General features: G+C 72.0%; 51 protein-coding genes and 1 pseudogene (2 of these 52 running past the window's edge). 27 read left to right on the top strand and 25 right to left on the bottom strand.

From position 1 onward, the window contains the following. Together HZF19_RS07565 and HZF19_RS07560 are read left to right on the top strand one after the other, a co-directional pair. Positions 1-1,953, top strand: partial view of an MFS transporter gene (locus HZF19_RS07565; protein WP_208028158.1) — the 3' portion only. 1,101 nt of this gene lie to the left of the window's left edge; 1,953 of the gene's 3,054 nt are visible here — the last part of the coding sequence; its start codon lies off the left edge, out of view; its stop codon occupies positions 1,951-1,953. 31 nt (positions 1,954-1,984) lie between these two features. Continuing rightward, complete coding sequence (locus tag HZF19_RS07560) at positions 1,985-3,688, top strand: type 1 periplasmic-binding domain-containing protein (protein WP_208028157.1); 1,704 nt, start codon at positions 1,985-1,987, stop codon at positions 3,686-3,688. 197 nt (positions 3,689-3,885) lie between these two features. On the opposite strand, the gene HZF19_RS07555 is transcribed toward HZF19_RS07560, so the two are convergent. Together HZF19_RS07555 and HZF19_RS07550 are read right to left on the bottom strand one after the other, a co-directional pair. Beyond that, positions 3,886-4,740, bottom strand: a complete 855-nt coding sequence (locus HZF19_RS07555; protein ID WP_208028156.1) for a proteasome assembly chaperone family protein — start codon at positions 4,738-4,740, stop codon at positions 3,886-3,888. Then, positions 4,737-5,777: a phosphotransferase family protein gene (locus tag HZF19_RS07550; protein ID WP_307781163.1), complete on the bottom strand. Its 1,041-nt coding sequence runs from the start codon at positions 5,775-5,777 to the stop codon at positions 4,737-4,739. Before HZF19_RS07550 ends, HZF19_RS07555 begins: the two co-directional genes overlap by 4 nt. Before the next feature lie 91 nt (positions 5,778-5,868). On the opposite strand from HZF19_RS07550, the gene HZF19_RS07545 reads away from it, so the two are divergent. From HZF19_RS07545 to HZF19_RS07520, 6 genes are all read left to right on the top strand, one after another. Beyond that, positions 5,869-6,579, top strand: coding sequence for a tetratricopeptide repeat protein (locus HZF19_RS07545; RefSeq protein ID WP_208028155.1), 711 nt, complete (start codon positions 5,869-5,871; stop codon positions 6,577-6,579). A gap of 112 nt (positions 6,580-6,691) precedes the next feature. After that, the gene (locus HZF19_RS07540; RefSeq protein ID WP_208028154.1) at positions 6,692-7,468 is read left to right on the top strand and encodes a helix-hairpin-helix domain-containing protein; all 777 of its coding nucleotides are present in this window, start codon (positions 6,692-6,694) and stop codon (positions 7,466-7,468) included. A 10-nt stretch (positions 7,469-7,478) separates the two neighbouring features. Beyond that, the gene (locus tag HZF19_RS07535) at positions 7,479-9,278 is read left to right on the top strand and encodes a ComEC/Rec2 family competence protein (RefSeq protein WP_208028153.1); all 1,800 of its coding nucleotides are present in this window, start codon (positions 7,479-7,481) and stop codon (positions 9,276-9,278) included. Positions 9,279-9,309: 31 nt separating this feature from the next. Then, positions 9,310-10,140: a dihydropteroate synthase gene (folP, locus tag HZF19_RS07530; protein ID WP_208028152.1), complete on the top strand. Its 831-nt coding sequence runs from the start codon at positions 9,310-9,312 to the stop codon at positions 10,138-10,140. Between the two features lie 8 nt (positions 10,141-10,148). Beyond that, positions 10,149-11,219 (top strand): DNA polymerase III subunit delta, encoded by a 1,071-nt coding sequence (holA, locus tag HZF19_RS07525; protein ID WP_208028151.1) that lies wholly within the window; start codon positions 10,149-10,151, stop codon positions 11,217-11,219. A 54-nt stretch (positions 11,220-11,273) separates the two neighbouring features. Continuing rightward, positions 11,274-12,059 (top strand): class I SAM-dependent methyltransferase, encoded by a 786-nt coding sequence (locus HZF19_RS07520; protein ID WP_208028150.1) that lies wholly within the window; start codon positions 11,274-11,276, stop codon positions 12,057-12,059. A 53-nt stretch (positions 12,060-12,112) separates the two neighbouring features. Here HZF19_RS07520 and rpsT read toward each other — a convergent pair whose 3' ends face one another. Next, positions 12,113-12,379, bottom strand: coding sequence for a 30S ribosomal protein S20 (gene rpsT / locus HZF19_RS17095; RefSeq protein ID WP_208028149.1), 267 nt, complete (start codon positions 12,377-12,379; stop codon positions 12,113-12,115). Between the two features lie 231 nt (positions 12,380-12,610). Here rpsT and lepA point away from each other — a divergent pair, with 231 nt between their 5' ends. From lepA to hemW, 6 genes are all read left to right on the top strand, one after another. Beyond that, positions 12,611-14,395 carry a translation elongation factor 4 gene (gene lepA, locus HZF19_RS07510; RefSeq protein WP_208028148.1) on the top strand — a complete coding sequence of 595 codons (1,785 nt, stop codon included), beginning with the start codon at positions 12,611-12,613 and terminating at the stop codon, positions 14,393-14,395. An 88-nt stretch (positions 14,396-14,483) separates the two neighbouring features. Next, positions 14,484-15,482 (top strand): heat-inducible transcriptional repressor HrcA, encoded by a 999-nt coding sequence (hrcA, locus tag HZF19_RS07505; protein ID WP_208028147.1) that lies wholly within the window; start codon positions 14,484-14,486, stop codon positions 15,480-15,482. 3 nt (positions 15,483-15,485) lie between these two features. Then, entirely contained in the window at positions 15,486-16,586 is a 1,101-nt protein-coding gene (dnaJ, locus tag HZF19_RS07500) for a molecular chaperone DnaJ (protein WP_208028146.1), read from the top strand. Between the two features lie 12 nt (positions 16,587-16,598). After that, complete coding sequence (locus HZF19_RS07495) at positions 16,599-17,303, top strand: RsmE family RNA methyltransferase (RefSeq protein ID WP_208028145.1); 705 nt, start codon at positions 16,599-16,601, stop codon at positions 17,301-17,303. Positions 17,304-17,515: 212 nt separating this feature from the next. Further along, positions 17,516-18,031: a transcriptional regulator gene (locus HZF19_RS07490; protein WP_208028144.1), complete on the top strand. Its 516-nt coding sequence runs from the start codon at positions 17,516-17,518 to the stop codon at positions 18,029-18,031. Then, complete coding sequence (gene hemW, locus HZF19_RS07485; protein ID WP_208028143.1) at positions 18,028-19,125, top strand: radical SAM family heme chaperone HemW; 1,098 nt, start codon at positions 18,028-18,030, stop codon at positions 19,123-19,125. Before HZF19_RS07490 ends, hemW begins: the two co-directional genes overlap by 4 nt. Here hemW and HZF19_RS07480 read toward each other — a convergent pair. From HZF19_RS07480 to HZF19_RS07455, 5 genes and pseudogenes are all read right to left on the bottom strand, one after another. Next, entirely contained in the window at positions 19,112-19,990 is an 879-nt protein-coding gene (locus HZF19_RS07480; protein WP_208028142.1) for a LysM peptidoglycan-binding domain-containing protein, read from the bottom strand. The two genes, hemW and HZF19_RS07480, sit on opposite strands and share 14 nt — an antisense overlap. Next, on the bottom strand, positions 19,987-21,303 hold the full coding sequence (locus HZF19_RS07475) for a serine/threonine-protein kinase (RefSeq protein WP_208028141.1): 1,317 nt from the start codon (positions 21,301-21,303) through the stop codon (positions 19,987-19,989). The genes HZF19_RS07480 and HZF19_RS07475 overlap by 4 nt, the downstream gene beginning before the upstream one ends. Positions 21,304-21,683: 380 nt before the next feature. Then, positions 21,684-22,502 (bottom strand): annotated as a pseudogene (locus HZF19_RS17575) (FAD-binding oxidoreductase); the annotation flags it as partial. A gap of 168 nt (positions 22,503-22,670) precedes the next feature. After that, a complete protein-coding gene (locus tag HZF19_RS07460; protein ID WP_208028138.1) occupies positions 22,671-24,122 on the bottom strand; it encodes a hypothetical protein in 1,452 nt (483 codons plus the stop codon). Positions 24,123-24,133: 11 nt separating this feature from the next. Continuing rightward, positions 24,134-25,999: a polysaccharide biosynthesis tyrosine autokinase gene (locus HZF19_RS07455; protein WP_208028137.1), complete on the bottom strand. Its 1,866-nt coding sequence runs from the start codon at positions 25,997-25,999 to the stop codon at positions 24,134-24,136. 450 nt (positions 26,000-26,449) lie between these two features. Here HZF19_RS07455 and HZF19_RS07450 point away from each other — a divergent pair, with 450 nt between their 5' ends. Together HZF19_RS07450 and HZF19_RS07445 are read left to right on the top strand one after the other, a co-directional pair. Further along, positions 26,450-28,699, top strand: coding sequence for a DUF4012 domain-containing protein (locus tag HZF19_RS07450; protein WP_208028136.1), 2,250 nt, complete (start codon positions 26,450-26,452; stop codon positions 28,697-28,699). After that, the gene (locus HZF19_RS07445) at positions 28,696-29,571 is read left to right on the top strand and encodes a sulfotransferase family protein (protein WP_208028135.1); all 876 of its coding nucleotides are present in this window, start codon (positions 28,696-28,698) and stop codon (positions 29,569-29,571) included. Before HZF19_RS07450 ends, HZF19_RS07445 begins: the two co-directional genes overlap by 4 nt. Here HZF19_RS07445 and HZF19_RS07440 read toward each other — a convergent pair whose 3' ends face one another. Further along, on the bottom strand, positions 29,572-30,720 hold the full coding sequence (locus tag HZF19_RS07440; protein ID WP_208028134.1) for a glycosyltransferase family 4 protein: 1,149 nt from the start codon (positions 30,718-30,720) through the stop codon (positions 29,572-29,574). Between the two features lie 44 nt (positions 30,721-30,764). Between HZF19_RS07440 and HZF19_RS07435 the strand changes: the two genes are divergently transcribed. Beyond that, on the top strand, positions 30,765-31,637 hold the full coding sequence (locus HZF19_RS07435; protein ID WP_208028133.1) for a sulfotransferase: 873 nt from the start codon (positions 30,765-30,767) through the stop codon (positions 31,635-31,637). Positions 31,638-31,647: 10 nt separating this feature from the next. Here HZF19_RS07435 and HZF19_RS07430 read toward each other — a convergent pair whose 3' ends face one another. Genes HZF19_RS07430 through HZF19_RS07395 form a run of 8 tightly spaced genes read right to left on the bottom strand, consistent with a single transcriptional unit; the run spans position 31,648 to position 40,702 of the window. Continuing rightward, positions 31,648-32,766 carry a hypothetical protein gene (locus HZF19_RS07430; protein WP_208028132.1) on the bottom strand — a complete coding sequence of 373 codons (1,119 nt, stop codon included), beginning with the start codon at positions 32,764-32,766 and terminating at the stop codon, positions 31,648-31,650. Between the two features lie 7 nt (positions 32,767-32,773). Next, positions 32,774-33,511 (bottom strand): 3-deoxy-manno-octulosonate cytidylyltransferase, encoded by a 738-nt coding sequence (locus tag HZF19_RS07425; protein WP_208028131.1) that lies wholly within the window; start codon positions 33,509-33,511, stop codon positions 32,774-32,776. 3 nt (positions 33,512-33,514) lie between these two features. Beyond that, positions 33,515-35,146 carry an aldolase catalytic domain-containing protein gene (locus HZF19_RS07420; protein WP_208028130.1) on the bottom strand — a complete coding sequence of 544 codons (1,632 nt, stop codon included), beginning with the start codon at positions 35,144-35,146 and terminating at the stop codon, positions 33,515-33,517. Positions 35,147-35,182: 36 nt separating this feature from the next. Beyond that, complete coding sequence (locus HZF19_RS07415; RefSeq protein WP_208028129.1) at positions 35,183-35,851, bottom strand: sulfotransferase family 2 domain-containing protein; 669 nt, start codon at positions 35,849-35,851, stop codon at positions 35,183-35,185. Continuing rightward, entirely contained in the window at positions 35,848-37,086 is a 1,239-nt protein-coding gene (locus tag HZF19_RS07410) for a glycosyltransferase (protein ID WP_208028128.1), read from the bottom strand. The genes HZF19_RS07415 and HZF19_RS07410 overlap by 4 nt, the downstream gene beginning before the upstream one ends. Continuing rightward, positions 37,083-37,772: a sulfotransferase family 2 domain-containing protein gene (locus HZF19_RS07405; protein ID WP_208028127.1), complete on the bottom strand. Its 690-nt coding sequence runs from the start codon at positions 37,770-37,772 to the stop codon at positions 37,083-37,085. The genes HZF19_RS07410 and HZF19_RS07405 overlap by 4 nt, the downstream gene beginning before the upstream one ends. Before the next feature lie 12 nt (positions 37,773-37,784). Then, positions 37,785-39,542 carry an ABC transporter ATP-binding protein gene (locus HZF19_RS07400; RefSeq protein WP_208028126.1) on the bottom strand — a complete coding sequence of 586 codons (1,758 nt, stop codon included), beginning with the start codon at positions 39,540-39,542 and terminating at the stop codon, positions 37,785-37,787. Positions 39,543-39,580: 38 nt separating this feature from the next. Next, entirely contained in the window at positions 39,581-40,702 is a 1,122-nt protein-coding gene (locus HZF19_RS07395; protein ID WP_208028125.1) for a glycosyltransferase family 4 protein, read from the bottom strand. Between the two features lie 43 nt (positions 40,703-40,745). On the opposite strand from HZF19_RS07395, the gene HZF19_RS07390 reads away from it, so the two are divergent. Beyond that, a complete protein-coding gene (locus HZF19_RS07390) occupies positions 40,746-41,558 on the top strand; it encodes a polysaccharide deacetylase family protein (RefSeq protein WP_208028124.1) in 813 nt (270 codons plus the stop codon). Next, positions 41,555-42,733 carry a glycosyltransferase family 4 protein gene (locus HZF19_RS07385; RefSeq protein WP_208028123.1) on the top strand — a complete coding sequence of 393 codons (1,179 nt, stop codon included), beginning with the start codon at positions 41,555-41,557 and terminating at the stop codon, positions 42,731-42,733. Before HZF19_RS07390 ends, HZF19_RS07385 begins: the two co-directional genes overlap by 4 nt. Here HZF19_RS07385 and HZF19_RS07380 read toward each other — a convergent pair. Together HZF19_RS07380 and HZF19_RS07375 are read right to left on the bottom strand one after the other, a co-directional pair. Then, positions 42,700-43,821: a glycosyltransferase gene (locus HZF19_RS07380; RefSeq protein ID WP_208028122.1), complete on the bottom strand. Its 1,122-nt coding sequence runs from the start codon at positions 43,819-43,821 to the stop codon at positions 42,700-42,702. The two genes, HZF19_RS07385 and HZF19_RS07380, sit on opposite strands and share 34 nt — an antisense overlap. Continuing rightward, entirely contained in the window at positions 43,818-44,963 is a 1,146-nt protein-coding gene (locus HZF19_RS07375) for a DegT/DnrJ/EryC1/StrS family aminotransferase (RefSeq protein ID WP_208028121.1), read from the bottom strand. Before HZF19_RS07375 ends, HZF19_RS07380 begins: the two co-directional genes overlap by 4 nt. A 108-nt stretch (positions 44,964-45,071) precedes the next feature. Between HZF19_RS07375 and HZF19_RS07370 the strand changes: the two genes are divergently transcribed. From HZF19_RS07370 to HZF19_RS07350, 5 genes are read left to right on the top strand one after another with little or no spacing between them, the layout of a single operon-like run. Then, positions 45,072-46,346, top strand: a complete 1,275-nt coding sequence (locus HZF19_RS07370) for a class I SAM-dependent methyltransferase (protein WP_208028120.1) — start codon at positions 45,072-45,074, stop codon at positions 46,344-46,346. A gap of 2 nt (positions 46,347-46,348) precedes the next feature. Continuing rightward, complete coding sequence (locus tag HZF19_RS07365) at positions 46,349-47,029, top strand: hypothetical protein (RefSeq protein ID WP_208028119.1); 681 nt, start codon at positions 46,349-46,351, stop codon at positions 47,027-47,029. After that, complete coding sequence (locus tag HZF19_RS07360; protein ID WP_208028118.1) at positions 47,026-47,970, top strand: NAD-dependent epimerase/dehydratase family protein; 945 nt, start codon at positions 47,026-47,028, stop codon at positions 47,968-47,970. Before HZF19_RS07365 ends, HZF19_RS07360 begins: the two co-directional genes overlap by 4 nt. Continuing rightward, positions 47,963-48,586, top strand: a complete 624-nt coding sequence (locus tag HZF19_RS07355) for a sugar transferase (protein ID WP_208028117.1) — start codon at positions 47,963-47,965, stop codon at positions 48,584-48,586. The genes HZF19_RS07360 and HZF19_RS07355 overlap by 8 nt, the downstream gene beginning before the upstream one ends. 22 nt (positions 48,587-48,608) lie before the next feature. Continuing rightward, positions 48,609-49,247, top strand: coding sequence for an acetyltransferase (locus tag HZF19_RS07350; protein ID WP_208028116.1), 639 nt, complete (start codon positions 48,609-48,611; stop codon positions 49,245-49,247). 7 nt (positions 49,248-49,254) lie between these two features. Here HZF19_RS07350 and HZF19_RS07345 read toward each other — a convergent pair whose 3' ends face one another. Then, positions 49,255-49,968: a sulfotransferase family protein gene (locus tag HZF19_RS07345; RefSeq protein ID WP_208028115.1), complete on the bottom strand. Its 714-nt coding sequence runs from the start codon at positions 49,966-49,968 to the stop codon at positions 49,255-49,257. A 138-nt stretch (positions 49,969-50,106) separates the two neighbouring features. On the opposite strand from HZF19_RS07345, the gene HZF19_RS07340 reads away from it, so the two are divergent. After that, entirely contained in the window at positions 50,107-50,748 is a 642-nt protein-coding gene (locus HZF19_RS07340) for a hypothetical protein (protein WP_208028114.1), read from the top strand. Here HZF19_RS07340 and HZF19_RS07335 read toward each other — a convergent pair. After that, positions 50,736-51,614, bottom strand: coding sequence for a hypothetical protein (locus tag HZF19_RS07335; RefSeq protein WP_208028113.1), 879 nt, complete (start codon positions 51,612-51,614; stop codon positions 50,736-50,738). The genes HZF19_RS07340 and HZF19_RS07335 overlap by 13 nt on opposite strands. A gap of 11 nt (positions 51,615-51,625) precedes the next feature. Then, positions 51,626-53,479 carry a polysaccharide biosynthesis protein gene (locus HZF19_RS07330; protein ID WP_208028112.1) on the bottom strand — a complete coding sequence of 618 codons (1,854 nt, stop codon included), beginning with the start codon at positions 53,477-53,479 and terminating at the stop codon, positions 51,626-51,628. Positions 53,480-53,874: 395 nt separating this feature from the next. Between HZF19_RS07330 and HZF19_RS07325 the strand changes: the two genes are divergently transcribed. Further along, positions 53,875-54,378 (top strand): hypothetical protein, encoded by a 504-nt coding sequence (locus tag HZF19_RS07325; protein ID WP_208028111.1) that lies wholly within the window; start codon positions 53,875-53,877, stop codon positions 54,376-54,378. A gap of 23 nt (positions 54,379-54,401) precedes the next feature. Here HZF19_RS07325 and HZF19_RS07320 read toward each other — a convergent pair whose 3' ends face one another. The 3 genes from HZF19_RS07320 to HZF19_RS07310 are packed head-to-tail and all read right to left on the bottom strand — an operon-like array spanning position 54,402 to position 57,048. After that, a complete protein-coding gene (locus HZF19_RS07320; protein WP_208028110.1) occupies positions 54,402-55,607 on the bottom strand; it encodes an HPr-rel-A system PqqD family peptide chaperone in 1,206 nt (401 codons plus the stop codon). 5 nt (positions 55,608-55,612) lie between these two features. Beyond that, positions 55,613-56,734, bottom strand: a complete 1,122-nt coding sequence (locus HZF19_RS07315) for a nucleotidyltransferase family protein (RefSeq protein ID WP_208028109.1) — start codon at positions 56,732-56,734, stop codon at positions 55,613-55,615. Continuing rightward, positions 56,731-57,048: a hypothetical protein gene (locus tag HZF19_RS07310; RefSeq protein WP_208028108.1), complete on the bottom strand. Its 318-nt coding sequence runs from the start codon at positions 57,046-57,048 to the stop codon at positions 56,731-56,733. The genes HZF19_RS07315 and HZF19_RS07310 overlap by 4 nt, the downstream gene beginning before the upstream one ends. Before the next feature lie 66 nt (positions 57,049-57,114). Here HZF19_RS07310 and HZF19_RS16820 point away from each other — a divergent pair, with 66 nt between their 5' ends. After that, positions 57,115-57,443, top strand: the 5' end (the start) of a protein-coding gene (locus HZF19_RS16820; RefSeq protein WP_307781162.1) for a GNAT family N-acetyltransferase. Its footprint extends 706 nt past the window's final position; only the first 329 of its 1,035 coding nucleotides appear in the window; the start codon lies at positions 57,115-57,117; its stop codon lies beyond the right edge, outside the window.

The raw sequence follows: 57,443 nt of genomic DNA, 5'->3' as shown, positions 1-57,443 counted from the left end.
CCGGGGGTGTTCGCCGCCCTCTCGCTGGCCATCCCGCCCCGGGCCCGCTCGCTCGGGTACTCGATGGGCGCCCTGTTCGTGATCCCCGGCCTCGTCGTGCTTCCGATCATCGGGTGGTTCACCGACACCTTCAGCATCGAGGTGGGCATGATGGTGATGGCCCCCGTGTTCCTGGCCGGCGGGCTCATCCTCTCCACCGCGGGGCGGGTCATCGACCGTGACATCAAGCAGGTGTGGACCACGGCCGCGGCCCGCTCCGAGGTCCTCTACGAGCGCCGCCAAGGCAGGGTCAAGCTGCTGCTCGTGCGTCAGCTCCAGGTCGCCTACGGCGACGTGCAGGTGCTCTTCGACGTCGACTTCGAGATCGACGAGGGCGAGGTGGTGGCCCTACTGGGCACCAACGGGGCGGGCAAGTCCACCCTGCTCAAGGCCATCTGCGGGGTGACCGAGGCCGACAAGGGCGCGGTGATCTTCGACGGCCGCGACATCACCCACGTCCCCCCCGATGAGATCGCGGCGCTCGGGGTCACGATGGTGCCGGGGGGTCAGGGGGTGTTCCCGTCGTTGACCGTGGCGGAGAACCTGCGGGTCGCGTCGTGGATCGACCGCCACCACCCGGCGGCCGTCGCCGAGCGCACCGCGGAGGTGCTCGGTCGGTTCCCCGTCCTGCGCGAGCGACTGGGGGAGCCCGCCGCGAACCTCTCCGGCGGGCAGCAGCAGCAGCTCGCCCTGGCCATGGCGTTCCTGTCGCGACCCAGACTGCTCATGATCGACGAGCTGTCCCTGGGCCTGGCGCCGGCGGTCGTGGAGCAGCTGCTCGAGGTGGTGCGAGCCATCCAGGCGCAGGGCACCACGATCATCCTGGTCGAGCAGTCGGTGAACGTGGCCCTCGCCGTGGCCGAGCGGGCCTACTTCATGGAGAAGGGCGAGATCCGGTTCTCCGGCGAGACGGCCGAGCTGCTCGACCGGCCGGACGTCCTGCGCTCGGTGTTCCTCGAGGGTGCGGCGGCGGGGATGGCCGCGGTGTCGGCCGCACCACCTGCCGCGACTGCTCCTGCCGGCCCGGCCATCCCCACCGTGCCGACCATCCCCGGCGACGCCGCCACCACGCTCGCCGCGATCAGCGGGGACGGCGACCAGCAGGCGGTCTCGCTCCCGGCGCTCGAGACACGGGGGCTGTGCGTGCACTTCGGGGGCATCCGTGCCGTCGACGAGGTGTCCGTGGAGGTGCGACCGGGCGAGATCCTCGGGATCATCGGGCCCAACGGGGCCGGCAAGACCACGCTGTTCGACCTGGTGTCGGGCTACCTGCGCCCTTCGAGCGGCCTGGTGCTGCTGGCCGGACGGGACGTCACCCGGATGGGGCCCGACGCCCGGGCCCGCAGGGGGATCGGCCGGTCCTTCCAGGACGCGCGGCTGTTCCCCTCGATGACGGTGGAGGAGACGATCGCGGTCGCTCTCGATCGGTGGGTCGACGTGCGCGACCCGCTCAACGCCGCCCTGCGGATGCCGGCGTTCCAGGACAGCGAGCATGCCGTGGGGCTCCGGGTCGACGAGCTCGTCGAGCTGCTCGGCCTGGGAGCGTTCCGATCGAAGTTCGTGCGGGAGCTGTCGACCGGTTCCCGGCGGGTGGTCGACCTCGCCTGCCTGGTGGCCCACGGGCCGTCGGTGATCCTGCTCGACGAGCCCTCCAGCGGCATCGCCCAGAAGGAGGCGGAAGCACTTGCGCCCCTCCTGGTGCGGATCCGTGACACGCTGGGGGCCAGCCTGATGGTCATCGAGCACGACATGCCGCTGGTGACGACGGTCGCCGACCGGCTGATCGCACTCGACCAGGGTCGGGTCATCGCGGAGGGGCTATCGCCGGAGGTGCTGGCCCACCCGGACGTCGTGGCGTCGTACCTGGGGGACTCGAACGACGTGATCGCCCGCTCAGGGGCGAGGAGTCGCTGAACCGCCGGAGCCGGCGAGAAGGGGGGAGCTCGTGCAACCGACCACCGCACCGAACCGCACCAGTGCCATGAAGCGCTACGGACCGTTGCTTGCCATCGTGGTGGTGGTGGCGGTCATCGTGGCCGTGGCGGTGATCTCGAGGGGCGGTGATGACACCGAGCCCACCGCCTCCGGGACCGCGACGACCGGAGGTGTCGAGCCCGGTGCCGGCGCGCTGAGCTGGAGCGACGCGCAGGCCCGGGGCATCACCGATCAGATCGACTGGGGTGATCGCTGCGACACGTCACGGGGTCGGCAGGCCTACCCGAGCTTCTTCGCCCAGGAGTGCTACGCCCCCTTCACGGGTGACAACGGTGGTGCCACCTCCCCGGGGGTCACCGCGGACTCGATCAAGGTGGTCCTGTACCTCACCCCGGAGACGGACCCGGTGATCGACTTCATCACCAGCGCCATCGCGGTGGACGACACCAACGCCCAGACCGAGCAGACGGTGCGGGGCTTCATCGAGCTCTACGAGCGGTTCTACGAGACCTACGGGCGCAAGGTGGATCTCGAGGTGTACACCGGAACGGGGTCGTCGGAGGACGAGGTGGCGGCGCGTGCCGACGCGGTGGCCATCGCCGAGAAGCAGTCGTTCGTCGTGCTGGGAGGACCGCTGCTCACCTCCGCCTTCGCCGACGAGCTGGCGGCGCGCAAGGTGATGTGCATCCAGTGCACCCCCGGCCAGTCCGACGACTGGTACATCGAGCGGGCCCCCTACGTGTGGGGAGTGGGCAACAACCCCGAGCAGGGGAGAGCACACCTGGTCGAGTACATCGGCAAGGCGCTGGCCGGGCGGGACGCCGAGTACGCGGGCGACCCCGCCCTGCGCAGCCAGCCGCGGCGGTTCGGGCTGGTGTACCTGACCACCGGGACGGATTCCGAGCAGCTCGCCGACACCATGGGCTCGGAGCTCCGCGCCTACGGGGTGACGCTGGCCGAGACCCTCTCCTACGCCAGCCCCATCGACCTGCAGACCTCCGCCCCCCAGCTCATCGCCAGGCTGAAGCAATCCGGGGTGACGACGGTGATCTTCAGTGGCGACCCCATCGCACCGCAGCCCCTCACCCGGGCCGCCACGGCGCAGGAGTACTTCCCCGAGTGGGTCGCCGCCGGCGCGCTGACCGACACCGCAGCGTTCGCCCGCACCTACGACCAGCGGCAGTGGGCGCACGCCTTCGGGGTGAGCAGCCTCGCGGCGCGCACCGCGCCGGAGCTGTCCAGCTCGTACGGCCTGTACCGGTGGTACTTCGGCGAGCCGCCGCCCACCAAGACCGGCTCGCCGGTCACCATCCCGATGGTGAACCTGTTCTACGCGGCTGTCCAGGGTGTGGGGCCGAACCTCACTCCGGAGACCTTCCGTCAGGCGCTGTTCGCCGCGGAGCCCACGCCCCGGGCCATCAGCCAGCCATCGCTGTCCTACGGGGACAAGGGCATCTGGCCCAAGACCGACTACCTCGGCATCGACGACGCCACCCTGATCTGGTGGGATCCCGACGCGGAGGGCCAGGACGAGATCTTCCGTGAAGGCCGGGGCCTGTACCGCTACGTGGACGGCGGCAAGCGCTACCTGCCCGGGGAGTGGCCCGAGAACGGCACGCCGGTGTTCCAGGTGGCAGGCTCGGTGACGATCTACGACCAGCCACCGCCCGGCGAGCAAGTCCCCGACTACCCGTCACCCCGACGCTCGGGCTGAGCCGGCCTCGCCGCCATCGTCGACCCCTTCCCACCCGTTCCGGCAGGTCAAACGCGTGCTATCGCACGCGTTTGACCTGCCGGTCGGGTGGAGGGCGCGTTCTGGCAGGGAGATCGCGTGCTATCGCACGCGTTTGACCTGCCGGTCGGGGGAGGCGGAGGGCAGGTGCGCTGGTCGGCGGGTGTACGGGTCGGGCGTCAGTCCTGCTCGCGCAGGAACCGCTCGAGCTCGGCCGCGAGCTCGTCGCCGGTGGGGAGCCCTCCCTGGTCGGCGGCCTCCATCGCGTCGACGTGGTGCTCGAGCTGGCGCACCATCTCCAGGTGCTCCTCGCTGTTGGCCACCAGCGAGTCGATGCGGTCCCGGCTCGCCGCGGCCTCGGCCGGCAGGCCGCCCGGATCGAAGTGGAGATCGGCGATCCGGGCCAGGCCCTCGATGAGCGCCAGCCCCGCAGCGGGGTAGGGCATCGCCGCGGCGTAGTGGGGGACCTGCGCCCACAACCCGACGGCGGGCAGGCCCACGTCCGCGCAGCGCCGCTCGATCGCCGCGTGCACGCCGGCCGGGACGTCGATCTGCCCGGGCACGAAGCCGACCAGCTCCGCCAGCTCGGCCGAGGTGGCGGTGGAGACCAGCTTGGTGGGCCGCGTGTGAGGCACCGGCGCAGGGTACGCCCCGAGCCCGACCAGCAGCCGGCTCCCGAACTCGAGTGCCAGATCGACCACCGCCCGCGAGAAGGCCCGCCAGCTGTGGTCGGGCTCGGCGCCGATCAGGAACAACGCCTCGTTGCCATGGCGATCGGTGGTGGCCCGCAGCTCGATCGACGGCCAGCTCAGCCCGGTGTTCAGCCCGTCGACCAGGTGCATGGTGGGGCGCCGAGCGCGGTGATCGAGCAGCGCGTCGCTGTCGAAGACCGCCACGGTCTCCATCTCGGTGGCCTCCACGATCGCCGCCAGCGCCTGGGCCGCTCCGAGCCCCGCATCGATCCACCCGTCGAGCGCCAGCACGAGCACCGGCGAGTCGAGGTCGGGTCGCTCGACCAGCTCGAACAGGCTCATTCGGCTCTCCCCGCGGCCTGCCGGGCGGCCTCCGCCAGCGCCACGACCTGCTCGCCGAAGACGTCGAACGCGTCAGCGTCGCCGCGGTCACCCATCGCCCCACCCTTGTAGCGGGCATAGACCCCTTCGATGATGCAGGCCAGCTTCCAGTACCCGAACGCCACGTAGAAGTCGATCTGCGACAGGTCCCGACCTGAGCGCTGCGCGTACCGCTCGAGCAGCTCGGCCTTGGTGGGGAAGCCCTCGGCCGAGGTGGCGGCCGGCAGCCCGGAGTGGGTCGGCTCACCCGGATCGGCCCAGTACACCTGCAGGAGCCCGAGGTCCGCGAGCGGGTCGCCCAGGGTGCAGATCTCCCAATCCAGCACGGCGACGACCGTGCCGTCCGGGCCGAGGAGGCAGTTGTCGAGCCGGTAGTCGCCGTGGACGATCGTGGCCGGCCCCTGCTCCGGGATGGCGCTCAGGAGATGCTCGTAGACCTCGTCCACCACCGGGACCTCGCGGAGCTTCGACTGTTGGAACTGCCCGTACCAGCGCTTCAGCTGCCGCTCGATGTAGCCCTCCTTGCGGCCCAGGTCACCGAGGCCGACCGCGTCGACGTCGACGGCGTGGATGAGGGCCAGGGTGTCGATGAGCGAGAGGCCCGCGGCCCGCCGCTGCTCGGGGCTCAACCGCTCCGCCCCGGAGAGGTCTCGGACCACGGTGCCGTCGACGTAGCACATGACGTAGAAGGGTGCGCCGTTGACGGCGGGGTCGTCGCAGAACCCCACGACCGGGGGGACGGGAACCTCGGTCGGGCCCAGCGCCGAGAGGATCCGGTGCTCCCGCCCCATGTCGTGCGCGGTGGCGAGGACCTGCCCCAGGGGCGGTCGCCGCAGCACCCACCTGACCCCGCCGGCGTCCGCGACCCGGAAGGTGAGGTTCGAGTGGCCGCCCGTGATCAGCTCGAACGACAGCGGCGGAACGGCATCGGTGTGGCGCTCGAACCACGCCGTGACCCGATCCGCATCGATGCCTTCGACCGTGGTGGTGTCGCTCACCCGTTTCCCTCCGGCGATCGGCCCGCACCCGCGTGGCCCGTGAGGGGCCACGCTACCGGTTGCGCATGGTCAGCTCCTATCGTGGGTCCTCATGGCCATCGACGTGACGGACGCGAGCTTCGAGAACGACGTGGTCCGGCGATCCGAGCAGGTGCCCGTGGTCGTCGACCTGTGGGCCCCCTGGTGCGGGCCCTGCCGTACCCTCGGTCCGATCCTCGAGCGGGTGATCGACGAGACCGGCGGGGCGGTGATGCTGGCGAAGGTCAACGTCGACGAGAACCCGCAGGTCTCGGCCGCGTTCCGGGTGCAGGGCATCCCCGCCGTGTACGCCCTCAAGGGCGGCAAGGTCGTCGACGGGTTCATCGGCGCGCAGGGTGAAGCGGCCATCCGTGAGTTCGTGAGCCGCCTGCTGCCGACGCCCGAGGAGTCCGAGATCGACCGGTTGGTCGCCGCCGGCGACGAGTCGTCCCTGCGGGCCGCGCTGGAGCGCGATCCCGACCACGCCGGAGCGATCCTGGCACTGGCCGAGTTGCTCATCGGCGACGGCCGCTCGGAGGAAGCCCTGGAGCTGCTCGCCCGCCTGCCCGAGAGTGCCGAGACCCGCCACCTCGCGGCCCTCGCCCGTACCGGTGCCACGGGCGGCGCGATCGACGACATCGACGCCAAGCTCGAGGAGCTACTCGACCGGGTGAAGGAGGACGACGCTGCCCGGCAGGAGTACGTCGACCTGCTCGAGGTCCTCGGCCCCGACGATCCGCGAACCGCCCGCTACCGCAAGGCGCTCACCGCGCGCCTGTACTGAGCTGAGCCCTTCCGTTCCCGGGCGTCACCCGCGTAGGGTGGCGCAGCCGTCTCTTCCCCCTCGTGTGGCCCGCTGACGCGCGCTCGCCGCGCGCTCTGCAGGAGGACGAGACGTGGACCCGAACGACCGGTCCAGCCCCGCCGACGCCCTCGCCGCGCTGCGCGAGGCCTCGCAGCCGCCGCCATCGCTCGCATCCGACCTCCGCCGGCTGCTCGCAGCCTGGTGGTCGAGGGCGGGAACCGCGCGGGCGGGGATGGCGCGAGTCGCCACGGTGGCGCTCGTGGTCGCGATCGGGTTGGCGGCTGGCGCCTGGTGGTGGCGGTCGTCCACCCACGGATCCGGCGAGGCGGGGTTTCCCCTGCCGAGCACGGTGGTGCCCTTCCAGCTCGACGGGGCGGCAGGGCCCACATCGAGCGTGCCAGCGGAGATCGTGGTGCACGCGGCCGGAGCGGTGGCCCGCCCGGGCGTGTACCGCGTCGCGCATGGCGCCCGGGTCGGGGATGTGCTCGAGGCCGCGGGAGGCGTCACTCCCGACGCCGACGTCGACCGGTTGAACCTCGCAGCGCCCCTCGCCGACGGTGTGCGGGTCTACGTGCCCCGCCATGGCGAGGAGAACCCGGCCGCGCCGCTGGCGGCGGACTCCGGCGGCGGCCCCGCGGCCGGCGCCGCCGGGCCCGCTGGGGCGGCCGGCACCGGCGGCAAGCTCGATCTCAACACCGCCACCGCCGAACAGCTCGAGACGTTGCCGGGTATCGGCCCGGCCACCGCGGCGGCGATCATCGAGCACCGGGAGCGCAAGGGGCGGTTCCGCAGCGTCGACGGGCTGCTCGACGTGCGAGGCATCGGCCCGGCCAAGCTGGAGCAGATCCGCGACGCCGTGCGGGTGTGAGGCCGGGCCGGTGGTGCTCTCGGATCGGGTGGTGGTGCTGGGCGCGGTGGGGGCGGCGGCCGGTGCCTGGTGGTCGCCACAGCTGCCGGCGCTGGTCGCCGTTGGGGTGGTGGTCGCGGCGGTCGTGGTGCGGCGACCGTGGACCGCGGTGGTGGCGGTGGCGGTGCTCGCGGCGTGGCTGGGTGGGCGGGCTGAGCTGGCCGCCAACGCCGCGGTGGCCGAAGGCCCGTTCACCGGTGAGGTCACGCTGGTCGGTGACCCGGGGGACGCATCCGGTGCGGTGCGAGTCGAGGTGCGCGCCGGCTCCCGGCGCTTCGACGCCTGGGCTCGGGGCCGGGCCGGCGCAGCCATCCGTCCCCGGCTCGCCGGTGAGCGCCTCTCGGTGCGGGGACGCATGGAGGCCGACGTGCCGAGTTGGCTGCGTCACCGGCACGTGGTGGGGCGGATGGAGATCACCGAGGTGATCGGCTGGCGCGGCGGCGACCCCGCCTCCCGGCTGGCCAACCGCTTCCGCCGGGTGCTCGAGCGCGGTGTCGAGCACCTGGCCCCGGACACCCGTGCCCTGTTCACCGGCTTCGTGTTCGGTGACGACCGCGGCCAATCCCCGGCGGTGGCGGACGACTTCCGGGCCGTCGGGCTGACCCACCTGCTCGCGGTCTCGGGGCAGAACGTGGCCTTCGTGCTGGCGGTGGCCTCCCCGCTGCTGGCACGGCTGTCGTTGCGGGGGCGGTTGGCGGCGACGCTGGTGCTGCTCGGGTTCTTCACCCTGGTCACCCGGTTCGAGCCGTCCGTCCTGCGGGCCACGACCATGGCCGCGATCGCTGCGCTGTCCACGACCGTGGGACGACCGGTCTCGGCGATCCGCACGCTCGCAGCGGCGGTGGTGCTACTCGTCCTCGTGGACCCGTTCCTCGTCCATTCGGTGGGATTCGGGCTCTCGGTGGGCGCGGCGGCGGGGATCATCCTGCTGGCCCGGCCGATCGCGGGCGTGTTGCCCGGCCCACGGCCGCTGCGCGCCGCGCTCGCGGTCACGCTGGCGGCACAGCTCGGCGTGGCCCCGATCCTCGTGCCGGTGTTCGGCGGGCTTCCCGTGGCCTCGATCCCGGCCAACCTGCTGGCCGAGCCGGTGGCCGGCGTGGTGATGATGTGGGGGCTCACCGCGGGGATCGTGGCCGGTCTGGTCGGCGGGTCGGTGGCCACGGTGGCGCACCTGCCCACGCAGGTGGGTCTGAGTTGGGTGGCCGCGGTGGCCCGCCAGGCGCGGGAGTTGCCCTTGGGCGAGCTCGATCTCCCGCTCGTGGCGGTCGCCGCCACCGCCGGCGCGCTGGCGATGCTCGCCGGCCGCGAGGGTCACACCAAGGCCGCCCGGGTGGCGGCGGCGGTGGTGGTGTTCGCCGTGCTGGTGGTGCCGGCGCTCGGCGCGCACCGACCGCCGGCACTGCGAACCGAGCTCGCGGGCGTCGGGGAGCTGTGGCAGGTCCCGGTCCCCGGGGGGCGGTTGCGGGTGCTCGAGGTGGAGAGCACCGCGTCCGCCGGTCGCGCGCTCGAGGCGTTGCGGCGCAACGGGGTCCGCCACTTGGACCTGCTCATCAGCCCGTCAGGAGGAAGCCGGGCGGCGGCTCTCGTGCACCAGATCGGCCGGCGGGTGGGCGTCGCCCGCATCTGGGCTCCGGCGGAGCACCGGCTGGCCGGCGCCACCACCCCCGATCCCGGCGTCCTCGAGACCCCCGGTGGGTTGCGCCTCGAGGTGCGGGCGGTCCGGCCACGCCTGGAGGTCGTCGTGTCCGTCGACCCGCCGGCGGCCGGCTGACGGGCCCGCCCGGCGGTGTAGCGTCCGCCGCATGGAGCTGGCGCTCGGCCCTCACCGCTACGACGTCACCCATCGGGCGCTGGTCATGGGGATCCTCAACCGCACGCCGGACTCGTTCTTCGACCAGGGCGCCTATTTCGCGTTCGACGAGTTCTTGCGCAAGGCCCACCAACTCGTCGCCGCCGGCGCGGACCTGCTCGACGTGGGTGGGGTCAAGGCCGGCCCCGGTGAGGAGGTCTCCGAAGCGGAGGAGCTCGATCGGGTGGTGCCGGCCGTCGAGGCCCTCCGGGCCCGGTTCGACGTGCCGCTGTCGGTAGACACCTGGCGGGCATCCGTGGCGCGGTCCTGCTTCGAGGCCGGCGCGGTGGTGGGCAACGACATCAGCGGGTTTGCCGACCCCGACTACCTGCCGGTGTGCGCGGCAGCGGGCGCCTCGGTGGTGGCGACCCACATCCGGCTCGCGCCCCGGGTGCCGGATCCCGAACCGCACTACGACGATGTCGTGGGCACCGTGCGCGAGGTGCTCCGTGACCGAGCGGGTCGAGCCGAGCGGGCGGGCATCGCTCGGGAGCGGATCATGGTCGACGCGGGGCTCGACCTCGGCAAGACCGAGGAGCAGTCGCTGGTGCTGCTGCGGGCCTCCGATCGGTTGGCGGAGCTCGGCTACCCGGTGTTGCTCTCGGCGTCGAACAAGCGGTTCCTCTGGAAGCTGCTCGACGTCGACCGCACCCAGGCCTGGGCCGGCACCGTCGCCGCGCACGCGCTCGGGATCTCACTCGGGTGCCGGGTGCTGCGAGCTCATGACGTGCGAGCGGCCCGGCGGGTGGCCGACGTGATGGCCGCGGTCCTCGCCGCAGCGTGACCGGCGCCATGGACGTGGACCTCGCCGCGCCGGTGTTCCTGGTGAAGGGCAGCGACGAGGTGCTGCTCGCCCAGGCAGTCGGTGACCTGGTGCGGGCGCTGGTCGGCGGCGGTGATCGGGAGCTGATGGTCGACGAGTGGGACGCGGCGCGTTACGACACCGGTGACGGCGGCCCCGACCTGGCGGGCGTGGTCGACGCCGCACGGACCCCGCCGTTCCTGACCGACCGGCGAGTGGTGGTGGCCCGCCACGCAGGCCTGTTCGGCACCAAGGACTCGGTTGCTTCCTTCGTCGACTACCTGGCGTCCCCACTCGAGACCACCTCGCTGGTGATCGTGTGGGAGCGTGACCCGAAGCCGGGTGCCAAGCTCCCCGCGGTGCCCAAGGCGCTCGCGGACGCGGTGTGCGCCGTCGGCGGTGCGGTCATCGACACCAGTGTCGCCGACCGGGAGAAGGACCGCACGGCGTGGATCGACCGCCAGATCGCCGAGTCCGCGGTGACGCTCGACGTCGGGGCCAAGCGGCTGCTCGTGGACCGGGTCGGGGGCGACCTGGGCCGAGTGCGCTCGGTCCTCGAAGCGCTGGTCTCGACGTTCGGCGCCGGCGCCCGGCTCGCCGCCGAGGACCTCGAGCCGTACCTGGGCGGAGCGGGTGAGCTGCCCACCTGGGAGCTCACCGACGCCATCGACCGCGGCGACATCCCCACCGCACTCGACCGCCTGGCGCGCATGCTGGCCGCCGGGCGCCACCCGCTGCAGATCATGGCCACCCTCCACGGTCACGTGGAGCGGATGCTGCGCCTGGAGGGTTCGGGGGTGGGTGACGAGAAGCAGGCTGCGGAGCTGCTCGGCCTCCGCGGCGGCAGCACCTTCCGGGCCCGCAAGGCCCTGGAACAGGCCCGCCGGCTGGGACCGGAGCGGCTGCACGAGATGGTCGAGCTGCTCGCCCAGGCGGATCTCGACCTACGGGGAGCGAAGGCCTGGCCCGACGAGCTGGTGATGGAGGTGCTGGTGGCGCGCCTGGCGGGGCGCAGCCGCCGGGCCGGCTCCCGGACCGGCTCGGGTCGCGGCTCGCGGTGATCGCGCCGCCCTCGGGCTATCGTGCCGCGGTTCCCCCACCCGCTCCGAGGAACCGTGACCGCTCCCGCCACCATCCTGCGCAACGCCCTGCGGCCCGGGTACTGCACGACCATGGTCGACAAGGTGCTGACCCGGATCGCCGACCGCAAGCACGCCGGCACGAGGACCGCCGCCGCGGCCTGGGCGGCCGAGCGAGCGGAGCCCTCCGCGGCCTTCGCCGCCCGGATCGACCCGGCGCTCTGGGCGGAGGCCAAGCGCTTCGCCGCTGACCTGGAGCAGCTCGCCACCGAGCGGCTCGGCCCGCTGCGCGAGCAGGGGGTGGTGCTCGGGGGTGGTGGCGACTACGGGCTGGTGTACTTCCTGACTCGCCGCCTGCGCCCGACGACCGTGGTGGAGACCGGGGTGGCCGCGGGGTTCTCGTCCCAGGCGTTCTTGCGGGCGCTGTCCGCCAACGGGGACGGCGGGCAGCTGTGGTCGAGCGACTTCCCGTACTTCCGGCTGGCGAACCCCGAGCAGTACGTCGGCCTGTTGGTCGACGGCGAACTGCGATCGGCATGGCACCTGTACCTGCGCGGTGATCGGGCGAACCTGCGGCGCATCCTGGCCGAGGTTGACCACATCGACCTGTTCCACTACGACAGCGACAAGTCCTACCGGGGGCGGGCCTTCGCGCTGGCTCGGGTGCAGCCCCGACTCGACGCCCGCAGCCACGTGGTGTTCGACGACATCGACGACAACACCCACTTCCGGGACCTGGTGGAACGCACCGGTGCCCCCTACCGCGTGTTCGGCTTCGGCAACAAGTATCTGGGTCTGATCGGCGAGCTCGCGGAAGCGTGACGGGTGCGCCCGCGCGGGCGCTACCTACGGGCCGCGGTGCGCGGTGTGTCGGGTCAGCCCGCTGAGGCGGCTCGGATCTTCTTCATCAACCGGGACTTGCGGCGCGCGGCCTGGTTCTTGTGGATCACGCCCTTGGAAGCCGCCTTGTCGAGCTTCTTGATGGCCAACCGGGCCAGCTCCTCGACGTCATCGCGGCCCTCGCTGGCCGCGGCCAGCGCGGTCTTGGTGCGGGTCTTGAGCTCGGAGCGCACGGCCTTGTTGCGCATGCGCCGCTTCTCGTTCTGCCGGTTGCGCTTGATCTGGCTCTTGATGTTCGCCACGGTGTCCCTGCGTCGGTCGATGCCACTCGGAGCCGGCCCTGTCCGGCCCCTGCACGGTCGCCGGCTCGGACCTGCCGGCCGGCGCGAACCGGCAAGGGTAGCCGCTCCGCCCCGGCCCGTCACAACCCGGCAGGGCGGGCCACTCCAGACGCTACGCTGCAACGTCGCGCCCGCGGCCGGCCGGTCGGGGCGATCCCGCGACGGCCCTCCCGAGACGGAGCCCCTGGACACGTGGCCACGCTCGAGCGTTTCCGCAACCTGTGCATCATCGCCCACATCGACCACGGCAAGAGCACGCTCGCGGACCGGATGCTCGAGCTCTGCGGCGCGGTGGATCCCCGGGAGATGCGGGCCCAGTACCTCGACACCATGGACCTGGAGCGGGAGCGGGGCATCACCATCAAGCTCCAGAGCGTGCGCCTCGACTGGCGTGACCACGTGCTCAACCTCATCGATACCCCGGGTCACGTCGACTTCGGCTACGAGGTGTCTCGGTCGCTGGCCGCGTGCGAGGGGGCGATCCTGCTGGTCGACGCGTCGCAGGGGATCGAGGCCCAGACCCTCGCCAACTGCTACCTGGCCCTCGAGCACGATCTCGAGATCGTGGCCGCCCTCAACAAGATCGATCTCCCCGCCGCCGAGCCCGATCGGTACGCGGCGGAGATCGAGACCGTGCTCGGCATCCCCGCGGGGGAGATCCTCCGTCTGTCGGCCAAGACCGGCGAAGGGGTGCCGGAGCTGCTCGACGCGGTGGTGGAGCGGATCCCTCCACCCGAGGGCGACCCGGACGCGCCGTTGCAGGCGCTGATCTTCGACAGCCACTTCGACCAGTACCGGGGGGTGGTGAGCTCGATCCGGGTGGTCAACGGCACCCTCAAGACCGGCAGCAAGCTCGAGTTCCTCCAGGCCCGAGCCACCCACGACGCGGACGAGGTGGGGGTGCGCCGGCCCGAACCGACCCCGGTGGGGAGCCTGAGCGCCGGCGAGGTGGGGTACCTCATCGCCGGCATCAAGGACGTGGGGGAGGCCCGCTCGGGTGAGACGGTCACCGAAGCCGCCCGGCCGGGTGAGCCGCTCGAGGGCTACCGCGAGCCCAAGCCCATGGTGTTCTGCGGGCTGTACCCGATCGACGGTGACGAGTTCCCCGCGCTGCGGGAAGCGCTGGAGAAGCTCCGCCTCAACGACTCGAGCTTCACCTTCGAGCCGGAGAGCTCGGGTGCGCTCGGGTTCGGGTTCCGTTGCGGGTTCCTCGGCCTGCTGCACATGGAGATCATCCGGGAGCGGCTCGAGCGGGAGTTCAACCTCAGCCTCATCGCCACAGCGCCCTCGGTGGAGTACCGGGTGCGGCGTACCAGTGGCGAGGAGCTCGTCGTGGACAACCCGAGCGAGATGCCCCCCCAGGCGGAGATCGAGCAGATCGAGGAGCCCTACCTCACGATCACCATCCTGACCCCTACCGACTACACGGGCACGCTCATGGAGTTGTGCCAGAGCCGGCGGGGTGAGATGCGCAAGCTGGAGTACCTCTCGCCGGAGCGGATGGAGCTCGTCTACCGCATGCCGCTGGCCGAGGTGGTGGTCGACTTCTTCGATCACCTCAAGAGCCGCACCCAGGGCTATGCCAGCCTCGACTACGAGCCCGCGGGGTACGCCCCCGCCGAGCTGGTCAAGGTCGACATCCTGCTCAACGGCGTGCCGGTCGATGCGTTCAGCACCATCGTGCATCGGAGCAAGGCCTACGACTACGGCCGGCGCATGACCGAGAAGCTGCGGGAGCTGATCCCCCGCCAGCTGTTCGACGTGCCCATCCAGGCGGCCATCGGGGGCCGGATCATCGCCCGGGAGACCGTGAAGGCCAAGCGCAAGGACGTGCTGGCCAAGTGCTACGGGGGCGACATCACCCGGAAGCGCAAGCTCCTCGAACGCCAGAAGGAGGGTAAGAAGCGCATGAAGAACATCGGCCGGGTGGAAGTGCCGCAAGAGGCCTTCATCTCCGCCCTCCGCCTCGAGGAGTGACCACCCGCAGGCTCTGGCCGGCTGCTCGCGACGGTTAGCACTCGGTATCATCGAGTGCTGACGAACGAGTGGAGCCAGGCAGCGACCGATGCTCGATGAACGCAAGGCCAACATCCTGCGGGCCGTGGTCGAGGAGTACATCGAAACGGCCCAACCCGTCGGGTCCGGGCACGTCACCCGCGCGCCGGGGGTGAACGTCTCGGCCGCCACCGTGCGCAACGACATGGCCCTCCTCGAGCAAGAGGGCTACCTCTACCAACCGCATACCAGCGCCGGGCGGGTGCCCACGGAGAAGGGGTACCGGTTCTTCGTCGACACGCTGAGTGCGCCGGGCCGGCTCGCCGGCGCCGAGGCCCAGCAGGTCCGCAACTTCTTCGCCCACGCCCACGGTGAGCTGGAGCGCATGCTGCAGGACACCAGCCGGCTGCTCTCCAACCTCACCGCCTACACCGCCGTGGTCGTGGGCCCGCCCCATGAGGCGGCCACGGTCCGCTCCATCCAACTCGTGAGCCTCACCCCGACGGTCGCGCTGGTGGTGGTCGTGCTCTCCAACGGCGTGATCGAGAAGCGCACTGTGGAGTTCGACGACGAAGCCGACGAGGAGGCGCTGGCCGCGGCCGGCCAACGGTTGTGCGAGGTGCTGGTGGGGCATCCGCTCAGCCATGCTGCCGGGGTCGAGCTGGAGGCCCCGGATGCGGCCGACCCGATGCTCGTGGCGGCGCTGCGGAGCCTCGGCGAGGAGGCCCCGGAGGAGCCGGAGGTGTACCTCGCCGGCACCTCGAACATGGCAGCGGCGTTCGACGCGGTGGGGACCGTCCGAGAGATCCTACGGATCCTCGAGCAACAGTTCGTCGTGGTCTCCCTCCTGAAAGACGTGCTCGATCGGGGCCTCAGTGTGGCCATCGGCAGCGAGACCGGCGTGCAGCCCCTGAGCGACTGCGCGGTGGTGGTCGCCCCCTACGAGGTCGACGGTGAGACCGCCGGATCGATCGGGGTGCTCGGCCCGACCCGCATGAACTACCCGCAGGCCATGGCCGCCGTGGCGGTGGTGAGCGATCGCCTCGGCCGGCGCTTGAGCGAGGGTTGATCCGTGGCACGCGACCTCTACGAGCTGCTCGGCGTTCCTCGCGACGCGTCACAGGACGAGATCAAGCGGGCCTACCGCCGGCTGGCCAGGGAGCTACACCCTGACGCCAACGGCGGTGATCCCGAAGCGGAAGCCCGTTTCAAGGAGGTCGCGGCGGCGTACGAGACGCTGAGCGATCCGGAGCGCCGCCGGCGCTACGACCTGTTCGGGGCCACGGGCTCGCAGGGCGGTGGCGGCTTCGGTGGCGGGTTGGGCGACATCTTCGACATGTTCTTCGGTGGCTCACCGTTCGGTGGAGCTGCCAACGCGGCCGGACCGCCCCGGGGCGCGGATCTGGAGGTGGTGGTCGAGGTCTCCTTCGAGGAGGCGGTGTTCGGCGCCGAGGTGCCGGTCTCGATGCGCACCGCGGTTCCGTGCGAGGCCTGTGAAGCGACCGGCGCCGATCGCGGGAGCGCACCCGAACGTTGCCCGGACTGCGGCGGGACCGGGCAGGTGCGCCGGGTGCGGCAGTCGATCCTCGGCCAGATGGTCACCGCCACTGCCTGCGCCCGCTGCGGTGGCTTGGGCACGATCGTCCAGCATCCCTGCGTGGTGTGCGGCGGCGAGGGGCGGACGCTGGAGGAGAGGACCTACCACGTCGAGCTGCCTGCCGGGGTCGACACCGGTGCCACGCTGCGCCTCACCGGCCGGGGCGCGGCCGGCCCTAGGGGTGGCGGCGTCGGTGACCTGTACGTCCACGTGCGCGTCCGGCCGCATCACCGGTTCAGCCGACACGGCGACGATCTCCACGCCGACCTGCACGTCTCGTTCACCCAGGCCGCGCTCGGCGCGGAGATCACCTTCGACACCCTCGACGGCGAGGAGCTGCTCACGATCGCGCCGGGTACCCAGTCCGGCGAGGTGATTCGGCTGCGTGGGCGCGGGGTCCCGCACGTGCAGGGTCGCGGCCGGGGCGAGCTGATCGTCCGGGTCATCGTCGACACCCCCACCCAGCTCAGCGCGGAGGAGGAGGAGCTGCTGCGACGCCTGGCCGATCTGCGTGGCGAGGACGTGAGCCCCCCGGCGAGCGGGCTGCTCTCGCGGGTGCGTTCCGCGTTCAAGTAGGCGGCAGACCACGTGCCCGGACCAGGCGACGCGGAGTCAGCCCCTCCGCTCGGCCTGCCCCTGGTGTTCGTGGCCGACCTCGAGCACCCGAGACTCGAGCCGAGCGACCACCATCACCTCGCTCGGGTGCTGCGCTTGCGTGACGGCACCCCGTGCACGATCGCCGACGGGCTGGGCCGGTGGCGGTCAGCCGCGTTCGGGCTGGTGCCCGACCCGGCAGGGCCGGTGATGGCCCTGCCGCAGGCGGAGCCACCGCTGACCGTCGGGTTCGCGCTGTTGAAGGGCGACCGCACAGAGCTGGTGGTGCAGAAGCTGACCGAGCTGGGCATCGACCGCATCGTCCCGCTGGTCACCGAGCGCACGGTCTCCCGCCCCGACCCGGCTCGGGCCGCCAAGCTGGTGGAGCGCCTGCGACGGATCGCTCGGGAGGCGTGCATGCAGAGCCGCCGGGCCCGGCTGCCCGAGGTCACGGTGGTCACTGCGTTCGAGGACGTGGTGACCGAGCCGGGGGTCGCCCTCGCCGATCCATCAGGGGGTCCCCCGACGCTCTCGCACCCCGTCCTGCTGGTGGGCCCCGAAGGCGGCTGGGCCCCACCCGAGCGGGCCCGAGCCGCCCACGTCGTCGGCCTGGGCCCTCACGTGCTTCGGGCCGAGACCGCCGCGATGGCCGGCGGTGCCCTGCTGGCCGCGCTCCGCCACGGCGTCGTCCACGCGTGAGCCGGGCCGGTTCGACCCGTAGTGCTCGTCTGGGTCCGTTGTCCCTTGGGTACACGCAGAGTAGGCTTGTTGGCGCGATGCACCACGGAAGGTGGTGCCCCAGATGGGTCGGATCCGGGACGGCGCGGTCCCAGGGGCGGAGCTCGGGGTGCTTCCGCCGTGGCTCGAGCGTGTTCGCGAGCCCCGGTGCGCGACGAGAGAGGGAGTACGGCATGACGAGCGATCCCGGCGAGGTCCCGACCTCCTACAGCCGCAAGGTGGGTGAGCGCCTGCGGGCCATCAGGCGCCAGAAGCGCTTGTCGCTCCAGGAGGTCGAGGCCGCCTCGGAACAGGAGTTCAAGGCATCAGTGCTCGGTGCCTACGAACGGGGCGAGCGCGCGATCTCGGTGCCGAGGTTGCAGCGGCTGGCCCGCTTCTACAACGTCCCGGTCGATCAGCTCCTGCCTCCTGACGAGGGGCCTGGCTTCGCGGGTGCGGAGCGCGCACCGATCGGCGCGGCGGAGGCGGCCGTGACCATCGACCTGCGACGCCTGGAGAACCTCAGCGGACCCGAGGCGGAGATGCTCAACCGGTACCTGACGATGATCCAGGTCCAGCGGCAGGACTTCAACGGCCGGATGCTCACCATCCGCCGCGAGGACCTACGCGCCATCGCATGCATCCTCGGGGTCGGGGTCGATCACGCCACGGGCCGGCTCGACGACCTGGGGCTCAGTCTCAGCGCTTGACCGGCAGCACCGGCCCGCAGCCGCCCTCACCGGCGCTCGGCGTCTACGTCCACATCCCGTTCTGCGCGTCCCGCTGTGACTACTGCGCGTTCGCCACGTGGGCCGATCGCGCCCACCTCGCAGAGGCCTACCTCGAGGCCCTGGTCCGCGACATCGAGGGCGCGGCGGCCCGCGGCCTGCCGGCTGCGAGCACGGTGTTCGTGGGCGGGGGCACCCCCTCCCACGTGCCCCCGGAGCAGATCGCTCGGGTGCTCCGGGCGATCCCTCGCACGAACGATGCCGAGGTCACGGTGGAGTGCAATCCCGAGGACGTGACCCCCTCTGTGGTGGAGGTGCTGGGGATGGCCGGGGTGAACCGTCTGTCGCTCGGCGTGCAGTCCATGGTGCCCCACGTCCTGCAGGCGCTCGGCCGCTCGCACGATCCGGCCTCGGTGGCCACCGCGGTGGCGGCGGCCCGAACTGCGGGCATCACGAACCTCAACCTCGACCTGATCTACGGGGCCGCCGGAGAATCGCTCGGGGACTGGCGAGCCACGCTCGACGCGGCGATCGACCTCGGGCCCGCGCACGTGTCCGCCTATGCGCTGACGGTCGAGGCCGGCACCGCGCTGGCCGCCGAGCCCCGTCGCCACCCCGACGATGACGACCAGGCCGACAAGTACGCCCTGGCCACCGAGCGGCTCGCAGCAGCCGGATTCGACTGGTACGAGATCTCCAACTGGGCGCGGCCCGGGCATCGTTGCCGGCACAACCTGCTCTACTGGTCGCAGGGCGACTACCTGGGCTTCGGGTGCGCGGCGCACTCGCACCGGCAGGGTCGCCGCTGGTGGAACGTCCGCACCCCGGAGCGATACATCCAGGCGATCCGCAGTGGCACGAGCCCAGAGGCGGGCGCCGAGCAGCTGGACGCCGATGGGCGGCGGTTGGAGGCCCTCCAGCTCGCGATCCGCACCGCGGATGGCGTGCCGGTGGAAGCACTCGATGACGACGACGCCTTGGCACTCGACGGGCTGGTGGTGCGCAGGGCCGATCGCCTGGTACTCACCGAGCAGGGCCGGCTCCTCGCCAACGAGGTCGCAGTCAGGCTCCGGTGAGCGGTGGCCCCACCGGGGGCAGCTCGAACACCTGCCCGGGGAAGATGAGGTCCGGGTTGCCCGGGACGGGCAGGCGCTCCTCGTTGGTGGCGATGAGGACATCCAGGTAGGTAGCGGTCTCCTCGTCGGTCGGCGGGCGGGCCCAGGCCGTGGCGAGGGTGTGATGGGCGATGCCCCACAGATGCTCGCCCGGTGCCACCGTCCACGACGACGCCTCGCGAGCGCGGCCCACCGGCTCGCTCGCCGGCGGGGTGCTGGCAGCCGGTGGGGGATCCGGTGGCACCGGGGCCGTCGGTGGGTGATGCGCCGCTGGCCGCGCCTGGTCGGCATCGGGGTCGAGGGTTCGCATGACGGGCGGTGGTGACGGCTTCGAGGTCGTCGAGGTGGCCGTCCCGCTCTCCTCGGGCACGGACCGCATCGTCACCGGGTGAGATGGTGGCGCCGGCGGTGCTGGCTGCGCCGCCAGCGGCGACGGGGCGGCCATGGCGGTGGTGGGGATGGTGGCGGTCGTCGCCGCGAGGGACAGGCCGACCCCGACACCGCCGTACAGGAGGCGGCGGATCCGGGGGACCGTGACGAGCTCCGCCACGGCGAGCAGGGTGGGGACGCGGGTCAGCCGTACGACCAAGCCGAGCCCGACGGTGAGGAGGAGGTAGGCGCAGCCGGCGAGGGCGCCCAGCCTCGCCACGCCCAGCGCCGCGGCGACCGGGCCTTGCTCGTGGAGCCAGGCGGAGACCGATGCCGGGTGCACGCCGGGCGGCCCGGGCAGGACCGATCCAGCGGCGACGAGCACCGCGAGCTGGGCACTCAGCAGCGCCGTCCAGGCCAGGAGAGAGGTGGGGCCGGGGGGTCGGGACCGTGTCATGGTTCGCCCGGGAACATGGTGGCGGCCGTGGTGGCGGTCGTGGACGGTCCCGTCGGGGGGAGCGGGATGACCTGGCCATCACCCAGCACACCGACCAGGCGTTCGCAGGCACCGTCGTCGGCGCCGCCCAGGTGCGCGCCGGGCTGGAGGCGAGCGAGCAGCCGCGCTTCGAGGTCAGCACCCGTTGTGGCCCAGCCGTCGAAGACGAAGACCTCACCGGTGCTCGGTCGCAGGAGCGCTGCCTGGGGCTGGCCGTCGCAACGCCAGTCGCCGACCAGCACCTCGTCCCCCGGTGTGCCCAGCTCATACCGGTGCCCGTCGAGCTCGACCACCGGTGACTCGCGCCTCGCCACCGTGGTGGGAGGTGCGGGGGGTGCCGGTGGCGGGTCCAGGCCCGCACCGGAGGGGGACGGGTCGGCTCCGATGAGCGCCACCTCCGGCGGGGACGACGTGGGTCCCGAGAAGACGCCGATGGCCAGGACGGCGATGCAACCGATCGACGCGGCGCCTGCAGCGACGCGCCGCAGGCGACTCCAGTCGCCCCGGGAGGAGGGGGCGGGGGCGCTGGCGCGGAGCCGATCGATGGGGTCCCTCTCGAGGTGCTCAGGGCTGGGCTCGGTGGTGCTATCGCCGGCGGCCGTCGCTACGGCAGCAGTGTCGTGGCGGTTCGGAGCGAGTCGCTGGAGGGCGCGGGCGAGGGCCCGCGCCGTCGGGCGGCAGGTGGGGTCGTCGGCCGACGCATGCTCGGCGAGCGTGAGCAGCGCTCGGGCCACACGGTCGTCGTCGCGCTGGTGCCGCCGGAACCGGTGCAGTGGCATCAGCGTGATGGGGGAGTCGAGCTCCACTAGGCCTGAGAGCAGCTGACCGAGGCTCCGGACGTCGTCGGAGCGGCACGCCGCGCCCGCTCTTGTCGGCGAAGAGGCCTCGATCTCGGCACGGCCGAACCCGCAGAGCACCGGGCGGTCCCGCTGGTCGAACAGCACGTGGCTCGGATCCGCGAGCTGGCCGTGGATCACGCCGAGGTCGTGCAGGTCGGCCACGGTCTCGGCGACCGCGGCGAGGATCGCCGCGATCTGCGCCGGCGCCCGGCCGGGCCGGTCCGCAAGCGATCTGCTCCCGACCCAGGTCGTCACCAGCTCGAGGGTGCCCGCCACCTCCCGAAGCCCTCGGGAGCGGACCACCCCCGGATGGCGCACGAGGGCCAAGACGGCGGCCTCGTGTACCAGCCACGTGCGGGCCTCGGGGTCGAGAGCCTGCTTGACCGCCACCAACTGCCCGTCGTGGTCCCTGTCCACCCGCACTCGCGCACTCATGGCTCCTCCTCCTGACCGGAGCTGTTCAGCATAGAAAGTGCATGAGATGACATCAAGAGACACAACATCTCCATCCTTCTGGCATGTCAAACGCGTGCTGTGGCACGCGTTTGACATGCCGGTTGGGGCGCTGGCGCGTTCTGGCAGGCCGAACGCGTGCTGTGGCACGCGTTTGACATGCCGGTTGGGGCGCTGGCGCGTTCTGGCAGGCCGAACGCGTGCTGTGGCACGCGTTTGACATGCCGGTTGGGGCGCTGGCGCGTTCTGGCAGGCCGAACGCGTGCTGTGGCACGCGTTTGACATGCCGGTTGGGGCGCTGGCGCGTTCTGCCTGCCGGTTGGAGATGGCGTGGTGGTGGGTGATCGCGCCCCCGGCATCGAGGAGTTGCGCCACGCTCCCACCGCGCCCTCCCGCCCGGCGACCTCTCGGGTGTCGCCGTCGGCGCCGATGTCCGGTGCGGAGATCGTGACCTCCTCGGGCACGTGCCCACCGTGATCCGCGCACAGCTCGACGGCCCGGCCGATCCACGCGTCGACCGGGTGGTCGGCCGACTCGAAACTCAGGACGAGCAGTGCGCTGCCATCTCCGATGCCCACTGCGCTCGCGGCCTCACCCGGGTCCAGCAGGCGGCAGTTCGTGGAGAAGAGCCCCGACTGGGCCAACGCCTGGGTCGTCTCCACGCCGTCGAGGAACTCGCGGAAGCGCACACCCGCCGACCCGAGCAGAAGCCGGTCCGGCGACGGGCCCGCACCCGAACCGGGCAGGCGGCCGCTCTCGATCACCCCGGTGGGTGTCACCGCCCGGATGGACTCGACCAGATCGTCGATGTGGGCGTACAAGGTCGCGTAGTGACCACCGGACCGGGTGGCCAGCCACCCGCCCAAGGTGGAGAGCTCGAACGACTGGGGGGAAGTACCGCTACGTCAGGCCGTGCGGGCGGAGCTGGGCTTCGAGTCCCGGTCCCAGGGCACCGGCCTGGATGCGGGCCACCCGCGAGACCCGGTCGATCTCCACCGCCTGGTCGAGACGACCGAGGTCGATCGACACCCACCCGGCGAAGTCGCCCTCGCCGCGCCACTCGACGCCCCCACCACGGAGGAGCCACCCCCGTAGGGGATCGCGGCGATGCGGGCCGTGCTACACCAATCCAGGATCTCGATCACCTCGCGCTCGTCCCGAGGGACTGCCACCAGGTCCGGTGGCTGGATCCGGGGGCCCGATCGCGATGTCGCGAAGCGATGGTGGTGGACGCAGCGGTGTGATGGCCGCGCCGAGCCGTTCGGCGATCGCCACTCCGAGCTTCTCGGCTTGCCCGTCGGTGAGCGCCTGATCCTCCCCGTCCCACCACGATCGGACCCGCTCGCCGATCAGCGCGCCGGGGGCGGGTCGGTCAGGAGCGTGCGCCTCTGTCGAGGCTCGCAGATGACGGACGCGGCCTCGCGAGCGGCGGGTATGGCCAGGAGCACGAAGTACAAGGGGAGCACCTGGGTGCGCTGGCGGGTGAGGATGCCGAAGTTGGCGATCACGGAGAAGACGAAGCAGAACAGCAGAACCATCGACACCGCGTACGCGACGTAAGGCTCGCGGATGATGCGTCCCGGGAGCCGAGCCAAGCGGCGCCACGAGGCCGCGGTGATCGCCACCAGCAGCACGCCTTCGATTGCCGCGATGAGCGACTCCTGGTTGTGGGCTTCGAACGGTAGGGGTCGGAAGAGCACCGAGGCCACCGCGGCGGGGAAGAGGACGGGCGAGGAATCGGCCCGGATGGGGGTGAACTCGGCACCGCCCTGGGCGGTCCGGTCGGAGGTCGACTGGGCGATGACGTCGAGTTGGTCCTGGCCGAAGTCGTCGAGTTTGAGGAACTCCGCGGTCTGGGTGGCGATGATCGCCCCTCCGATCAGGAGCACGGCGATGGCGAGGATCTTGCCGCCCGAGAGCCACAGCGACCCTCGCGTGGAGCGGACGAAGAGGTACGCCACACCGACCCCGACGACCACGATCAGGGACATGTGGGGGCGGATCAGCGCCAGCACCGCCAGCCCGCCGGCCAGGGCAGCCATCCCGAGCGGTCGGTGGGTGAACATCCTCGACGCACCGTACGAGGCGAGACCGATGCCGAACATCATCAGCGATTCCTTGCCGATGCTCGACGGCCAGAACGCCATCGACGGCCACAGGAACAGCAGCAGTGCGTAGCGCTTGCGGTCGCCGTTGGGGAACGCGGTGGTGAATGCTCGGTAGAACAGCAGCATCCCCGAGAACGCGATCAGGGTGAACACGATGAACTCGAGGTAGATGTTGGGCCCGGTGAACATCACCACCAAGGCCGAGAACCACCGGACGCTGCCCGTGCCGGGCACCGGGCGGCCCAGGTCGACGAGGAAGTCGAAGTTGCGGAAGGACTCCGCGAACTGGACCCCGTATCGGTAGTAGCTCTTGGCGTCGGCGGCGATCGTGAACCGGTAGTACGAGCCGACGAAGCGCAGGGCGAGGCCCAGGTAGACGATGCCGAGCAGGTCGAACGTGCGCTCCTCGCGGCAGTAGCGAGCCAGCACCGGGTAGGCGAGGGCCATCACCACCGGAACCGCCACCAGACCGATCGCCAGTGGCTTGCCCTGCGAGGCACCCCACGCCAGCAAGGCGAGGGTGGCGATGATGCAGGCCCCGGCGAGCACCCGGTAGGTGGTCTGCGGAGCCGCCTTGGTGGGGCGTCGTCTCCGCAGCGGCGGCACGTGGACCGCCCGCTCGCCGCTGGCCGGATCAGGGTGGAGGCTGCTCGGGAGCTGACTGGTCGGCGGGGGCGAGGGGGTGGCGGCCATGGCCGGGCGGCTCAGGCGCGGTCGGGATCGGCGGCGTCACCCCTCGCCAGCGCCACCTGTTCCGGCGGATCATGCTCCGAGTGGTGATCCGCGCCGGACTCGGAATCAACGCCCGGGTCGGGGCTCTCGGTGGCTACCGAGCCGTTCGTGGGCCCCGAGGACGGCCCATCGACCAGATCGGACAAGGGGTTGCCAGGCTCGGTCGCGGCGTGGTCGTCGTCGCTGGCGTAGTAGTAGTAGTAGCGAGCCGAGGGGGCATCGGTCGCGGCCACCAGCGCTGCCCCGATGACCGGTGCGCTGAACCGCTCCAGCAGCTCGGCTGCCCGATCAGCGGCTTCCTTCATCGTCTTTCCTGCTCGGCACACGACCACCACCATGTCGGTCACCGGCAGGACGTCGCTCGCATCGTTCGTGGTGAGCAACGGAGCGGTGTCGAGGAGGATGTAATCGAAGACCTCCCGCGCCGCGGTGACCACATCACGTTGCGCCTTGACCACCTCGGCAGGGGTCGCGGTGCGATGGTCCTCCACGACACCGGCGACGAACTTGACTCCGGGGATCTGGGTGTCGATCACCTTGCGCGGCTCGTGATCCGCGCCCAGGAAGAGGTGCAACCGAGGACGTCGGAAGTCGCAGTTGACCACGAGCACCTTGCTGCCGTCCTCGGCCAGCACGGCAGCGAGGTTCGCGGTGGTGGTGGTCTTGCCCTCCGACGGGCCCGGTGAGGTGATCATCACCACGGTGGCCCGCTTGCGGGCGACGTCCTCCCCGGTCGGGTTACCGGCCGCTTGGGGCGGGGTCGCGTCGGGCAGTCGGCCGGAACGCTCCACGAACACGATCGACGACCGCAGCACCCGGAACGCCTCCGCGAATCGCGAGTACGGCGCGGTGACGCTGATGACATTGGTCTCACGGCGCTGGCGGCGGGTGAACGCCGGGACTTCCGCGATGACCGGGAAGCCGAACGCGGCCTCGGCCTGTTCCTTGGTGAAGACGCGGGGATCGAGCGCGGCGAGTGCCAGCACGCCCGCACCTGCCAGCAGCGCCCCTCCCATGCCACCGCCGAGCAGGGAGAGCAGCGGATGAAGGCCGCGGCGCTGGGTGGGTTGGCTCGCCTGGAGGTCCTCGATCGTGAGGGTCTGCTTGCTCGTGTTCTGCTTCTGGTTGCCACGGGGCACGTCGTCGCTGCGCCACAGGGTGGCCACGAGCGGAGCGGTGCTCGGGAACGGCGCCTGGCGGCTGAAGGTGGTCAGAGGATCGCCCGCCGAGGTGATCGCGGTCTCGATCTGGCGGAGCCGCTGCTCCTTGGCGCTGATGTCCTGGAGGAGGCTGTTGCGCCGGGCTTCCGCCATGGGATCGTTGCCGGTGACCGCGGCGTACTCCTGCTGCAACCCGTCCAGCTCCGACGCCGTGGTCTGCCGATCCTTCTCGAGCCGCTCGTTCTGCAGGCCCCGGATCCAGGCCAGCAGCTCCTCACCGAACACGTCCGCCACCTGCTCGGTCTCGTCGGGGTCGTTCCCTTTGACGTAGACCTCGAGCGTACGCAACTGCTGGTTCACCACGACGTGCACCCGGGCGGCGTAGTCGGCGGGATCGCCACCGAGGCGCTGTGCGACCCGCTGGGGCACCCCGCCGGTGGTGATCCCCAGCTTCATCTGGTCCAGGGAGAGGGAAGCCCCCGCGTTGTTGGCGTTGTTAGGCGTGGACTGGTTGGCGATGAACTTCTGGGTGGCCAGCCACACGGTGCGGAGCTGCGACGGGTCGACGGTCTTCGGGCGGGGAACGACCACGAAGGCCACGACGGCGCCCAGGGCGGCCGCCACCGCGATCGCTCGCCAGCGGCGGCGGAGGATCCGGAGGTAGTGCACGAAGTCCATCGGCGGTCGGGGTCTCGCTTCGGTCGCTGGCTGGCGCTCGCCCGCCCGGTTCGGGGTCGGTACCGGCAGATCGGATTCAGCCGCCAGGCCCCGTCGAACCCCGACCGCGTACGAGCTACTGGAACCGGCCCCCGCCGGTTTGGGTCGCCGCGATCATACCCGGTGGCCACCGCGGCGAGGGGCGCAGGCACGCCGGGTGGTGACGGTCCGGCCGACGGTGTAGCTGCTGCCGCGGCCGCGTGGCGCGGGGCTACGCTCACGCGACGAGCTGGCCCTCCGGGTGGGCCGTTCGGTACGGGCGCCGGATCGCGGCGTGGAGCCGGGGACACCGCTTTGGCATCGACGGTCACCACAACCAGACGTTCCCGGGGCGCCCCGTCCGGACGCTCAGCTCGAGCGTCGTCGAAGCCGTCGACGCCGTTGGAACGGCGGGTCATCGTAGGTTGCGCGGTGCTGGCGGCGATCGGGGGTGGCTTCAGTGAGGCCGCACCGACGGGCACCCGAGCGGTCGACGTGCTCCTCGCCGCGGGCTTCGCCGCCGTGGTCACCTTCGCCGCGGCTCGGGCTCGCCGCTGGACCTGGTTCGTGGTGGCCGGTCTGGCAGCGATCGCGGCCGGCACCGCGGTGACCACCGCCGTCGCGGCGATCGCCCTGGCCGCGTCGGTGGCCGGCGCGCTGATGTCGCGTCGGCGGGCGATCGGCGCGGTCGTCGGGGCGCTGGCCGTGCAGGTCCTGCTCCGCCTGCCTGACCTCGGCTTCCACGGCTCGTCCTCGCTGTACACCGCGGTCGCCGTCGCACCGGTGCTGGTCTCGGGCTACCTGCTGCTCCCTCGCCGCCGCCGGCGCCTGGTCCACCGGTGTGCCCTCGCCGGCGCGGCCGTCTGCGGGGTGGGGCTGGCGGTGTTCGGAGCCTCGGTGGCGCTGGCGTGGTCGGGGGTGCACGACGGCGTGCAGCACGCCAGAGAGGGTCTGGACGCGGCCAGCGACGGCGATCAGGAGGCGGCTGCCGCGCTCTTCGAGTCGGCTACCCGCTCGCTGGCATCGTCACACCGCGTGCTCGGAGCCTGGTGGGCTCGACCGGCGAGGGTGGTTCCGGTGCTCGCGCAGCACGCGGAGGCCCTCGAGGTGGCTACCGGTCAGGCCGCGGAGGTGGCCGGAGCGGCAGGTGACGTCGCGGTGTCCGCCGACCTGGAGAAGATCCGCTACACCTCGGGCCGCATCGATCTCGGCCGGTTGGCCGCGACCCGGGAGCCACTGGAGCACGCGGCCTCCGTGATGGCGGTCGCCTCTGGCCGGCTCGACCGGGCCGCCTCACCCTGGCTGGTCGGGCCCATCCGCGATCGGGTGGATGGGTTGGCCGCGGATGTGGCCGGCACCCTCGGCGACGTGGAGCTGGCGGCCGAGGCCGCCGCGGTGGCCCCGGGGCTGCTCGGCGGGGAGGGCACCCGCCACTACCTCGTGCTGTTCACTCAGCCGGCCGAGGCCCGCGGTCTCGGGGGTTTCATCGGGAGTTGGGCCGAGTTGCGGGCGACCGACGGTGACCTGGACCTGACCGAGTCGGGGCCGATCAACGAGCTGCTCACCGCGCCCGGCCGGGAGCAGCGCCGGTTGACCGGCCCACCGGAGTACCTGGCCCGCTACGGCCGCTTCCGACCATGGGAGTACCTCCAGGACACGTCGTTCGCTCCGGACATGCCGACCGTCGCCTCGGTCATGGCCGAGCTGTATCCCCAGGCCGGTGGGCGCCCGGTCGACGGCGTGATCGTCGCCGACCCCTACGGCCTGGCGGCCTTGTTGAAGCTCACCGGGCCGATCCGGGTCGAAGGGGCACCCGAGCGCCTGACCGCCGAGAACGTCGCGCAGTTCCTGGTGCGTGACCAGTACATCCAGTTCGGCGCTTCCCGCGAGCGGCGTGATTTCTTGGAGCAGGTCGGCCGAGAGACCTTCGACCAACTCGTGAACGGCACGCTGCCCGGCCCACGGAAGCTCGGTGCCGCCCTCGGTCCCGCGGTGGCCGAGCGTCGGCTCATGGTCTTCGCCTTCGATCCCGCCGAGGAACGGTTCTTCGAGCACCTGGGGGTCGCCGGTCGGGCGCCGCGGCCCGAGGGCGGCGACGGACTGATGGTCGTGACCCAGAACAAGGGCAACAACAAGATCGACTCGTTCCTCGAACGCACCGTCGACTACCGAGCGAGCTACGACCCCCACACCGGTGTGCTTAAGGCCACCGCCACGGTCACGCTCCGCAACGGCGCACCCTCGTCCGGGCTCCCCGATGCGATCATCGGCAACAACGACCAGGGGTACCCGCTCGGTACCAACGTGCTGTACTTCTCCTTCTACACCCCGCATCACCTCCGGGAAGCACGCCTGGACGGGGAACGGATCGGCTTGGAGTTCCAGCGGGAGCTCGGTTGGGCCGTGTACTCCAGGTTCCTCGAGATCCCGCCGGGCGGCTCGGTCCAGATCGAGCTCGACCTCGAAGGGTCGCTCGACACGGGAGCCGAGTACCGGCTGGTGGTCGGCCCGCAGCCAGTCGTGAACCCCGACGACGTGATCGCCACCGTGCAGCCGGCGAAGGGTTGGTTGGTCGAGTCGGCCCGGGGGTTCGGCATCACGAGTGGGGGGCGCTCCGCAGCCATCCGGATCGAGCCCCGCCAGATCACCGTGCTCGAAGCCGACCTGTCGCGCCTGCCATGACCGGCGGCGCGTCGGCGGGGCTTCCCCCAGTCCCCGAGGCCTTCCTGGTGGGCGCCCACCGAGCCGGCACTACCACGCTGTGCGAGCTGCTCGGCCGCCATCCCGTGATCCAGGTGAGCTCGCCGAAGGAACCCGGCGTGCTGCGCAAGGACAAGCCCCTCGATGTGCTCGAACGAGCCTACGAACGCTGCTTCCCCGGATGGTCGCCGCCGGCGCTGCGCCTCGAGGGGAGCACCATCTATTCGCAGTGCGCCGTGTACCCCGGCGTGGCCGAGCGGATCGCGACAGCCAACCCCCGAGCCCGGATCATCTACAGCCTCCGCGAGCCGTTGCGTCGTATCGAATCCGCATGGGTGCAGTACCGCAGCGAGCGGCGCACCGACATCCCCGACGACTTCAACGTCGCGGTGCGCGAGGTACCCGAGCTGCTGGACGCCAGCCTGTACTGGAAGCAGCTCAGCGAGTACCGGGCCGTGTTCCCGGACGAGCAGATCCTGGTTGTCTTCTTCGACGATCTGCGGAGCGATCCCGACGGGGTGGTGGCGGCGTGCTGCGCGCACCTCGGCGTCGGCCCCGTGCCGGCCCCGGTGGCTGGGGTGGTGCGCAACCGTTCCGCGGACAAGCGGCGTGAGGCCGGAGCATTGCGGCTGCTGCGGCGTAGCGCAGCGCTGGAGCGGTTGAATCGCATGTCGCGCAGCTCTCGGGCCGCACGAGCGGTGAAGGCCTGGGTCCGCGATCGCACGGCCCGGCCCATCCCCTCACCGACGTGGGCACCCGACGTGCTCGAGTGGGTTCGGGCGCGGATCGAGCCGGACACCGCTGCCCTGGCAGCCCACCTCGGAGGCGTGCCCCGGTCCTGGACGGGCGCGTGATCACCGCCGCGGCTGGGTGACCGAGGCGGTCGCTTGCTCGGCCGCGTCGCGGTAGAGCCGCACCAGCGACCTGCTGACCGCACCCGGGAGGAAGGCCTCAGCCCGCTCGCGCCCCGCTCGCCCGAGGGCATCCCGCCGCCGGGGGTCGGCGACCAGGGCCCGCAGCGCGTCGGCTGCAGCGTCGGCGTCGCCGGCCGGGAAGAGCACACCGGCGGTGCCCTCGGCGAGGACCTCCCGCAACGGCACGAGATCGCTCGCGACCACCGGGAGGCCGTTGAGCAGCGCCTCAGCCGCCACCCGGCAGAACGACTCCATCCGGGATGGCACGAAGACGAGGTCGCAGCGCGCGTACGCCCGGGAGACGTCGGCGACCAGGGGACTCACCGACACCAGCTGCGGCGGGGTCGCCAGCACCCGGCGCCAGGCTTCGCGCTCGCCGGCGAAGGGGGTCGAGAAGATCGCCCACCGCACTGGGGCGTCGCGCAGCGCCTCGATGCAGGCCGGGAGCAGGTCGAAGCCCTTGCGCCGCTCGCTGCGCCCCAGGAACCCGATGCACAGCCGGTCGTTCTCGCCCGGGTTCCGATCGCCGACCACGGCTGGATCGATCGGGTTGGGGATGATCTCGAAGCGCTCCGCGGTGATGAGGCCGGCACTGACCACCAAGTCACGGGTGAAGGTGGAGACGCCTGCGAAGCGGATCCGGTCCCCTCGCGAGCGGATGAGGGGTCTGGCCAGGCGAGAGACCGCGGGGACCTCCCAGTTGTGCACCCACACCACGATCGGCAGGTCGAGGGCGATGGCCGCGGGCAACGCGACCACCAGCTCGGTCAGCGAGTTCGCGTGGATGACCTCGATGGAGCGCCGGTGGCGGCGGGCGGTCGCCAGGACCTGGCGTTGGGCGATGGCGATGCCCGTTCCCCGGGGTCGGGTGATCGGGACCAGTTCGTCGCTCACCGAGCGGAGCCGGTCCCAGTACGCGGCCTTGGCGGCGCGGGGCGCGCACACCACCCGGTGCATGCCGTCGAGTCGCCCGAGCACCGTGACCAGGCTGGCGACGGGCCCGCCGTATCCGCCGGTGGCGGTCACGTAGAGCACGCCGGTGGGGCTGGGGGCTGGGGGTAGGATCGCACCCGGTTCGGGCTCGCTCACGGCTGGCTGCTCTCGGGGACGGCTCGGACGACCCGCACATTCTCATGGACCTCGACCCGGCACCGCCACCGCACTTCCTCGTCATCGGGGCCATGAAGGCGGGCACCACCTCGCTGTTCCGGTGGCTCGAGGCCCATCCCGTGGTGGCGGAGACGCCGCTCAAGGAGCCGAACTTCTTCGTCGACGAGGCGAACTTCGCCGGCGACCGCCCCCTCGCCGGCGCCTGGGCGGCCTATCAGGGTCTCTGGAACCGTGCGGATGGTTCGGTGGTGACCGGGGAGGCGTCCGTGCGCTACACCTACCCCGAGCACGCCCAGCGGGCCTGCGACCGCATCGCCATGGCCGCGCCGGAGGCCCGGCTGGTCTGCGTGCTGCGCGATCCCGTCGAGCGGCTGCGGTCGCACTACCGGTACTGGGCGCAGCGCGGCCGGGAGCAGCAGCCGCTGGCGGAGGTGGTGAGCGAGCCGGGCAACCCCTACGTCGGCCGCTCCCGATACGCGCAGGTCCTGCGGCCCTATTACGACCGGTTTGGCTCGCAGCTGCTCGTGGTGGTGTTCGAGGAACTGGTATCGGGTGAGGGCCGGGCCTGGGAGGCGGTGCTCGAGCACCTAGGACTCGAGCCCATCCCGCGGCCGGCGGGCGCGCACAACGTGACCGACCAGGAACGCCAGTTCACCCCGCTGGCACGGTCCATCCGCCGGCGTGGCCTGCTGCGCCACGCGGACCGGGTGCCCACCCCTCTGCGGCGGTTGGGTCAGCGGGTGCTCGTCCGGCAGGGCCCGGAGGCCAGGGCGAGGCTGGCGGCCGCCGAGCAGCCCATCCCTCCGGCGGTGCGCGAGCTGCTCGAGCGGGACACCGAGGCGCTCATGGCCATGCTGGGCTGGTCCGAGTCGCCATGGCCCCGGCAGCCAGCGTGAAAGCGACGGGTCAGCTCCGGCTGGTGATGGCGGCCAGCACCCCGTCCGGGGAGTCGACCAGCACGCCGCCGGTGGCCTGCATGAGCCGCTCGTAGGCGTCGCGGGCCTCGGGAGGCACGTCGTTCGAGAAGGTGATCGTCGTGGCGTCGGGGCAGTAGCGCGGCCCCGAGAGGACCACGGTGGTGCGGTCGGTGACGATCCAGCGCAGCGACGAGCGCGGCAGGAGGAACAGCAGCTCGACCGGCAACCACGGCTCGACCTCAGTCACGGCCGCCGGCATGACCCGGTCCAGGGTGGCCGGGTCGTCCCGGGGATGGCGCTTGACGCCGACCACCAGGCCGCTCCCCACGAGGCCGCGCACCAGGCGCCCCAGGGCGTCGACCGCGGCGCTCCCGCCCAGCATCGCCGAGTGGGGCAGCACCAGGACGGTGTCGAGCCGGCGGTACACGTCTCGCTGGTCGGGGCCGATCACCGCGGAGGCCAGCGCCTCCAGCAACGGGCGCGCACCCGCGGGGTCAGGGAGCGGGCGCACGGGCACCCCGGGCCAGGCGCCGGGGTCGATCGCATCGGGGAACGACACCCACAGGGCGTCGAGCTCCCGGTAGGGGATGACCCCCGCGGGTGTCCCGGCCCATCGGCCGAACACGAGCTGGCGCCACCAGCGCGCCAGGGCCGGTCGGACCCCGCCCCGCGGCGCCGGAGCCACGTAGCGCTTCTCGTAGGTGAGCAACCCGTCCTCGATCACGCCCACCCGCCCGGAGGTGGCGACCGCTGCAGCCGCCAGCGCACGGCCCTCGACGGTCTGCACGTTGGCGGTCCGCACCTCGACTGCTTCGCCGAGGTTCGCCACCGAGCGGTGGAGCCGGCGTGCGTTGCCCGCCGCGGAGATGCGCCGCGCCAGGGTCGGGGGGAGCCGTTCCAGCCCGGGTCGGACCGCGTCGAGCCGGCGTATCGCGCCGAACGGCGAGCCCGGTAGGTCGCCGAGCGCGTCGAGCAGGATCGCCTGGGAGGGGTGGCTGGGAACGGCCACGAGCTGCGAGGTGGCGCCGTCCGTGGCGGCGAGGCCGAGGGCCTGCAACGTGTGGTACGGCGTCTGGACGTGGTAGACGACGACCGCCGGGCTGGTCATGGCCGGCTCATCGGTGGCCTCGCCGCCGCAGCTCGGCTTCGACCCGCGCGATGTCCCCGGGCACGTCCACGGCGAGCGAGGCGGAGGAGACCGCCACCATGCGCACCGGGATGCCGAGTTCGAGGAAGCGCAGGATCTCGATGTCCTCGATCTGTTCGACGGGTGTCTTGCCGCCGTGGTTGGCGTAGCGCTTGAGCGCCGGGGTCGGGAACGCGTACACGCACACCTGCCGCCACGCACCGCGGAACCCGAGGTCCTTGCCGGTGGGGACGGCGGCTCGGGACATGTACAGCAGCCGGCCGTCCGGAGCGCTCACCACCTTGGGGACATTGGGGTCGCGGAAGGTCGACTCGTCATCGATGGGGCACATCGCGTTGACGACCTCGCCGGGATGAGCCTGCGACGCGGCGATGACCGCGAGGATGTCGGCTGGGTCGACGAGCGGCTCGTCGCCCTGGACGTTCACGAAGGCCTCGGCGTCGATCTGCTCCGAGGCGGCGTAGACCCGGTCGGTGCCGGTGGGGCAGGTGGTCGGCGTGAGCACCACCTGCGCGCCGAAGTCCCGGCAGTGCGACTCGATGCGGTCGTCGTCGGTAGCCACGTAGACGTCATCCGGTCCCAGAGCTGCGACGCACTGCTGCCAGGTGCGCTGGATGAGGCTCGTGCCGTCCAGCAGGGCGAGCGGCTTGCCCGGGAAGCGTGAGGATTCGTACCGGGCCGGGATGACGATGACCGTTCGTCCCACGGGTCAGATGGTGGGGGCGTAGACGGAGCTCTGCTGGACGGGATAGGTGCTCGGCGTGATGGCGATGAGAGGCACCACCCGTCCAGACTCCTCGTAGGCGCGGAGCACTTCGACCATCTCCTCCTGCCTCGGGTCGCCCGCCCGGTAGCCGTCGAACCCGGCGAGCAGGATGCGCCGTGCCCCACCAGCGGTCGCGGCCGCGATCGCGTAGGCGACGGCGAGGCGGGCGGGCAGCACGCAGCCCGAGGAACCGATGTCGAATCGCCCTGCCTCCACCCGCAGGCCGTAGTCGAGGACCTCCACGCTGTCGAGGCGTTCACCGCCCACGAGCGCGTCGATCGTCGGCCGCGGCGCGAGCAGCGGCCGGCGGAGCCCCGCCAGCCGGCTGGACTCGAGCATGATGCGCGACGGGTTGCACGCCACGAAGGCCGAGACCATCTCGTCGCTGACCACCGTGGATGTCGTGTTGAGGCACAGCACCGCCGGGCGCTCGCGGGCGATGAACCGGTTCAGCTCCTCACGGTGGAGCTCGGCGCTCGGCCCCGCCCCGATCACCAGCACGTCACGGCCGGTGAGCCACCCGTCGGCCGACCAGGTACCGGTTCCCTCATCACCGCTGGCCGCCACCGCCTGGCCGAGACGCTCGGTGCTGAACGAGTGGCCCTCGAGGGTGCGGAGGTTCTTCAGGGCGGCGACGATGTCCGCGGTCTCGTAGCGACCGTCCCCGATCATCTGCTGCACGTAGGTGGGATGGATGTCGTACGCGGCCGACATCAGGTACAGCAGGTTGGTGCCCCAGCCGTACTGCTCCTGGAGGCGGCCGAAGTCCTCGAGCACCACGGGGAGCAGTGCTTCGGGCCGGTAGCGATCGCATCCCATCTGGGCCAGCTCGAAGAGCAGGAAGTCGGTGCGCACGTTCCCCGCGCCCCGACCCATGCCCAGCACCGTGGCGTCCAGCCAGGTGGCGCCCAGCTCGGCGGCGGCGAGCGTGTTGGTCAACGCCCGTGCCCGGTTGTCGTGGGCGTGGATGCCGAGCGGTCCGGACCAGCCTGCCGAGAGAGCGGTGATGCAGGCGGCGATGTCGGCGGCGGTCATGTTGCCGAGCGAGTCGGCGAAATACAGAACCTCCACCGACCCCCACGCTTCGCAGGTGGCCGCCAGCTGGGTCAGCTGCTCCCCGCTGGAGCGGCTGACCTGCATGAGGTTCAGCCCCACCCGGTAGCCGAGCTCGCGGAGCCGCTCCACGATCGGCTGGCACCCGCTGACCTCGTGGAGGTGCGCGGCGAGCCGCACCAGCGACACCGGTGAGAGGTCGGCCGGCCGGAACAGTGCGTCGACCGCCTCCGGCGCGGGACCGCCGCGGGACAGGAGGTCGGAGGCGTTGGCCATGACCCCGATCGTCGCCTTCGGCAGCTTGAGTCCGCTGAGCAGCTCGTCGGTCGAGTAGGCGAAGGGGCCGAGGAACTTCGGCTGCGGGTAGCTGCGGAACCCGATCTCCACCACGTCGACCCCGGCGGCATCCACCGCGGCGAGGTACCGCTCCACCAGCGAGGGGCGGAAGTCCCATGCGTTGTAGTAGCCGCCGTCCCGCAGCGTGCAGTCGAGTACCTGGAGCCGGGTTGGGTCGAACGCCACCGCATTCCTCTCTGGTGGGAGTGGGTGAAGGATAGGTCAAGCGCCGCGCGTGCTGTCCGTCTCACTGCCTTCGGTGGCGATCCCGCCGAAGGTGTAGCCGAAGCGCGAGGCGTCGACTGCGTACAGCCGACCCACCAGGTCGGCCAGCTCGGGGGTGTAGTAGGCGTGGTAGCTCTGGCGGTCCGAGCTGGTGTTGCGCCGGGGGAGCCCGCTGGCGGGCAGGCCGAGGCGGTCGGCGACCCGAGCCACGTCGGCGTCGAGGTGCTCGAAGCGCCCGACGAAGTCGAGCCCCTTCGGGGGGAGCAGCGCGGCCTGCCGGCGGACGTGGCGGTCGCAGGTGTCGAGGTCCCAAGTGGCGATCTGGTGGACGAAGGCGTCGAAGGGGAGGCCTTTCAGGGGGGTGTCGCGCCAGTAGTCGGTGGGACCGATCACCTTGTCGAGCCAGCACGACACCAGGCGGTCCCAGGGGTTGCGGACGAACCCGAAGCGGAACAGGCGGTGGAGCGGGTCGAAGGGTGCGGGGCGTCCGGTGAGGTAGACGGGCTCGGGGTCGAGCTCCCGGAGCCAGGCCGAGATGGAGCGGGTCGCCACCTTCGCCACCCGGTAGTAGACGAAGCCGTGGGCCCGGGAGACCGTGTAGTTGTAGCGCGGCCGGCGGTCGACCCGGCGGGCCAGCTTGCGGGCGGTGGCGGAGGCGGTGGTCATGTCGCGCCCCGGGGGATTCCGAGCAGGGTCGTCACCTTGGCGAGCTGCGCGTCCCAGGTGCCCTCCCGCAGCATCAGCTCGCGACCCGCCGAACCGATGCGCCCCCGGCGGTCCGGGTCGGCCAGCAGCTCCAGCGTGGCCTCGGCGAGGGCGCCCACGTCACCGGGCGGGTACAGCACGGCGTCGAGGCCGTCGTGCATCACCCGGGCCACGTCACCGATCGAGGGAGCCACCACCGGCACCGCGCAGGCCAGGTACTCACGCATCTTGTGAGGGGAGTAGTGGAAGGCTTCGCCGGGCTGGGCCAGCACCCACGCGACGTCCATGGCCGCGAGGTGAGCGGCCATCTCCACGTGGGGCACACCACCGGTGAAGCGGGTGGCCTCGCCCAGCCCGAGCTGTTGTACCAGCGCCTCGATCCGGCGCCGCTCCGGGCCGTCACCGACCAGCAGCAAGCGAGCATCGGGCTGCCGGCGGTGGACGAGGGCGAAGCCTTCCACGGCCTGCTCGAGCCCGTGGAAGCGCCGGAAGTTCCCGCACCATCCGACGACCGGCGCCTCCCCCAGGGCGTAGCGATCGCGGACGGGCTTGCCGGACACCCGGGGGTGGAAGCGTTCGGGGTCCACGGCCATCGGGGTGACGACCACCGTCCCGGGATCGGCGCCGAGGTCCACCACCAGCGTGGCGACCTCCTCCGAGACGCACGCCACCGCGTCGGCCCGGCGCAGAGCGGGCGATTCGCCGAACCGCTCCAGCAGGGAGCCCCACCCGGGACGCCGGACCCCCCACTGGCGTGCTTCCCACACCTGGGGGGCGTGCACGAAGACCACCGCCGGGCAACCGGCACGCTGCGCGAGGTCGATCCCCGCGCGGTGGCAGATCTCATGGTGCTGCCAGACGAGCGCTGGCGGTGTTGAGTCCCACGGGCCCGCCCCGACCGCGAAGCGGTGGATCGAGCGGTACTGGAGCGTGTCCTTCACCGCGGTCCGGACCACCGGCGGCATGAGCCTGTCGCGCGGTGATGATCGGGTGGCCGAGGTGTAGTGGGCGGTGGCGAAGCCCACCGCCTCTTCCGGTGAGGCCGTGGCGTCAGGGGTGACCACCCAGCCGCGACCGAAGCAGCGTTCGCCCGCCGCCGCCCAGCCCGCGGCGGTGACCCAGAGCCCGGCCGCGCTGGGCCAGGCGGTCCGGGGGCGGGGCATGACCGCCACCAGGGATCGGGACCGGTCGCTCACTGCTGAACACTCGCAGGCTCGGTCGGGTAGCCGAACGCCTCGAACTCCCGAGCGAAGACATCGAGGACGATCTCCCGGGCACGAGGCGTGAAGGCGACCGGTCCGCGCCGGGTGCCCGACTTGAGCCGGGGCAGCTCGATCGGATCCGCCACGCCGGCCTGGTCGAGCGCGGCGCGCAGGTCGGCCTCCAGCCGCTCGAACCGGCCCACGAAGTCGACGATGATCCGCCCCCGGCGGGTGTACAGGTGCCAGTCGCTCAGCTCCCGCCGCCGGCGTTCCACCCACACCTCGAACGGTGGGGGCGAGGGGTCCTGGCGGGTGTTCCAGAAGTACATCGACACGACCTTGTCCCACGGGTCGCGCTCGAAGCAGAACGTGAAGTACTGGTCCCAGCGGTCTCGACCGAGGCGGAGGCGGGCCGGCTCGGCCGGGAGGTGGCTATAGAAGGCCATGCGGCGCCGCCACTGCTTCAGGGTCCAGCGAGCGGCTCGCGGGTTGGCCAGCAGCTCGGGAACGGGGTTGAAGCTGGCCCGCCAGTTGCGCGGCCGGTGGTCGGGCAGCTCCTCGAGGAGGGGGGTGACCACGGCGTCGGGGCCGGCGATCGGGCTCAAGGCCGCCTCGATGCTCGAGCCGGCGGTCTTGCGGGTCTTCACGAAGACGAAGCGGTGCTGGTGCGAGACGATCATGGAGCGGCGCGATCAGGGCAACCGGGAGAGCCGGGTCGCCTCCTCGTAGAAGGCGTTCGTGCGCTCCAGCTCCCGCGGCGAGTCGAACGCTTCGAGCCGTCCCTTGTTGAGCACGATGATGCGGTCGCAGACCTGCAGGGTGGACAGCCGGTGGGCGATGATGAACATGGTCACCCGGCCCTTGAGGTTGAGCAGCGTCTCGTGCAGCAACGCCTCCGAGCGCATGTCGAGCGCGCTGGTGGGCTCGTCGAGGAAGAGCAGGTCGGGTTCGCCGATCATGGCCCGAGCGATGCAGATGCGCTGCCGCTGACCCCCCGACACCTGTGAGCCTCGCCCCCCGACCTGGGTGTCGAAGCCGTCCGGCCAGTGCTCGATGTCGGCTTCGATGTTGGCCATCTTCGCCGCCCGCCGGAGGTCGTCCTCGGTGAACTGGTCGCGGAAGAAGCGGATGTTGTCCGCCACCGTTCCGTCGTAGAGGCGAGCTTCCTGGGTCACCACCGCGATGCGGCTGCGCCAGTCGTCGAGGTCGAAGGAGCTCGCGTCCTGACCGTTGACCAGGTACCGGCCCGAGGTGGGGGTGCGAAGCCGCAACAGCAGCTGCATGAGGGTGGACTTGCCCGCGCCCGAGGGGCCCACGATGCCGACGGCCTCGCCGTGGTCCACCTCGAAGCTGACGTCGCTGAGCACCGGGTGCGACCCGTCGTACGTGAAGGACACGTGGTCGAAAGCCAGCGAGCCGATGTGCTCGATGGGGCGCCCGGCGCGCTGGACCCGAGCGGCTTCGTAGCGTTCCAGGACTTCCTCGAGTTGGTCGAGGTAGGGGGCGGTCTGCTCGAGGGCCACGTTGATGCGCTGGAGGTTCTTGCCGTAGGTCACCGAGCGCAGCAGTACCAGGACCACGACGCTCAGCGTCGCGATCTGCCCGCTGGCCGCCGAGGCGATGAACGCCAACCCGGCGAGCACCATGAGCAGCGCCGCGGCCTGGTAGATCTCGGCGACGAAGCTGCCGTAGAAGGACATGAGCGTCGCGGGCCGGGTCTCGGCCCGGGCCCGGCGGGCGAGGCGGGCTTCCACCTGGTCGGTGACGTCGAACAGGGTGACCTCTTGGGCCAGCGACACCACCTCGGAGACCCCGCTGGCGAAGTGGATGCCGGCCCGGGCGCGCTGCTTGCCGTACTTGCGCTGGAGGCGCTGGAGCGGGCGGAGCAGCATGATCATGCCGGCCATCGTCCCCACCAGCACCAGTGACACGAGCGGGCTCACGACGAACGCGGTGACGAACAGCGCGAGGAAGTTGAACAGGCTCACCACCCCGGTGGTGAGCAGGTTGATGCCGTTGGCGGCCTTGTTGACGTTGGTGCTGAGCAGCTCCTGGAGGTGGCCTTCTCGCTCCTGCGAGGCGACCGCCCACTCGGTGTTCAGGTAGGCGTCGACCGCTCGCCGGCGGGTGGCGAACAGGGTGGCCGCGGTCAGCCGGGCGCTCGCCCAGTTGGCGATGCCAGAGAGCAGGAACGAGCCGATCACCAATCCGGCTGCGACCGCCAGCAACGTCGGGACGGTCATACGCAAGCCCTTGATCGGGCCGGTGTCGACGGTGGTCCACGCTTCGCCCGAGGTGGCGGCCAACCCGGCCTTCACCACGATGACCAGCGCCAGTGCATCCGCGAGACCCGAGAGACCCGAGATCGCGGCCAGGGCCACGATCTTCCACCGGGACCCGGGGAGATGCTCGAGTGGTCGCCTCCAGGCGGCGACGGGTTTGGTGCTCATGTGGGCGGCTCGATGCGGACCGTGGGGAACGCTCAAGCCTATGCGACGCGCGCCCGGGGCCGGGAGGGCGCGGGGCCGGCTCCGGCGACTTCGAGGAGCACCCGCTCCCATCGTTGCGCCACCACCGTGATCCCGAACTGCTCGAGGCAGTGGTGTCTCGCCGCCCGGCCGAGGGCTCGCCGGCGGGTGGGGTCGGTCAGCAGGTCGCGCATCGTCGCCGCCAACGCCTGGCGGTCACCGATGGGCACCACGACGCCCGTCTCGCCATCGATGACGATGTCGGTGATGGCGCCGACGGGCGTGGTGACCGCTGGCAGGCCGCAGAGCCCGGCCTCGATGAGGGCGGCGGGCATGCTGTCACCGCCCCGGCTGGGAAACACCACCAGATCGGCGGCTGCGTAGGCGTCGAGGGCGCGGGGCAACGATCCGGTGAACGTGACCCGGCCGGGAGCCACCGCCGCGGCCCGCTGCTCCAGCGCCGCCCGGTCGGGGCCGTCGCCGGCCACGATCAGATGGGCGTCCGGGACGGTGGCCAGGGCGTCGATCGCCAGGTCGGCGCCCTTCTCGGGCACCAAGGCGGCGATGAACAGCGCGGTGGGGCCCTCCGGGACCCCGAGCGCGGCCCTGGCAGCTGGCGCGGCCGCTTCGTCCCGCAGCGGGAAGGCGTCCTCGGGCACCCCGTTGGGCACGACGGTGATCCGGTCCGCCGGGAGCCCGATCCACTCGATGAGCTCCCGGCGGGTGTGGTCGGCGAGCGCCACCACCCGCGCCGCCCGACTCATGAGGGCCCGGACCCGGAGGCGTCGCAGCCGGGTCGGCGCCCAGAACCGCGAGTCGCTGATCTGGCGGTACACGAACGGGGTGCGAATGCCGGCCCCTGCTATCGCGCAGGCCGGCAGCGTGGACGAGCCGTGAGCCACGACCACCTCGGCCGAGCTCATCTGCCGGCGCAGCGCGGCGAGTGTCCGGCGACCGAGCCGCTCGTCGCCGAGCACCCCGACCGGGAGGCGCTGGGCGTTGTGTCCCGGGGCCAGGGCGACGGTTCGTACCTCATGGCCTCGCTGGCGCAGAGCGCGCTCGAGGTCGGTGGCGAAGACCTGAGCCCCCCGGCGGTCGGTGTCGGTCACCACCTGGAGGATCCGCAGGGAGCGGGCAGCCATGGGACGGTGAGTGTAGGTCCTACACTCCTGCGCCACGGTCGCCATGTCGTCGTTCGCTCGCCAGGTCCTGAAGGGCACCGCCGCCACGGTGGACGTCCTCCGACCTCGCGCGCCGGGCGTGGTGGTGCTCATCTACCACTGCGTCGGTGGTGGCCGGGCGAGCTCGGTGGACCTGCCCGTCGACCTGTTCGAGGAGCAGGCCGCGTTCCTGGCCGAGCAGGCGAGCGTCCTCGACCTGGACACCGCGCTCGAGGTGCTCGCCGGCCGCCACCCCATGCCCGCCGGCGCGGTGGTGCTGACCTTCGACGACGGCACGGCTGACCTGGTCGAGCACGCGCTGCCCATACTCGTGCGGTACCGCCTGCCGGCGACCGTGTACCTGGCCACGGGGTTCGTGGACGGGCCCCGCACGATCTGGGGTGACGGGGGCGCGCTGTCCTGGGCTGGGGTGCGCGAGATGGTGTCCACCGGCCTGGTCACGCTCGGCTCCCACACCCACTCGCACGTGTTGCTCGATCGCCTCCCCGCCGGTGAGGTGGCCAGCGAGCTGGACCGTTCGGTCGAGCTGATCGGCGAGCACACCGGGGTGCAGGTGGCGCACTTCGCCTACCCGAAGGCGCTGGAGCCGTCACCTGACGCGGACGCGCAGGTGCGGGCCCGGTTCCGCTCCGCGGCCCTGGCCGGCACGAAGGCCAACGTGCCGGGGCTCACCGATCCCCACCGCCTGGCCCGCTCGCCCGTGCAGGTGTCCGACGGTATGCGCTGGTTCGCCCGCAAGGCGCGGGGCGGGATGGGCTTCGAGGACACGGCCCGCCGGGTGCTGAACCGGCGGCGCTACGCGGGGGCGACGAGGTGACCCGGCCTGCGGGGCGCGACCGACCACGGCTCATCCACGTCACCACCACCGACATGAGCCTCGACTGGCTGCTCGGCCCGCAGCTCCGTGCCTTCGCGGAGGCCGGCTTCGAGGTGTTCGGGGCTTCCGCGCCAGGGCCGCACGTCGCCCGGCTGGAGCAGATGGGCATCGGCCACGTGGCCCTGCGGCACGCTACCCGGGAGATGGCCCCGCATCGGGATGCCCTGGCGTTGGCCGAGCTCCTCGCGGTGTTCCGGGATCTGAAGCCGGACATCGTTCACACCCACAACCCGAAGCCGGGGGTGTACGGGCGGATCGCTGCCCGGTTGGCCGGGGTCCCGGTGGTGGTCAACACGGTCCACGGTCTCTACGCGCTGCCTGAGGACCCCGTCCCCAAGCGGGCCCTCGTCTACTCCCTCGAGCGGATGGCTGCGGCGTGCTCGCAGGCGGAGCTGCTGCAGAACGAGGAGGATCTGCCGGTGCTGCGCCGCCTCCGGGTGCCCGCGCAGCGTTTGCACCTGCTCGGCAACGGGATCGACCTCAAGCGGTTCGACCCGGCCACGATCGGCGCTGCCGGCCGTGCGCGGATGCGGGCAGAGCTGGGGGTGGGACCCGACGAGGTGCTGATCGGCGCGGTCGGTCGCCTGGTGGCCGAGAAGGGCTACGTTGACCTGCTGGACGCGTTTTCGCTGGTGCGCCGCTGGCGGCCCGAGGCCCGGCTGATGGTCGTGGGACCGTCGGACCCCGACAAGGGCGATGCCCTGCCACCGGATCTGCTGGCGTGGGCCGAGCGCGAGCACGGGGTGCGGTTCCTCGGCCACCGTGACGATGTCGAACGGCTGTACGCCGCGATGGACCTCTACGTGCTGGCCTCGCGCCGGGAGGGCTTTCCTCGGTCGGCGATGGAGGCGGCCGCCATGGGCCTGCCGGTCGTGGCCACCGACATCCGAGGGTGCCGGCAGGTGGTCGACCACGGCGTCAACGGGTTGCTCGTACGGGTGGGTGCCGTGGCCGCGCTGGCCGAGGCGCTGGCGGGGATGGTGGCCGATGCGTCCCGCCGCGAGGCGATGGGCCGCGAGGCACGGTGCAAGGCGTTGCGTGAGTTCGACCAGCAACGGGTGGTGTCGACCACCCTGGACGTCTACCGGCGCTTGCTGGCGGCGAGAGACTCGTAGAGCGCGCCGAGCTCGCGGGCCGGGCGCTCCATGCCGAACGAGCGGCCTCGCTCGGCCGCGGCTGCCGCCATGCCGGCCAGCCGCTGGGGGTCGCTCGCCACCTTGACGTAGGCCGTGGCCAGCGCCTGTGGGTCGTCAGGGGGCACGAGGCGACCCTCGACGCCGTCGGTGATCGCCTGGGGGATCCCGCCCACGGCGGTGGCCACGACGGGAAGCCCGAGCGCCAGCGCGTCCATCAATGCCACAGGGAGGCCTTCGTGGCGGGAGGTGAGGGTGAAGATGTCGAACCCGCTCATCACCCGCACGGCGTCGTCGCGGTAGCCGAGGATCGTCACCCGCTCGCCCAGGCCCATCGAGGCCAGCCGGGCGCGCATCTCCTCCTCGAGGGGCCCCTGCCCGACGGAGACGAACCGGAGTGGGACGGGGGAGCGGAGGGCCTCGGCGGCGGCGTCGAGCCAGACCTCGTAGGCCTTCTCGCGACGGAAGTTGGCCACGATGCCTACGACGACCTCGGTCGGGGCGATCCCCAGCTCGCGGCGGACGTCGTCCCGGCTGGCCCGCTGGGCGCGGATGGCCTCCACGTCGACGCCGTGTACCAGCACCCGGACCCGTGGCCGCAAACGGGGCGGGATGGTCTCACGTACGTCTTCGGAGACGCACAGCTGGGCGTCGTCGAGCCGGTAGGTGAGCCGGTTGGCCAGTCGGGTGAGCCGGTTGTGGCGGGGCCAGCGGTTGTGCTCGGTGTACACCAGCGCCGGCCGCTCCCGTCGGGGCAAGGTGCGCACCAGGAGCCGGGTGACCGAGGCCACGAGCGGGGAGTGGTTGTGGATCACCTGCACGGGGTGCTCCCGCAGTCGCCGGCGGAGCCGCCAGGCCCAGCGCAGGTCCCATTCCCGGCTGCTGTCGAGGCAGGTCACCACCACGCCTTGCTCTTCGAGCCGCGGGACCAGGTGGTCTTTCCAGGGAACCAGGTAGGCGGCCTCGACCTCCAGCGCGCGGCGATCGGTGGCCTGCGCCTGGTTCACGAGCAGCTGCTCCGCGCCGCCGGGGCCCAGGCCCTTCACGAGCCAGAGGACCCGGGTGGTCACGCCGGGACCTGGTGGGAGCCGGCCAGCACCGACCGGATGGTCGCAATCACCCGTTCCTGGTCGTCGTGGGTCAGGCTCGATCCGCTCGGTAGGCACAGCCCGGTGGTGAAGATCCGCTCCGCCACCTGGCCGCCGAGGCGCTCAGCACCGGCGAAGACCGGCTGCAGGTGCATCGGCTTCCAGGCCGGACGGGCCTCGATGTCCGCGGCCTCGAGAGCGACGCGCAGCTCCTCGGGGGTCGCGGCCGCCGCGGCGGGGTCGAGCGTGATGACCGTGAGCCAGTTGGTGGGCTCGCCACCCGCAGCGTTCGGCAGGAAGCCGACGCCGGGCAGGTCGGCGAGCGCCGCCCGGTAGCGCCGGTTGATCGCCCGGCGGCGGGCGACCTTCTCGTCGAGATGGCGGAGCTGGCCCCGCCCGACCGCGGCGAGCAGGTTGGACATCCGGTAGTTGAACCCGACCGTCGAGTGCTCGTAGTGGGGGGCCGGGTCCCGAGCCTGGGTGGCCAGGAACCGGGCTCGCTCCACCAGGGCTCGGTCGTCGGAGACCAGCATCCCCCCGCCCGAGGTGGTGATGATCTTGTTGCCGTTGAACGAGAACACGCCGAGGCGCCCGAACGATCCGGCGGCCCGCCCGTGGTAGCGGGCGCCGAGGGCCTCGGCCGCGTCCTCGATGAGCGCGACGCCGAGCTCGCCGCAGACGGCTTCCAGCTCGTCGTAGTCGGCGCACTGGCCGTACAGGTCGACCGCGATGACCGCCTTGGGCAACCGGCCGGCCTTCACTCGCCGGCGCAGCGCCGTGTCCACCAGCGCCGGGTCGACGCACCAGGTGGACGGCTCGGCATCGACGAAGACGGGTGTCGCACCGGTGTAGATGACGGCGCTGGCGGTGGCGATGAAGGTCAGCGTCGGCACCAGCACCTCGTCGCCGGGCCCGACACCGTGCAGCAGTAGCGCCAGGTGCAGCCCGGCGGTGCCGCTGGAGAGCGCGGCTGCGTGCCCGACCCCGACGTAGGCGGCCAGCTCCCGCTCGAACGCGTCGACGTGGGGCCCCAGGGGGCTCACCCAGTTGGAGTCCACCGCGTCGAGCAGCAGCTCGCGCTCGTCGGGGCCCACGTCGGGTGGGGACAGGAAGATGCGGGCCATCGGGCGCAGTAGGGTAGTGCAGCTCAACCGGCGGGCCTTCGGGCCCGGTCCGATGAGACCGACCCGGCCGCCGCCCGGTCGAGCCCGCCACGGGAGTCCTGCGCCTTGGTGTCGAAGTTCGAAAAGCGCGCCCGGCGAGTCCGCCGGGCCATCCGGAAGGTCCCGGTGGTCGAACCGGTGGTCAGCCGCGCCGGCGCGGTGGTCTGGCGACGTCACCTGCGCCGGCAGGTGGCGCGCAGCCAGGCCGGTGTCGATCCCACCCGCCTGCTGTGGGTCGATCCTGCCCAGGTGCACCGGCGCCTGCGGCCCGACGCGGTCCGCGAGCTCATCCCCGGGTCGGCCCGGAACGCGATCGGCCAGGTCCGGGGGGGCGACTGGGATCTCGACGTCGAGCCCATCGACGCCCACCCCTTCGTCGGCGCGGCCCGGGAGCGCTACGCCGAGGGCAAGGCGTGGGACGACACCCGCTTCGCCGCCGAGATGCGGGCCCGTATCGAGCGCGACGGGCCCCAGCACCGCTACCGCACCCCCGAGGACATCGCCCGGCTCGGTGCCCGCTGGGACGAGCTCGCCGATCGCATCCGGGTGGAGGGCTTCCGCTCGCAGGACGAGCTCGCTGACGGCAAGCCCTGGGAGGAGGTGCTGGTGGCCTTCGACCGCTTCGGGCGGCTCGTGTTCGTCGAGGGCATCCACCGTTTCGCCATCGCCCGGGCCCTCGGCGTCGAGCGGCTCCCGGTCCGGGTCGCCGCCCGGCATCAGGACTGGTACCGGATGAGCGGGGAGATCCGGGCCTACGTCAACGAGGCCGAGGGTGGCCGGGCGTACCAGCCGCTCCTGCACCCCGACCTGGCGGACGTGCCCTACAGCCACGACGGCGAGCGGTTCGATCTCATCCTCGACGCCCTGCCGGTGCGGGAGGGGCGGCTGCTCGACATCGGGGCGAACTGGGGGTACTTCTGCCACCGCTTCGAAGCCGTCGGGTTCTCACCCATCGCATCGGAGCGGTCCGAGAAGCAGCTCTACTTTCTCGCCGCGCTGCGCGACGCCCTCGAGCGACGGTTCGAAATCTGGGGCGGCTCCATCACCGACGTGAAGGATCTCGGCGAGTTCGAGGTGGTGCTGGCGTTGAACGTGTTCCACCATTTCCTGAAGGCGGAGACCAGCTACCAGGAGCTGCTCGGCCTGCTGCGGCGCCTGCGCACCCGCTACCTGGTGTTCGAGCCCCACCTGCCGACGGAGCGGCAGATGCAGCGGGCGTACCGCAACCCCGACCCCGACGAGTTCCGTGAGCTCGTCCAGCGCGAGACCGGACTCACCGAGCACACGTTGCTCGGCACGGTGGGGCAGGGGCGGCCCGTCTACCTGCTGCGCGGGAGGGCCTGACCATGGCGCTGCTGGCCGACACGGCCAAGAAGGTCTCCCGCACTCTCCCCCGCGAGCTGGTGCTGCGCCTCCCTCGGTCGATGCTCCCGGGGTTCGTGATCGTGGGCACCGGCCGTTGCGGCACGGCGTACATCGCCAAGCTGCTGCGCGAGATGGGGGTGCGCTGCGGCCACGAAGCGGTGTTCTCCAAGCGGGGGGTGACGGCCAGCCGGACCCTCCAGGGGGACGCGTCGTGGTTGGCGGTGCCCTACCTCGCCCACTACCGGGGCGTGGTGCTGCACCAGACCCGCGAGCCGATGGCCACCATCAACTCGTTCGTGGGTGTGCACCGGTTCTCCCAGCAGCTCGACCCGAAGCGGTCCATCTCGTTCGTGGCCAAGCACTTCGAGATCACCGGGGACGAGGTGGCGGACTCGATGCGCTGGTACGTCGACTGGAACGAGCGCTGCGAGCCATACGCCGTGCTGCGCTACCAGGTGGAGCAGGTCCCGGAACGGATCGAGGAGATCCTGCGCACGCTCGGGCTGGCCGTGGAGCAGGCTCGGATCGACCAGGCCCTCGCCGCGGTGCCGACCACCACCAACACCAAGACCCGGGCGGCGCTCGCCTTCGACGACCTGCCGGCCGGTGCGCTGCGGGACCGCTTGGCCCGCACCGCCGAGCGGTACGGGTACGAGCTGTGAAGGTCGTTGTCACCGGTGGGGCGGGGTTCATCGGCGGCAACCTCTGCCGCCGCCTGCTGGACCATCCCGACGTCACCGAGGTCACCGTCCTCGACGACTTCTCGACCGGCTCACCGGGCAACCTGGAGGGTCTCGACGTCGAGCTGATCGAAGGCTCGATCCTCGACGCGGCGATGCTCGACCGGGTCTGCGCGGGCGCGTCGACCGTCGTGCACCTCGCCGCTCGTGGTTCCGTGCCCCGCTCGCTGGCCGATCCGGTCCGCACCCATCTGGTCAACGCCACCGGGACGGTCGAGGTGCTCGAAGCCGCCCGCCGGGCCGGCGGCGCGCACGTCGTGGTGGCGTCGTCGTCGTCCGTCTACGGCGCGAATCCCGAGCTGCCCAAGCGGGAGCACCTGGCGCCGATGCCGGTGAGCCCCTATGCGGCCAGCAAGCTGGCCACCGAGTCCTACGCGCTGGCCTACCAGCGTTCCTTCGGCCTGCCGGTGCTCGCCTTCCGCTTTTTCAACGTGTTCGGCCCCCTGCAGCCGGCCGGGCACGACTACGCAGCGGTGATCCCGGCCTTCGTGGACGCCGCGCTCGGCGACCGGCCGCTGCCGATCCACGGTGACGGCTGCCAGTCCCGGGACTTCACCTTCGTGGGCACGGTCACCGAGGTGCTCACCGATGCCGTGGCGCGCCGGGTCACCTGTGAAGGCCCCGTGAACCTCGCGTTCGGCTCCCGCATCGACCTGCTGTCGGTGGTGGCGCTCTTGCGGGACATCCTCGATGCTCCCCTCGAGGTCGAGCACCAGCCACCCCGCCCCGGCGATGTCCGCCACTCCCAGGCCGACTCGACGAGGCTGCGTGAGCTGTTCCCCGACGTGGAGCCCGTCGGTTTCGAGGCGGGGCTGCGGGCGACCGTCGAGTGGTTCCGTTCGAGGAGGGCGGCGCGTGCCTGAGGAATTCGGGCCCTACCGCGGCAAGCGGGTCCTCGACCTGTTCATCGTGTGCGTGGTGGGGCTCCCGGCCCTGGCGGTGGGGCTGCTGTGCGCGCTGGCGGTCAAGGTCACCTCCCGCGGTCCGGTGCTGTTCCTCCAGGAGCGGGTGGGCATGGGCGGGCGACCGTTCACCGTGTTCAAGTTCCGCACGATGGTCGCCGGCGACAACCCGATCTTCCCCGACGCCAGCCGCATCACCACCGCCGGCAAGTGGCTGCGGCGGTTCTCGCTCGACGAACTTCCCCAGCTCCTCAACGTGTGGCGCGGGGAGATGAGCATCGTCGGACCGCGCCCCGCGCTCGCCTACCAGGTTGAGCGCTACACGGATCGGCAGCGGCACCGCCTCGACGTGCGCCCCGGCCTCACCGGCCTGGCGCAGGTGAACGGCCGCAATGCCTTGGCCTGGGAGGAGCGCATCGAGCTCGACCTCGAGTACGTGCGCACCCAGTCGCTGCTGGTCGACCTGCGGATCATCGGGCGGACCCTGTGGGTGATGCTCTCCGGGGAAGGAGCCGAAGGGCATCCCACCGACGACCCGCTGGCGGCGCCGTCACCCGAGCCGCCGGCCGCGGGGTGACGGTCCGCTCGGGACACGGTCGATGCAGCCCCTGGTCATCATCGGAGCCGGCGGCCACGGTCGCGAGACCCTCGACGTGGTGGAGGCCGTCAACGCGGTCGAACCGAGCTACGAGTTCCTCGGGTTCCTCGCGGACGAGGCCGACGGGGAGCTGGTGGGGCGCCGCGGCGCGCGGGTGCTCGGGCCGCCGGGCTGGCTGGAGGCCAACGACGCGGCGTTCGTGATCGGCATCGGCGCCCCTGCCGCCCGGCGGCGGCTGGACGAGGCCGCCAGCGCGAGTGGGCGGGAGGCGGTGGTGCTGGTGCACCCGCTGGCGTCGCTCGGGTCGGACCTGCGGCTGGCGCCGGGGGTGATTCTCGCCGCGGGGGCGCGGCTGACGACCAACGTGACCCTGGGGCGTCACACCCACCTGAACGTCAACGCGGTGGTGTCGCACGACTGCGTGGTGGGCGACTACGTCACGCTGAGTCCGGGGGCGCTGGTCAACGGCAACGTCCGGTTGGGCGACGGGGTCTTCCTGGGGACGGGGTCCATCGTGCTGCCCGGGGTGCAGGTCGGCGACGGCGCGGTGATCGGCGCAGGCGCCGTGGTCACCGAAGACGTCGGTGCCGGGGAGACGGTGGTGGGGGTGCCGGCCCGGCCGATCGGGGATCGGCGCTGATCGGCGGTCAGTCCGCGGCAGAGCGGTCGGGGTAGCCGAACGTCTCGATCTCGCGGGCGAACACCGCGGCGATGCGCCGGTTCGCGCCAGCATCGAACTGCACGGGATCTCCCTGCGGTCGGAAGCCACCCTTGGCCCGTGGCAGCTCGACCGGGACGTCCAGGCCGAGGATGGACAGCACGCCCTCAAGGTCGGCCTGGAGGGATTCAAAGCGGCCGACGAAGTCGACGGCCACCCGATCGTCGATGGTGTAGAGACCCCAGTCGCTCGGCAGCTCCGCCGTCCTGACCCACCGGTCGAACGGTGGGCGGTCGGGGTCGTCGCGGGTGGCGAACCAGTACCAGGACGCGGTCTTCTCCCACGGATCGCGCTCGAAGCAGAAGGTGAAGTACTCCTCCCACACCCGCCGGCCCAGGCGGGCGATGATGAGCCGGGCGGGCATGTGGTTGTAGAACGCTCGCCCGGCCCGCAGGTCAGCCAGCGTGCCCCGGGCTCCGCTGCCTCGCAGCGAGCGTGTGCGGCGGAGCCGGCCCGCTACCTCGGGCCACGGGTTGAACCGCCGGTGCCAGTTGCGGGGGTGGTGGTCGATGCCTTCGCTGACCGTGAAGGGGGTCACGACCGCGTCGGGGCCGGCCAGGGACGAGAGGAAGACCTCGATGCTGGTGCCCGCGGTCTTTCGGGTCTTCACGAAGATGAACTTGTGCTGGTGGGAGACGATCATCGGGCTCTCGTCAGGGCGAGGACCGCTGGCGTCGCGACGGCGGCGCGGGCTGCCGGGGTCGGGTCCGGGCGACTCTAGTAGGGTCGGTCGCTTCGGCGGACCGTGCAGGCTGCCGCTGCCGTCGGTCGGGAGACAACCGTGCGAGTCTTCATCCTGTGCGCCGGTCGAACCGGCTCCACCACCATCATCCGGGCGTTCGGCCATGCGACGAACTTCACCGCCGGTCACGAGAGCCGGGCTGATCGGCTCGTGGCCCGCTGCGAGTACCCGGATCAGCACATCGAGGCCGACAACCGCTTGGTGTGGTTCCTCGGGACACTCGAGCGCCTCTACGGGGACGACCCGCTCTACGTTCACCTGACCCGGGACCGCCGGGCGGTGGTCGAGAGCCACCTGGCGCGCTGGAACGCCGCGGTGGCCCGCAGCCGGCCAGCGTGGCTGCTCCGCCATCCTCGGATGCTGGCCGGCCGGGCGCGGCGGTGGCTGCGCGACCCCGAGTCGACCCGCTATCCCTCGATCGTGCGGGGACTCGGTCGGGAGGTCATCATCAGGCCCGGGGTGTTCAGCGAGGAGGACCGCCGGCAGGTGTGCGAGCTGTTCGTCCAGACGGTCGAGGACAACATCGAGGGGTTCTTGGCCGGCAAGCCCAACGTGGAGCACGTGGCGGTCGAGTCCTTCGCCGATGACGTCAAGCGGCTCTGGCATCGCATCGGAGCGGAGGGTGATCTCGACGCCGCCCTGGCGGAGCTCGAGGTTCGCCACAACCGCTACCTGAGCTGACGCGCCCGCCGCAGCAGCAGGATCGTCGCTGCGGCCCCCACCACGGTGATGAGGCCGGCCCGCCACGCGCCGGTGGCGAGCGCCGCGGTGCGAGCAGCCCACCGGGCGCCGGCGAGGGCGCAGGCGACCTGCACAGCCGCGACGGCGGTGGCGAGTTGTCCAGGCCAGGTGGCGGGGCGCCCGTCCGCCGGCGAGCGCCGCCACCCGACCAACGCGATCGCCCCGACGGTGATCGGTACCGCCGCGCCGGCCAGCGCTCCCCACAGCGCGGCGGGCCTGCCGGGGGCACCCCATGCCGCCGCCCAGAGCGCGGGGAGCGCCGCGGCCCCCCACACTGCGGCGGGAACAGGGCCGAGGGGCTCAGCCGGGCGCGGCACGCACGCCAGGGCGGCGACGGCGGTGGCGCCCAGCACCAGCACCGGGGCCTCGGTGTCGGGGACCGCGGCCCAGATGCCCCCCACCCCGGCCAGCGCCACCAGCGCCATGGTCCAGCGGGGAGCTCGGCTGCCGAGTGCCTCGAACCCCCACCCGAGCAGGACCACCATGGCCGCCAGCACGAACCGGGCCCCGATCGGCACACCGGCTGGCACGGTGGCGGTCACCGCGCCCAGCACCCCCAGCACGGCCAGCTGGGCAGGCCACCGCGGGGCGGCGGAACCGGCCACCGCTCCCACACCGGTCGCGAGCGCCAGGCGCGCCTCGCCGAGGTCCCGCCAGACCAGTGCCAGAGAGGTCAGCACCCCGAACCCGGCGATCGCGAGCGACGGCCGTCGCCACGGGATCGCCACCAGCGCGACCGCCACCGCACCGGCGGCGGCACCGGCGAGCGCGTCCCGGGGATTGAACGCGTCGAACTCGACCCCCACGGGGAGCGCGGTCAGCGTGGCTCGGTGGTGGTGCCGGGCGCCGACTGCGGTGCGGTGGTGCACAGCGTGACCAAGCTGGCCACCACCTCGACGTCGGGGAGGTCGGCGGCCAGCGCCTCGACGGCGGAAGCCTCGAGCGGCGGGACGGGCACGTGCGAGATCAAGGGGTGCGCGACCCGTTCGTCCGCCTCGTTGGCGCCGCGGAGCACCTCGTGGAGCTTCTCGCCCGGGCGCAACCCCGTGTAGACGATCTCGACCGGCCGAGGCGCCTGCGCGGCCAGGCGGCGGGCCACGTCGTCGATGCGTACCGGTTCGCCCATGTCCAGGACCAGCGCTTCACCGGGACGACCGATCGCGCCGGCCTGGATCACGAGCTGGACGGCTTCCTCGACCATCATGAAGTAGCGGGTGACTTCGGGATGGGTGACGGTGATCGGGCCGCCCGATTCGAGCTGGGCGCGGAAGGCGGTGAGCACCGATCCCCGGCTGCCGAGGACGTTGCCGAATCGCACGCTCACGTAGGGCAGGTCCGTTCTCGCTGCGACCTCCGCGGTCAACCGTTCGGCGATCCGCTTGCTGTATCCGAGCACGCTCACCGGGTCGGCCGCCTTGTCCGTGGAGATGTTGATGAGCCGGCTCACCCGGTGCGCGAGAGCCGCCTCGAGGACGTTGCGAGTGCCGAAGACGTTGGTCTTGACGGCTTCCTTGGGGTGCATCTCGAGCAGCGGCAGGTGCTTGAGGGCCGCGGCGTGGAACACCACCTCGGGTCGGTGCTCACGGAAGGCGGCGTCGAGCGCGTCGCGGTCACGGATGTCGCAGACCACCAGGTTCCGGGTGTCGAGCATGGCCCGGCCTTCGAGGCGGAGCTGCAGCGCGTGCAGCGCGGACTCGTCGCGGTCGAGCATGACCAGCTCGGCGGGCGCGAACCGTGCGATCTGGAAGCACAGCTCCGAGCCGATGGAACCACCCGCCCCCGTGACCAGTACCCGCCGGCCGGTGAGGTAGCCGGCGATGGCATCGACGTCGGTGTCGATGAGGTGTCGGCCGAGCAGGTCCGCTTCGGAGACGGGGCGCAGGTCGCCCAGGCCGACGACCCCGTCCAGCAGCTCGTCGATCGGGGGCAGGACTTTCAAGTCCACCCCGAGGTCCAAGGCCACCTCGCTCAGCTCGCGGACCAGCTCCGGGCCCGCGCTGGGCACCGCCAGGATCAGGGTGGTGGCACCGGTGCGGCGGACGGCCTCCGCGATGGTGGAGCGGTTGCCGAGCACCGGCACACCCATGATGCGCAGCTTGCGCTTGCTCGGGTTGTCGTCGAGTAACCCGACGGGCAGGTAGGGGCTGCTCGGGTTGCGCAGCATCGAGGTGAGCAGTTGCACGGCACCCTCACCGGCCCCGAAGACGAGCACCGGCGCCGCGTCGGCCTCCTTCGGACGGTTCCGCCGCTCGAGCGACAGCCGCCACAGGTAGCGCACGGCGGCCATCAGCACGAGGGCGATGACGCCGGAGAAGAAGACCACGCTCATGGGAACCAGCTGGTGTGCGAGGATGGCGTTGATCACCGCCAGGCACACCGTCACGACGACGGTGGAGCGGGCGAGGTGGGCAACTTCGTCGAAGGAGCCGTAGCGCCAGAGCCCCCGGTACAGGCCGAACGCCAACCCGAGCGCGCACTGGATGGCGCACGCCAGCAGGACCTGGGCCAGCAGACCCGACGGGGTGAAGGGCCCCCATTCGTTGGACGTGGTCTCGAACTCGTAGCGCAGAACCAGCGCCAAAGGAACGGCGACGGCCCATGCCAGGCAGTCGAGCGCGACCTGTACCGCGGTGCGGTGGCGTTCGAGGAAGTGACCCACCTGCGGTCCCACCGACGTCGCTCCTCCCATGCCCCGACGGCCGGGGTCGCCAGCCCCGGTCAGCCCCCGTTCGTGTCGGAGTCGAACAGTAGCCGCTCGACCGTGCAGCGTGTAGGCGAACCAGGGTCGCGGAGCTGGGCCGTCGGTGCCGGGACGGGCGCCCGCGCCCGACCCAGGACAGATCCGAGATGGGTCGGACGGCCCCGACCGTGGCAGCTCCGGATGGGTCTCGAGACCGGGACCCGGTGGGTCGCGGGACCCTTCGGTCACAAGGTGATGGCCTGGCCGAACACTGTGCACTACGCTACGGGTCGTCGCCGGCTGCGCCGGGTGGGCCGGTGATCCTGGATTCGTGGTCGGTGGTGCGCCAGACTGGCACTCTCAACTCGCTTGGCGGAGGGAGAAGCGTGGCACGACGGATAGTGGTTCTGGCACTGGCCCTGGTCCTGGCGACCGGTGCCGTTGCCCACGCGCAGTACCCGCCGGGTCAGCCTGGTTTCCTGCTCGACCCGGCGACCCTCCCCGACACCGGGGGGAGCACCACGATCAGCGGAGTGGGGTGTCCGCCGAACGTCCCGGTCGAGGGCTTCATCCTGGTCGGCGGTCAGGAGATCTTCATCGGCAGCGGCATGGTGAAGAACGACAAGGACGGCCCCTTCCAGTTCGCGGCCCAGATCCCGCCGCTGCCGGCCGGTGAGTACACGGTGATCGTGAAGTGCGGTGGGGTGATCATGAGCAACCTGCTCACGATCACCAGCACCACACCCATCACCCTGCGCCCGCAGCCCGGCCCGTTGCCCCGAACGGGTGCGGACGTGCTGGGCTTCGTGAAGATCGGCCTCGGTCTGGTGGCGATCGGCGGCCTGCTCCTGCTCGCCGAACGGAAGCGCCGCCGGGCCGAGATCACCTGAGCGGGTCGCCTGGCCGTCGCTGGTCAGCGCGGCTCGCGGTCCAGCATCGCGATCACGTTCTCGACGGCGCTGATCGCCTGGTCCAGCCCGCCGTGTTCGAGTGCCCAGCACGGCACCGTGCGGGCCACTCTGATCATCGCCTCGAAGCGTGCGTCGTCGGCGTCGTCGAGCCCGAAGGCGTTCTCGAGCAGCAGCACCAGTGCTTCGGGCGGCTCGACCCGGCGCAGCTCCGTGGCGGCCCCGGGACGGAACCGGTGGAACACACAGATCCCCAGCCGGGCCGGTGACCGGTCATCGCCGCCCGGCTGCTGCGCTCGGGGCTGCAGGCGGCCGGGTTCGACGGCCATCGAGCCCGCTGCGGTGGACGGTGGCTGGCGGACCTCGGGGAACAGGGGCCAGGACCCCTCGTCGAGGGTGATGGGCAGGGGCAGCGGCGTCACCTCGAGGGTGGCGGGGTCGAACGCCACCCCTTCGTCGGTCACGTAGCGGTAGCCGCGGCGGACCAGCCCAGCCACCAGCGTGGACTTGCCGGACTCGGGCGGGGCGGGCAGCGCCACCACCACCTCGCCCACCCGGATCGCCGAGGCGTGCAACCGCACGAGCCGATCGGTTCGTTGCAGCGCCTGGCGGTGCACGTGCCAGAAGAGGAACGCCATCGCTTCGTCCGGCCCGGCTGCGGCTCGCAGCACCCGCCCGTCGAGCAGCACCGACACCCGGTCACCCTCGGTCACCAGCTCGTAGCGCGGGCAGGTCACGGCCTGCTGGCTGCCGGGCTCCTCGTCGGCCATCTCGGCCAGGGCGGCGTGTACGGCCGTGGCCAGCGCCGGGTCGGTCGTGGCCACCTCGAAGCGGTGGTCCAGGGCGGCGAACCGGCCGGCGAGCGTCGTGGCCGCGGCGTCGGGCCGGGGCACTGCCGGCTCCGCGTCCTCGGCGTGGCCCCACTGCGGGGGCCGGAACGTCGCCGAGGGCGGGTCGCCGAGCAGGCCGAGCTCCTCGAAGCCGGCCAGCGCGGCATCGACATCCCGACGCACCTGCGCGACCGGGGCGCCGTAGCGGTCAGCGAGCGCCTCGGCGAGCGCGCCGGGGTCGTCGGGCGCGTCACGCCACGCGGTCCAGATGGCGGTGGCGGTCTCGTTCAGCAGGTGGCTGACCCGCTCGATGGGGTCGTAGAGCACCAGATGCCCATCGACGCGCAGCTCGCGCAGGTCCGGTCGCGGTGGTGCCGGCATGGTGCTCAACTCCGGGGGTGGCCGGTCAGGGCTCGCAGCGCTCGGCGGGCCCGATCCTGGACGTTCGTGCCGCGAGCGTCGTGGGGGGCGGCGACCGCCAGGCCGTAGGCGAGCTTGTCGCGCACCCCGGGGAGCGCGGCCATCGAGGTGAGCGCCCGCAGCACCGGCGCCCGAGGGGTGTCGCGGTAGCCCTCGAGACGCCAGCGGTCCTGGCGGGAGGGGTGGGCGGCGGCGCGCCAGGCACGGAGTGCCGCGGGAGGCATCCAGCCCAGCCGGGCGCTCGTCTCGTCGACCGCAGCGGCCACCACGGTGCCGACCTGCCAGCGCTCGGCCAGGGCCAGAGCGTCGAGGAGCCTCCCCGCCGAGCGGGGGCAGGTGAGGGCCACGTCACGGAGCTGGTTGCGGCGCGGCGAGGGTTGGCCGAGCACCGCGTGGATGCAGGCGTGCAGGAACCGGCGAGGCCGGTCGAGGGCCGGCAGGGCCACCCCGGCGACGGTGAAGGTCTCGGTGCCGTCGAGCAGCTCGTCGGGGTCGATGGTGAGCCCGAACGGGCCCTGGCAGAGGGTGCGGTGCAGGTCGATCTCGTGTCCGTCCGGCAGCACGAAAGCCATCCCTTTGGAGAATCGCCGGTCGAAGCCCGGACGGGGCTCCGGGTACCGCCGCCGCCCGCCCCGATCGGCGAGCACCCTGCCAGCGAGGGCGAGCTGCGTTGGCGGGACGAGCAGGTCGAGATCCCCGAACGCCCGCCACGAGGGGTCCGGGCCGTCGAGGTGGGCGAGGGCCGGGCCCTTGAGGACCCGGTGCTCGATCCCCTCGCAGGTGAACACCGCGTGGAGCTCCAGCAGGAGCCGCTCGAGCGCCAGGGCCGAGGCCATGGAGCTGCGATGGCGTTCGTAGGCCTGCTCTCGCTGCTCGACGGTGGCCGGGAAGTCGCCCAGGGCGATCGCCCATGCCAGCACCGGGTCGAGCCGCTCGGCCCGGGCCCCGGAGAGCAGCTCCGTCCACGCTCTGGAGTCGAGAGGGGCGACGGGCGTGGCCGGGTGCCGCTCCGCCAGCCCGTACGCGGCCAGCCCGTACGCGGCCAGCGCGTCGAGCAGGAGGTCGGCCGGGCCGGCGCTCGGGGTCATCGGCCCGCCGGCATGACGGCACCGCAGCCGATCAGCGAATCGAGCAGCTGGTCCACGTCGGCGGCGACGGTCGCCGGGTCGACCGCGAGCGGCGCCACCCCTTCGGCTCTCGCGGCTGCCTCGGCCACCACCGCGGCCACCAGATCCTCTGCCCGGGCCGGTTCCGCCAGGTGCTCCCAGACCGGAGCTGCGGCCGAACCGCGCACCGCGAGTGGCTCGGGGAGGAGGGCCGTGAGCAGCAGCACGCCGTCAGGCAGGTGACGCCAGAGCACATCCTCGGACCGGACCCAGCGCCCGGCGGGTCGGGTCGACATCGGCGGCAGTGTAGTGGCCGGCCTCGGGCGGCCTCCGCCGCGGCGCGAGCCTGCGAAGATGGGTTCGTGAGCCCGGCCGAGTCCGCGAAGGAGACCGTGAAGGACACCGCGAAGGAAGCGGTGAACAATGAGGTCCTCGTGCGTCGGGCCCGCGACGAGGAGCTCGGGGCCGTCATCGAGCTGGCTTCGGCCGCGCTGGGCTGGCGGGCCGGGGAGCCGAACGAGGCGCTGTTCCGGTGGAAGCACCTGGACAACCCGTTCGGTCGCTCGCCGATGTGGGTGGCCGAGGTCGGGGGACGCCTGGCGGGGTTCCGGACCTTCCTGCGCTGGGAGTTCTGCCGTGCCGACGGCTCGGTGGCCCGGGCGGTGCGCGCCGTCGACACCGCCACCCATCC

The sequence above is a fragment of the Rhabdothermincola sediminis genome, assembly GCF_014805525.1.
In the GTDB taxonomy this organism is placed as follows: domain Bacteria; phylum Actinomycetota; class Acidimicrobiia; order Acidimicrobiales; family Acidimicrobilacustridaceae; genus Rhabdothermincola; species Rhabdothermincola sediminis.
The sequence above is the reverse complement of the archived record's forward strand: the minus strand, read 5'-3'. Positions and strand labels throughout refer to the sequence as shown.

Coding starts and splice junctions, on each gene's coding strand:
- HZF19_RS07555 (WP_208028156.1), bottom strand. CDS start 4,740: ATGAGCCTGTTCGAGCTGGTCGAGCGACCCGACCTCGACTCGCCGGTG.
- HZF19_RS07545 (WP_208028155.1), top strand. CDS start 5,869: ATGGCCATCGACGTGACGGACGCGAGCTTCGAGAACGACGTGGTCCGG.
- folP (WP_208028152.1), top strand. CDS start 9,310: ATGGAGCTGGCGCTCGGCCCTCACCGCTACGACGTCACCCATCGGGCG.
- holA (WP_208028151.1), top strand. CDS start 10,149: ATGGACGTGGACCTCGCCGCGCCGGTGTTCCTGGTGAAGGGCAGCGAC.
- hrcA (WP_208028147.1), top strand. CDS start 14,484: ATGCTCGATGAACGCAAGGCCAACATCCTGCGGGCCGTGGTCGAGGAG.
- HZF19_RS07490 (WP_208028144.1), top strand. CDS start 17,516: ATGACGAGCGATCCCGGCGAGGTCCCGACCTCCTACAGCCGCAAGGTG.
- HZF19_RS07480 (WP_208028142.1), bottom strand. CDS start 19,990: ATGACACGGTCCCGACCCCCCGGCCCCACCTCTCTCCTGGCCTGGACG.
- HZF19_RS07475 (WP_208028141.1), bottom strand. CDS start 21,303: ATGAGTGCGCGAGTGCGGGTGGACAGGGACCACGACGGGCAGTTGGTG.
- HZF19_RS07460 (WP_208028138.1), bottom strand. CDS start 24,122: ATGGCCGCCACCCCCTCGCCCCCGCCGACCAGTCAGCTCCCGAGCAGC.
- HZF19_RS07455 (WP_208028137.1), bottom strand. CDS start 25,999: ATGGACTTCGTGCACTACCTCCGGATCCTCCGCCGCCGCTGGCGAGCG.
- HZF19_RS07445 (WP_208028135.1), top strand. CDS start 28,696: ATGACCGGCGGCGCGTCGGCGGGGCTTCCCCCAGTCCCCGAGGCCTTC.
- HZF19_RS07435 (WP_208028133.1), top strand. CDS start 30,765: ATGGACCTCGACCCGGCACCGCCACCGCACTTCCTCGTCATCGGGGCC.
- HZF19_RS07430 (WP_208028132.1), bottom strand. CDS start 32,766: ATGACCAGCCCGGCGGTCGTCGTCTACCACGTCCAGACGCCGTACCAC.
- HZF19_RS07415 (WP_208028129.1), bottom strand. CDS start 35,851: ATGACCACCGCCTCCGCCACCGCCCGCAAGCTGGCCCGCCGGGTCGAC.
- HZF19_RS07405 (WP_208028127.1), bottom strand. CDS start 37,772: ATGATCGTCTCGCACCAGCACCGCTTCGTCTTCGTGAAGACCCGCAAG.
- HZF19_RS07400 (WP_208028126.1), bottom strand. CDS start 39,542: ATGAGCACCAAACCCGTCGCCGCCTGGAGGCGACCACTCGAGCATCTC.
- HZF19_RS07395 (WP_208028125.1), bottom strand. CDS start 40,702: ATGGCTGCCCGCTCCCTGCGGATCCTCCAGGTGGTGACCGACACCGAC.
- HZF19_RS07390 (WP_208028124.1), top strand. CDS start 40,746: ATGTCGTCGTTCGCTCGCCAGGTCCTGAAGGGCACCGCCGCCACGGTG.
- HZF19_RS07375 (WP_208028121.1), bottom strand. CDS start 44,963: ATGGCCCGCATCTTCCTGTCCCCACCCGACGTGGGCCCCGACGAGCGC.
- HZF19_RS07365 (WP_208028119.1), top strand. CDS start 46,349: ATGGCGCTGCTGGCCGACACGGCCAAGAAGGTCTCCCGCACTCTCCCC.
- HZF19_RS07350 (WP_208028116.1), top strand. CDS start 48,609: ATGCAGCCCCTGGTCATCATCGGAGCCGGCGGCCACGGTCGCGAGACC.
- HZF19_RS07345 (WP_208028115.1), bottom strand. CDS start 49,968: ATGATCGTCTCCCACCAGCACAAGTTCATCTTCGTGAAGACCCGAAAG.
- HZF19_RS07320 (WP_208028110.1), bottom strand. CDS start 55,607: ATGCCGGCACCACCGCGACCGGACCTGCGCGAGCTGCGCGTCGATGGG.
- HZF19_RS07315 (WP_208028109.1), bottom strand. CDS start 56,734: ATGACCCCGAGCGCCGGCCCGGCCGACCTCCTGCTCGACGCGCTGGCC.
- HZF19_RS07310 (WP_208028108.1), bottom strand. CDS start 57,048: ATGTCGACCCGACCCGCCGGGCGCTGGGTCCGGTCCGAGGATGTGCTC.